This window comes from Streptomyces sp. NPDC048419 (assembly GCF_043200415.1).
Taxonomy (GTDB): domain Bacteria; phylum Actinomycetota; class Actinomycetes; order Streptomycetales; family Streptomycetaceae; genus Streptomyces.
This window is the reverse complement of the sequence record NZ_JBICXT010000006.1, coordinates 55,499-112,524: the sequence shown is the minus strand read 5'-3', so window position 1 is coordinate 112,524 and position 57,026 is coordinate 55,499. Positions and strand designations below refer to the sequence as shown.

Genomic DNA, 57,026 nt, shown 5'->3' with positions numbered 1-57,026 from the left:
CTTGGATCACTCTGGGCGCCGATGTGGGCATGCGGCGCCTCATACGCCACGCCGACACCCTTCAACGCGATTTCTCGTGCTGCCTCAAGGTAGGACAGCGCACCGCTCGAACCCGGATCGTAGGTCAGCACGGTCTGTCCGTAGCTCGGTGCCTCGGAAATGCGGACCGAGCGGGGAATGCTCGTCCGCAGCACCTCGTCGCCGAAGTGGCTGCGCACCTCGTCCGCGACCTGGGACGCGAGGCGCGTCCGGCCGTCGTACATGGTGAGCAGAATCGTCGAGACGTGCAGGTTGGGGTTGAGGTGCCCCCGTACCAGGTCGACGTTCCGCAGCAGCTGCCCCAAGCCCTCCAGCGCGTAGTACTCGCACTGGATCGGGATGAGAACCTCAGCACCCGCGACCAGCGCGTTGACAGTCAGCAGGCCGAGCGACGGGGGGCAGTCGATCAGGATGTAATCCAGAGGCTGCTCGTAGGCCTGGATGGCCCGCTCCAGCCGGCTCTCCCGCGCCACCAGGGACACCAGCTCGATCTCCGCACCGGCGAGATCGATCGTGGCGGGGGCACAGAACAGGCCCTCGACATCCGGGACAGGCTGGACAACCTCCGCGAGGGGCCTGCTCTCGACCAGGACGTCGTAGATGGAAGGAACTTCGGCGTGGTGGTCGATCCCCAGCGCAGTGGATGCGTTGCCCTGTGGGTCGAGGTCGATCACCAGGACACGGCCGCCGTGCAGGGCCAGGGAGGCGGCAAGATTGACGGTCGTCGTCGTCTTGCCCACGCCTCCCTTCTGGTTGGCGACGACCATGACGCGTGTCTGCTCAGGCCGTGGCAGGCCCTCGCCGGCACGCCCCAGAGCCTCCACTGCCAATTGGGCAGCACGACCGATCGGGGTGTCGTCCATCGGGGGCGGTGTTTCACGTGAAACATCCTCCCCGAGGGACTCGGTACGGGGACCAGGGACCGGATCGGTCATCGGTCCCGCGATGTTGGCGTCGGACCGCAAGGATTCACTCTCCTCGACTTCAGGCTCGCAATAAACAGAGCCTCCCATGTCTTCGGGGTCGCGAACCAGTGAGGCCTGTTCTTCTGTGGAGAAATCCACCTCTGTGGACAACTCCGTGCCCCTCGCGGGGGCCCGAGCGCCACCGGTGGGCGCCTCTTCAAGTGAACCAAGAGGCTTGCGGTCGCGGGGTTCGGCCGCGGCGCGGCCGCGACTGATGATGCCGTGCAACAGTGAGCGACGTTTCACGTGAAACACGATGCACAGCCACAGTGGCCGAACTGTCGCGACACTCCGGCGTGTGTAGGTTTGGCAGCTTGTGTGGAGTACGTCTCGTCGTCAGGCCGGATCAGCGGCGCCGACGTACACGCCCGACTCGAGCGGCCTTGGCCTTCTTCGCGGCGAAGCGCACACCGCCCGGGCTCTCCCCTACTTCGACCCGCACCACCGTGGACAGCGGATCCACCACTCCTTCGCCCACATGCAGGATCGACGTCTCCACGGCACCGAGCTTGCTGAGCGCCGTGGCCGAGCTCTTGAGTTCCTCCTCGGCCGTGTCGCCCTTGAGCGCAAGCATCTCGCCGTACGGCCGCAACAGTGGGATACCCCACGTCGCCAGCCGGTCCAGCGGCGCCACGGCCCGTGCCGTCACGACGTGGACCGTCGGAATCTTGCCCAGGACCTCCTCGGCACGGCCACGCACGACCGTCACATGGTCCAGGCCCAGCAGCTCCACGACCTCGGTGAGGAAGTTCGTGCGCCGCAGCAAGGGCTCCAGCAGCGTGATCTTCAGGTCCTCGCGGACGAGCGCCAGGGGGATGCCAGGCAGGCCGGCGCCCGAACCGACGTCGCACACGGTCACGCCTTCGGGCACGACCTCGGACAGCACCGCGCAGTTCAGCAGATGCCGCTCCCACAGTCGGGGCACCTCACGCGGGCCGATCAGACCGCGCTGCACACCCGCCTCAGCGAGCAGCTCCGCATAGCGGACCGCGTCCGCGAAGCGATCGCCGAACACCTCACGCGCCTGCTCGGGCGCGGGGGGAAGCTCCGCTGCCTCCGTCACGGGGACCGTCCTTCCGTACCGCATCGGCGCGTTCGGCGCCGACCACCAGAACTATCAGGCTGACAAAGTTCGGCCCCGTCTGCGCTACAGACGGGGCCGGAGTACGTACGAACCGATCAGGCGGGCAGCACGACGACGAAGCGCTGCGGCTCCTCGCCCTCGGACTCGCTGCGCAGCCCCGCGGCCTTGACGGCGTCGTGCACGACCTTGCGCTCGAACGGCGTCATCGGCTTCAGCTTCACGGGCTCGCCGGTGTTCTTGACGTCGCTGGCCGCCTTGGCGCCCAGCTCGGAGAGCTCGGCGCGCTTCTTGGCACGGTAGCCCGCGACGTCCAGCATCAGCCGGCTACGGTCGCCGGTTTCCCGGTGCACGGCCAGGCGCGTGAGCTCCTGGAGTGCCTCCAGCACCTCGCCGTCACGGCCGACCAGCTTCTGCAGGTCTCGGCCGCCCGCGTCGCTGATGATCGAGACAGCGGCGCGGTCGGCCTCGACGTCCATGTCGATGTCGCCGTCGAGATCGGCGATGTCCAGCAGACCCTCGAGGTAGTCCGCCGCGATCTCGCCCTCCTGCTCCAGGCGGGACAGGGTGTCTGCACCCTCGGCAGCAGCGGAGGTGGTGCCTTCCGTCACGGGATGGGCTCCTTCTTACTTCTTGGACGGGGACTTGGGGCGCTGCGGGCCCTTGCGCTGCCCGGACTGGGCCTTGCTGCGGGAGCCGCTGCCGGGCTGCGAAGTGGTCTTCTTGGCAGCGGATTCCGGCTTGGCGTCCTCGGGCTCGTCGGACTTGCTCAGCGACGTCGGGGATCCGGAGCCGGCCGGCTTCGCACCGCCGGACGAACGCTGGGACTTCGACTGACGCTTGGGCTGCTGGCGCTTGGGGGCGGCGGCGCCGGGCGTCGGCGTACCGTCCTCGTTCACGGTCTGGGCAGCGGCGGCGTTGTCGCTCTGCACCACGGTGCCGTCGGCCTGAGCCGCGAGGCCAGACTTGTTCAGGGCGTTGATGAACTTGCGCTCGAACTCGTTGCGGTCACGGCCCTTGGTGACGATCGCCTTGATGATCGTGCGCTCGCTGCGCCGGCGGGTCTTTCCGTGGTGCGTGACGTGCTTGGTCAGGCGCTCCAGGTACGCGGCCTGGGCCTTCGAACCCGGGGTCGGGTTGTTGTGGATGACGTACATCTGCTGGCCCATGGTCCACACGTTGGTGGTCAGCCAGTAGACGAGGACACCGACCGGGAAGTTGATGCCGAAGACGGCGAACATGACCGGGAAGACGTACATCAGCATCTTCTGCTGCTGCATGAACGGCGTCTTCACCGTGGTGTCGACGTTCTTCGTCATCAGCTGACGCTGCGTGTAGAACTGCGACGCCGACATCATGACGATCATGATGGCGGTGACGACCCGGACGTCCGTCAGCGTGGCGCCGAGCTGGGCGACCTTGTCCGCGCTGTCCGTGAACTTCGCGGCGAGGGGGGCGCCGAAGATGTGCGCCTGACGGGCACTGGCGAGCAGCTGATCGTCGATGACGCCGATCGTCTTGCCCGTCGCGATGCCGTTGAGCACGTGGTACAGGGCGAAGAAGAACGGCGACTGCGCCAGGATGGGAAGGCACGAGGAGAGCGGGTTGGTACCCGTCTCCTTGTACAGCTTCATCATCTCTTCGGACTGGCGCTGCTTGTCGCTCTTGTAGCGCTCCTGGATCTTCTTCATCTCGGGCTGCAGCGTCTGCATGGCCCGGGTCGCCTTGATCTGCTTCACGAAGAGCGGGATCAGGCAGATACGAATCAGAATCACCAGGGACACGATGGACAGGCCCCAGGCCCAGCCCGTGTCGGGACCGAAGATCTTCCCGTACACCGAGTGGAACTGGACGATGACCCATGAAACGGGTGTCGTGATGAAGCTGAAGAGGCTGGCAATCGTGTCCACTAATCATGCTCCTTGGACATGGGACGAGGTCTCTGCGGCCGGGCTCGAAGGACCGCTGCCTTCGGTGGCCGATTCGGCGGCGGAGGACCCGCCCTTGCGTGCACGCCAGGTGTTGCGCAGCATTTCGTGCCACCGCGGGCGCTTACGCGGCGGGACATGGTCCACGCCACCCAGCGACCACGGATTGCACCGCAGGATCCGCCAGGCTGTGAGTGCCGTGCCCTTGATCGCACCATGCCGGTCGATGGCCGTGTAGCCGTAGTGGGAACACGACGGGTAGTACTTGCAGACCGGCCCCAGCAGCGGACTGATCGTCCACTGGTACAGCTTGATCAGAGCCAGCAGCGGGTACTTCATCGCGCGCCCCCTCCCAGCAGCCGCTCGATGGCGGCATCCAGGTCTCGGGCCAGTTGTGCATGGTCGGCGTCGCCCGCACCGGGCAGCGCTCGTACGACTACCAGGCTACCGGGGGGCAACTGGGCTACTCGGTCCCGCATCAGATGACGCAGTCTGCGCTTGACCTTGTTGCGTACGACCGCTCCGCCCACGGCTTTGCTCACGACGAAACCCGCACGCGTCGGGGGAGCGCTCTCCCCAGGCGCGTGCGGGTCCGTGGCACCGCTACGAAGATGGACGACGAGGGACGGGCGGCCTGCCCGGCGCCCTCGTCGTACCGCGGTCGCGAAGTCCTCGCGCCGCCTCAGCCGGTTCTCGGTGGGCAGCACGACGGCATGACCTGACCGGGATCAGGCGGAAAGGCTGGCGCGACCCTTGGCACGACGGTTCGCGAGAATCGCGCGGCCGGCACGGGTACGCATCCGCAGGCGGAAGCCGTGGGTCTTGGCGCGGCGACGGTTGTTCGGCTGGAAGGTGCGCTTGCTCACTCGGGGGCTCCAGAAGTCAAATCGGTGGTGGCGGGTGCCGTGCTGGCTGTCACCGTGCGCCCACGAGTAGCTCGCAGTTACGCCCGAGTGCACCGCTCCCGATCACCTGACGCGATCTGTGCCCATCGGAGGCAGGCGGCAGCAGCCATCGACAACTCGACCTGGTTACGGTACGCGGGGCTACGCCATCCGGTCAAACCAGCGGTCACTGAGAGACACTATCCACAGGCTGGGGACAACAACTTGAACCGCACCGGTCGCCCTGACTACCGTGGCTGAACTCCGATTCGTTCCTGTGACCCCACTTTTTGGGCTCCACCCCATTTCAATCCCGACCCGTCCCACAACCACACGTTCGTGGGACCCGTGAGAGAGCGTGCCCTGTGGCTGACGTACCTGCCGATCTTGCCGCAGTGTGGCCACGAGTACTCGAGCAACTTCTCGGTGAGGGCCGGGGACAGGGTGTCGAGACCAAGGACGAGCACTGGATCCGGCGCTGCCAGCCGCTCGCGCTGGTCGCCGACACCGCGCTGCTCGCCGTACCGAACGAATTCGCCAAGGGCGTGCTCGAGGGCCGCCTCGCCCCGATCGTCAGCGAGACGCTGAGCCGCGAGTGCGGCCGGCCGATCCGTATCGCGATCACCGTCGACGACTCCGCGGGCGAGCCCTCCGCCCCGCCGGCGCCGCCCCGCCCCCAGCCGCGTTACGAGGAGCCCGAGCTCCCCTCCGGGCAGTACGAGGGCTACGGCCGCCACCGTGCCGACGAGCGCCGGTCCGGCCGCCCCGAGCAGCACACCGACGACCAGCTGCCCTCCCCCCGCGGGGACCAGCTCCCCACCGCGCGCCCGGCGTACCCCTCGGAGTACCAGCGTCCCGAGCCCGGCTCCTGGCCGCGCCCGCCGCAGGACGAGTACAGCTGGCAGCAGCAGCGTCTCGGCTTCCCCGAGCGGGACCCGTACGCGTCGCCGCGGCAGGACTCCTACGGGGCGTCCGCCCAGGACTCGTACGGCTCCTCGGCCCAGGACTCCTACGGACCCCCGTCCCAGGATTCGTACGCACCGCCTTCCCAGGACTACCGCCCGCAGTCGATGGAGCGCCCGCCGTACGACTCGCAGCGCCCCGACTACGAGAAGCAGCGCCCCGATTACGACCAGCCGCGCCCGGACTACGACCAGCGCGACGCGCGCCGAGAGCTGCCAGAGCAGCGGTCCGGCACCGGGCATGTGCACCGGGGCGGACCGGTCGGACCCAACCTGCCCGCCAGTGGCGCGCCCGGCCCGCTGGCCGCTCAGCCCGCGCCGGCGCCCGGCCCCGGTGAGCCCACCGCGCGGCTGAACCCGAAGTACCTCTTCGACACGTTCGTCATCGGCGCCTCCAACCGCTTCGCGCACGCCGCCGCGGTGGCCGTCGCCGAGGCCCCCGCGAAGGCGTACAACCCCCTGTTCATCTATGGGGAGTCGGGGCTCGGCAAGACCCACCTGCTGCACGCGATCGGGCACTACGCCCGCAGCCTCTACCCGGGCACGCGCGTGCGGTACGTGAGCTCGGAGGAGTTCACCAACGAGTTCATCAACTCCATCCGCGACGGCAAGGGCGACAGCTTCCGCAAGCGCTACCGCGAGATGGACATCCTGCTCGTCGACGACATCCAGTTCCTTGCGGACAAGGAGTCGACGCAGGAGGAGTTCTTCCACACCTTCAACACGCTCCACAACGCCAACAAGCAGATCGTGCTCTCCAGCGACCGGCCGCCCAAGCAGCTGGTGACGCTGGAGGACCGGCTGCGGAACCGTTTCGAGTGGGGTCTGATCACCGACGTCCAGCCGCCCGAGCTGGAGACGCGTATCGCGATCCTCCGCAAGAAGGCGGTGCAGGAGCAGCTCAACGCCCCGCCAGAGGTACTGGAGTTCATCGCCTCCCGCATCTCGCGCAACATCCGCGAGCTGGAGGGCGCGCTGATCCGGGTGACGGCGTTCGCCTCGCTCAACCGGCAGCCGGTGGACCTGGGGCTGACGGAGATCGTCCTCAAGGACCTGATCCCCGGTGGCGAGGACTCGGCCCCCGAGATCACCTCGACCGCCATCATGAGCGCCACCGCCGACTACTTCGGCCTCACCGTCGAGGACCTGTGCGGAACCTCCCGCGGCCGCGCGCTCGTGACGGCCCGACAGATCGCCATGTATCTGTGCCGGGAACTGACGGACCTCTCCCTGCCGAAGATCGGGGCGCTGTTCGGCGGCCGCGACCACACCACGGTGATGCACGCGGACCGCAAGATCCGCAATCTGATGGCCGAGCGACGCTCCATCTACAACCAGGTGACGGAGCTGACCAACCGCATCAAGAACGGCTGAGAGCCGCAGGGACACGTTCCACAGACGTCGCCAGGGCGCCTCCGGAGGACATCCGGAGGCGCCCTTCGTCGTACCGGCGTCGTCCGCGGCGCCATGTCTGCGTTGTCCGTTGTTCGATTACCTGCCGGGTTACGGCCTCTCTCCACAGATCGCGGTACTTTTTCCCGTCCACATCCTGGGGACCGCGAAGTTGTCCAGATCGCCATCCACAGGACGCCCGTCGCAGAACGATCAACCCAGGTCAGGTGGTTGTGGATTCGTGGACGAAGGATCTCCACAGACTGTGGACAGCCGCGTGATCCACAAGCTGTGCACGAAGTTGTCCACCGGCAACCCACAGGAAGAAGCCGGTTGTCCCCAGAGATCAGCACCTTCTCCACATCGCTGTCCACTGTTCGGCAACGCGACGCGCCTGATCACCGTGTCGAGTGAAAGCCGTCACATGAAGGTGCCGGGTTGGCCTGTGGGAAAGGTGGGCAAAGCTGGGGACGGCGCTGGGGAGAAGTCGCCTCAGGCTGTGCACGGGGTGTGCAGAACTTCCTGTTCTCCACAGAACCCCGGAGTTGTCCACCGCCTCCGCCCACAGGGCCCGTGGACAAAATCTCGCCTCTGAGCTGCGGAAACGAGGTTATCCACGGTTTCCACAGCCCCTACTACTACTTCCAACTAGAGAGAGCGAGAAGTTCGATTCGAAGAGGGGGCTGTGCACAACTCGCTGTCCGGTGCCCGACTGCCCCTCGTCACGACTTGACCCCGAGAGGCACCTACTGTCAGTGCGGTGCGTCAGACTGGTCCCCGGTGTTCTTCCCCTCACAGGGACCGACGACACCGAGACAGAGACGAAGCCAGGCAGGGCGAGCAGCGCCGGCAACAGCAGGAGGCGGCAACAGTGAAGATCCGGGTGGAACGCGACGTACTCGCGGAGGCAGTTGCCTGGGCGGCACGCAGCCTCCCGGCCCGTCCGCCGGCGCCTGTCCTCGCCGGCCTCCTGCTGAAGGCCGAGGACGGCGCTCTGAGCCTCTCCAGCTTCGACTACGAGGTCTCGGCGCGGGTGTCCGTGGAGGCGGAGGTCGAGGAGGAGGGCACCGTCCTCGTCTCCGGCAGGCTGCTCGCCGACATCTGCCGTGCGCTCCCCAACCGCCCGGTGGAGATTTCCACAGACGGTGTACGGGCGACCGTGGTCTGCGGCTCCTCGCGGTTCACACTCCACACCCTGCCTGTGGAGGAGTACCCGGCGCTGCCGCAGATGCCGACCGCGACCGGCACCGTTCCCGGCGAGGTGTTCGCCTCGGCCGCCGCGCAGGTCGCCATCGCCGCCGGCCGCGACGACACGCTGCCGGTGCTGACCGGTGTGCGCATCGAGATCGAGGGCGACACCGTCACCCTTGCCTCCACAGACCGCTACCGCTTCGCGGTCCGCGAGTTCCTGTGGAAGCCGGAGAACCCCGAGACGTCCGCAGTCGCCCTGGTGCCCGCCAAGACGCTCCTGGACACCGCCAAGGCGCTCACGAGCGGCGACAGCGTCATCCTGGCGCTCTCCGGCTCGGGCGCGGGCGAAGGCCTGATCGGATTCGAGGGCGCGGGTCGCCGTACGACCACACGGCTTCTCGAGGGCGACCTCCCGAAGTACCGCTCGCTGTTCCCGACGGAGTTCAACTCCGTCGCCGTGATCGAGACCGCCCCCTTCGTGGAGGCCGTCAAGCGTGTGGCCCTGGTCGCCGAGCGCAACACCCCGGTGCGGCTGAGCTTCGAGCAGGGCGTGCTGATCCTGGAGGCCGGTTCCAGCGACGACGCACAGGCTGTGGAGAGGGTCGACGCCCAGCTGGAGGGCGACGACGTCTCGATCGCCTTCAACCCGACGTTCCTGCTGGACGGCCTGAGCGCCATCGACTCCCCGGTGGCCCAGCTGTCCTTCACGACGTCCACCAAGCCCGCCCTGCTGAGCGGCAAGCCGGCCCTGGACGCCGAGGCGGACGAGGCCTACAAGTACCTGATCATGCCGGTGCGGCTGAGCGGCTGAGGCGCCGGGAAGTTGTCCACAGGCCGTGGAGGAAACTCCACGGTCCTGGGGAAACCCGCAGGTGGGACCGTACGTTTGAGCGCGTATGCCCACAGCTGTGCGCGAGGGTCCGGGTTTAGGCTCGGACACAGGTACGAACGTGCCCCACACGCCACACAGCAACCTAAGGAACAACTGATGGAGCTCGGTCTCGTCGGCCTCGGCAAGATGGGCGGCAACATGCGCGAGCGGATCCGCCGCGCGGGCCACACCGTCGTCGGATACGACCGCAACCCTGACCTTGCCGATGTCCACAGCCTCGCCGACCTTGTGGGCAAGCTCAGCGGCCCCCGCGTGGTCTGGGTGATGGTCCCGGCCGGTGCTCCCACCCAGTCCACGGTCGACGAGCTGGCCGAGCTCCTGGAGCCGGGCGACGTCGTCGTGGACGGCGGCAACTCCCGCTGGACGGACGACGAGAAGCACGCGGAGGAGCTGGCCGCCAAGGGCATCGGCTTCGTCGACTGCGGCGTCTCAGGCGGCGTCTGGGGCCTGGAGAACGGCTATGCGCTGATGTACGGCGGCGACGCGGAGGACGTCGCCAAGGTGCAGCCGGTGTTCGACGCCCTCAAGCCCGAGGGGACGTTCGGCGCGGTGCACGCCGGCAAGGTCGGCGCGGGCCACTTCGCGAAGATGGTCCACAACGGCATCGAGTACGCGATGATGCAGGCCTATGCCGAGGGCTGGGAGCTGCTGGAGAAGGTCGACTCGGTCACGGACGTGCGCGAGGTCTTCCGCTCCTGGCAGGAGGGCACCGTCATCCGCTCCTGGCTGCTGGACCTCGCGGTGAACGCCCTCGACGAGGACGAGCACCTCGACAGGCTGAAGGGTTTTGCACAGGACTCCGGTGAGGGACGCTGGACTGTGGAAGCCGCGATCGACCACGCCGTGCCGTTGCCCGCGATCACGGCCTCGCTCTTCGCGCGGTTCTCCTCGCGGCAGGAGGACTCGCCGCAGATGAAGATGGTCGCGGCGCTGCGCAACCAGTTCGGCGGCCACGCGGTCGAGACGAAGTAATCCACAGGACTAGAAGTAACCCACAGATCCGCCGGCCGCCCGGCCACGGATCCAGAGCGCAGGGGGAGGTCGGCGAACGACCATGCACGTCACGCATCTGTCGCTGGCCGACTTCCGCTCGTACGCCCGGGTCGAAGTACCGCTCGACCCGGGCGTCACCGCGTTCGTCGGCCCCAACGGCCAGGGCAAGACCAACCTCGTCGAGGCCGTCGGCTATCTCGCCACCCTCGGCAGCCACCGTGTGGCCTCCGACGCGCCCCTGGTGCGCATGGGCGCCGACCGGGCCGTCATCCGGGCCCAGGTCAGGCAGGGTGAGCGGCAGCAGCTCGTGGAGCTGGAGCTGAACCCCGGCAAGGCGAACCGGGCCCGTATCAACAGGTCCTCGCAGGTCAGACCCCGTGACGTGCTGGGCATCGTACGGACCGTCCTGTTCGCGCCCGAGGACCTGGCCCTGGTCAAGGGCGACCCCGGCGAGCGGCGCCGATTCCTCGACGAGCTGGTCACCGCCCGTTCCCCGCGGATGGCCGGTGTGCGCTCCGACTACGAGCGGGTCCTCAAGCAGCGCAACACGCTGCTGAAGTCGGCCGCGCTGGCCCGTCGGCACGGCGGCCGCTCCATGGACCTGTCCACACTCGACGTCTGGGACCAGCACCTCGCGCGCGTGGGCGCCGAGTTGCTCGCCCAGCGCCTCGACCTGATCGCCACGATCCAGCCGCTGGCCGACAAGGCGTACGAGCAACTGGCCCCGGGCGGCGGCCCGGTGGCCCTGGAGTACAAGCCGTCCGCCCCCGGCGAGGCGCACACCCGGGACGACCTTTACGAGCAGTTGACGGCGGCGCTCGTCGAAGCGCGCAAGCAGGAGATCGAGCGGGGCGTCACCCTCGTAGGGCCCCATCGGGACGATCTGGTGCTCAAACTGGGTCAGTTGCCCGCCAAGGGGTACGCCTCCCACGGGGAGTCCTGGTCGTACGCGCTGGCGCTGCGGCTGGCCTCCTACGACCTGCTGCGGGCCGAGGGCAACGAGCCGGTGCTCGTCCTCGACGACGTCTTCGCCGAGCTCGACACCCGCCGCCGCGAGCGGCTGGCGGAGCTGGTCGCCCCCGGTGAGCAGGTGCTGGTGACGGCCGCGGTCGACGACGACGTACCGCATGTACTGACCGGGACGCGGTACGCCGTGTCGGACGGGACGGTTGAGCGCGTATGACGAACGAGGAACCGGCCCCCAAGGCCGCCGAACCGTCCAAGGGCGCAGAGCCGTCCGGTGTCGACCTCGCGCGCGTGGCGCTCAGGGCGGCGAAGGAACAGGCACGCGCGCGTGGGGACGCGGCGCAGCAGAAGAAGCAGGCACGGCGCGGCGGCCTGCGCTCCGGCGCGCGCGCCGACGGGCGCGACCCCATGGCGCTCGGCGCTGCGATCAACCGGCTCCTCACCGAGCGCGGCTGGGAGACTCCGGCGGCGATGGGCGGAGTGATGGGCCGCTGGCCGCAGATCGTCGGCGAGGACGTGGCCAAGCACTGCGAGCCGGAGAAGTACGACGAGGACGAGCGGGTGCTCGTCGTGCGCTGCGACTCCACGGCCTGGGCGACGAATCTGCGCCTGCTGGCCCCGACGCTCGTCGCCCGCCTCAACGAGGATCTCGGGCACGGCGCGGTGCAGATGATCAAGGTGAACGGCCCCGGCGGCCCCGCCCGTCGCTACGGCCCCCTGCGCGCCCCCGGCAGCACGGGACCCGGCGACACGTATGGGTGACAGACCTCACATCCACAGGCCGTCGGCGTTCTCCACAGGGCGCCGGCGGCCGCTTCGTTGCACGCCCGCGTGCGGGTGCGAATCCCTACCTGACTCCCAAGTAGCCACGGGTTGACAGTCGGAAGCGCTGAGTGCCGCTGTGAGCCTCTTGGAGCCCTGCTCCGTATATGGGGACCCGGAAGACGCCGGTTGAGGGCGGCACATGAGGACTCAGGTACCGGCAAACCCCCATCACTGTCGGCGCTACCGGTAGACTGGAACCCAATCCCGCCCCACTCGTGGGGACCGTCCGGGAAAAGCTGAGCAACGCTGAACAAGGCTTACCAACGCAACATGCCGCAGCCGCTCCGGCAACCCGCCGACGAGCCTGGCTCGTGCTGTGCCAGAAAGGGCGCTTCGTGGCCGATTCCGGCAACCCCAACGAGAACATCCCGTCCACCGACGCCGGCGAGAACGGCGCGGTGACCTCGTCGAACGGCGAGGTCACCGCCTCGTACGACGCCAGCGCCATCACTGTCCTCGAAGGCCTGGACGCGGTCCGCAAGCGCCCCGGTATGTACATCGGTTCCACCGGTGAGCGCGGACTGCACCACCTCGTGTACGAGGTGGTCGACAACTCCGTCGACGAGGCGCTGGCCGGCCACGCGGACACCATCGACGTGACGATCCTCGCCGACGGCGGCGTCCGCGTCGTCGACAACGGCCGCGGTATCCCGGTGGGCATCGTCGCCTCCGAGGGCAAGCCGGCCCTCGAGGTCGTGCTGACCGTGCTGCACGCGGGCGGCAAGTTCGGCGGTGGCGGCTACGCGGTCTCCGGTGGTCTGCACGGCGTGGGTGTGTCCGTCGTGAACGCGCTGTCGGCGAAGGTCGCCGTCGAGGTCAAGACGGACGGTCACCGCTACACGCAGGACTACAAGATGGGCGTCCCCACGGCGCCGCTCGCCCAGCACGAGGCCACCGAGGTGACCGGCACGTCGGTCACCTTCTGGGCCGACCCGGACATCTTCGAGACCACCGAGTACTCCTTCGAGACGCTCTCGCGGCGCTTCCAGGAGATGGCGTTCCTCAACAAGGGTTTGACGATCAAACTCACTGACGAGCGCGAGTCGGCGAAGGCCACCAGCGGTGCGGACGAGGCGGGTGCGGACGAGAAGGACGAGGTCAAGACCGTCACGTACCACTACGAGGGCGGCATCGTCGACTTCGTGAAGTACCTCAACTCCCGCAAGGGGGACGTGGTCCACAACACGGTCATCGACCTCGAGGCCGAGGACAAGGACAAGAGCCTGTCCCTCGAGGTCGCGATGCAGTGGAACAGCGGCTACAGCGAGGGCGTGTACTCCTTCGCCAACATCATCCACACGCACGAGGGCGGTACGCACGAGGAGGGCTTCCGCGCGGCCCTGACCTCGCTGATCAACAAGTACGCGCGCGACAAGAAGCTGCTGCGCGAGAAGGACGACAACCTCACCGGTGACGACATCCGTGAGGGTCTGACCGCGATCATCTCGGTCAAGCTGAGCGAGCCGCAGTTCGAGGGCCAGACGAAGACCAAGCTGGGCAACACGGAGGCCAAGACCTTCGTGCAGCGGGCGGTCTACGAGCACCTCAACGACTGGCTGGACCGCAACCCGGTCGAGGCCGCGGACATCATCCGCAAGGGCATCCAGGCGGCCACCGCGCGCGTGGCGGCCCGCAAGGCCCGCGACCTGACCCGCCGCAAGGGCCTGCTGGAGTCGGCCTCCCTGCCGGGCAAGCTGTCGGACTGCCAGTCCAACGACCCGATCAAGTGCGAGATCTTCATCGTCGAGGGTGACTCCGCCGGCGGCTCGGCCAAGTCCGGCCGCAACCCGCAGTACCAGGCGATCCTCCCGATCCGCGGCAAGATCCTGAACGTGGAGAAGGCCAGGATCGACAAGATCCTGCAGAACCAGGAGATCCAGGCGCTCATCTCCGCGTTCGGCACGGGTGTGCACGAGGACTTCGACATCGAGAAGCTCCGCTATCACAAGATCATCCTGATGGCGGACGCCGACGTCGACGGCCAGCACATCAACACGCTGCTGCTGACCTTCCTGTTCCGCTTCATGCGGCCGCTGGTCGAGGCCGGGCACGTCTTCCTGTCCCGTCCGCCGCTCTACAAGATCAAGTGGGGCCGGGACGAGGTCGAGTACGCCTACTCCGACCGCGAGCGCGACGCCCTGCTGGAGATGGGCCGCCAGCGCGGCAAGCGCGTCCGCGAGGACTCGATCCAGCGCTTCAAGGGTCTCGGCGAGATGAACGCCGAGGAGCTGCGCGTGACCACCATGGACCAGGAGCACCGCGTCCTCGGCCAGGTCACCCTCGACGACGCCGCCCAGGCCGACGACCTGTTCTCGGTCCTGATGGGCGAGGACGTCGAGGCCCGGCGCCAGTTCATCCAGCGCAACGCCAAGGACGTCCGGTTCCTCGACATCTGAGTCGGTCTCAGCTGACCGCACCAGGAAGGATCTTCACCAGCAATGGCCGACGAGAACACTCCCGTCACCCCTGAAGAGGGCGGCGACATCGTGATGCGCATCGAGCCCGTCGGGCTCGAGACGGAGATGCAGCGCTCGTACCTCGACTACGCGATGTCCGTCATCGTCTCGCGTGCGCTGCCCGACGTCCGGGACGGTCTCAAGCCCGTCCACCGCCGCGTCCTGTACGCCATGTACGACGGCGGCTACCGCCCCGAGCGCGGCTTCTACAAGTGCGCCCGCGTCGTCGGCGACGTCATGGGCAACTACCACCCGCACGGCGACAGTTCGATCTACGACGCGCTGGTCCGCCTCGCGCAGCCGTGGTCGATGCGGATGCCGCTGGTGGACTCCAACGGCAACTTCGGCTCTCCGGGCAACGACCCGGCGGCGGCCATGCGCTACACCGAGTGCAAGATGGCGCCGCTGTCCATGGAGATGGTCCGTGACATCGACGAGGACACCGTCGACTTCACGGACAACTACGACGGCCGCTCCCAGGAGCCGACCGTCCTGCCCGCCCGCTTCCCGAACCTGCTGATCAACGGCTCGGCCGGTATCGCGGTCGGCATGGCGACCAACATCCCGCCGCACAACCTGCGCGAGGTCGCGGCCGGCGCCCAGTGGTACCTGGAGAACCCGGAGGCCTCGCACGAGGAGCTCCTGGACGCGCTCATCGAGCGCATCAAGGGCCCGGACTTCCCCACCGGCGCCCTCGTGGTCGGCCGCAAGGGCATCGAGGAGGCGTACCGCACGGGCCGCGGCTCGATCACCATGCGCGCGGTCGTCGAGGTCGAGGAGATCCAGAACCGCCAGTGCCTGGTGGTCACGGAACTGCCCTACCAGGTCAACCCCGACAACCTCGCGCAGAAGATCGCCGACCTGGTGAAGGACGGCAAGATCGGCGGCATCGCGGACGTCCGCGACGAGACCTCCTCGCGCACCGGCCAGCGCCTGGTCATCGTGCTCAAGCGGGACGCGGTCGCCAAGGTCGTCCTGAACAACCTCTACAAGCACACGGACCTGCAGACGAACTTCGGCGCCAACATGCTGGCGCTCGTCGACGGCGTCCCGCGCACCCTCTCGCTCGACGCGTTCATCCGCCACTGGGTGACGCACCAGATCGAGGTCATCGTCCGCCGTACGCGCTTCCGGCTGCGCAAGGCCGAGGAGCGGGCGCACATCCTGCGCGGCCTGCTGAAGGCCCTGGACGCCATCGACGAGGTCATCGCGCTGATCCGGGCCAGTGACACGGTCGAGATCGCGCGTACGGGCCTGATGGAGCTCCTGGAGATCGACGAGATCCAGGCGAACGCCATCCTCGAGATGCAGCTGCGCCGGCTCGCCGCCCTGGAGCGCCAGAAGATCATCCAGGAGCACGACGAGCTCCAGGCGAAGATCACCGAGTACAACGAGATCCTGGCCTCCCCGGTCCGCCAGCGCGGCATCGTCAGCGCCGAACTCGCCGCGATCGTCGAGAAGTACGGCGACGACCGCAAGACGATGCTGGTGCCCTTCGACGGCGACATGTCCATGGAGGATTTGATCGCCGAGGAGGACATCGTCGTCACGGTCTCACGCGGCGGCTACGTCAAGCGCACCAAGACCGTGGACTACCGGGCGCAGAAGCGCGGCGGCAAGGGCGTGCGGGGCACGAAGCTGAAGGAAGACGACATCGTCGACCACTTCTTCGTCTCCACCACCCACCACTGGCTGCTGTTCTTCACCAACAAGGGCCGGGTGTACCGCGCGAAGGCGTACGAGCTGCCCGACGCCGGCCGGGACGCCCGCGGCCAGCACGTCGCCAACCTGCTGGCCTTCCAGCCCGACGAGGCGATCGCCGAGATCCTCGCCATCCGCGACTACGAGGCGGTGCCGTACCTGGTCCTGGCCACCAAGGGCGGCCTGGTCAAGAAGACGCCTCTGAAGGATTACGATTCGCCGCGTGCCGGCGGCGTCATCGCGATCAACCTCCGCGAGATGGAGGACGGTTCCGACGACGAACTGATCGGAGCCGAGCTCGTTTCGGCCGACGACGATCTGCTTCTGATCAGCAAGAAGGCTCAATCGATCAGGTTCACCGCCACGGACGACAGCCTCCGGCCCATGGGCAGGGCCACCTCGGGTGTCAAGGGCATGAGTTTCCGTGAGGGCGACGAACTTCTGTCGATGAATGTTGTTCGACCCGGTACGTTCGTGTTCACTGCCACAGACGGCGGGTACGCGAAGCGGACCAACGTCGACGAGTACCGCGTTCAGGGTCGCGGCGGCCTCGGCATCAAGGCTGCCAAGATCGTGGAGGACCGCGGATCGCTCGTCGGCGCGCTGGTGGTCGAGGAGGCCGACGAGATCCTCGCCATCACGCTGTCGGGCGGTGTGATTCGTACGCGAGTCAGCGAGGTCAGGGAGACGGGCCGTGACACCATGGGCGTCCAACTGATCAACCTGGGCAAGCGCGATGCCGTGGTCGGCATCGCTCGAAACGCCGAGGCGGGACGTGAGGCGGAGGAGGTCGACGGCGATGCCGTGGACGAGACCGCCGAGGGTGCCGCGGACACCGGCACGGACGAGGGTGAGGCGCCCTCGGCCGAGTAGCACGAGGAGTGAGTCATCGTGAGCGGAGCCACGGGCGCCGGATCTGCCGGTACCTCCACTGGTACGGACGCGGACGGCGGCGGCCGTGGCTCCGCCGCGCGTGCGGCGGATCCGCACACCACCCAGCTGCGCAAGATCGACGCAGGCGCGGCCGACCCGTCCTCGCCCGACACTCATGGATCCCAGGGGGGAACTGTGACGGGCTCCCGAGGCCCGCAGACCCAGCAGCACGAGGCTGGAGCGGGCCCGGCCGCACCGGGCGCCCAGCCCCAGCCCGCGGCGCAGCAGCCGGCCTCGCCGCTCCCCGGGGAGCGACAGCCGCAGCAGCCCGCCGGGCCCTACCACCCGCCGCAGGCCTACCAGAACCAGCAGGCCCCGGCCCCGGCCGGCGCCGTGCGGCGGCCGCGCACCGGAGCGCGCACCACGCCCCGCATCCGCAAGGCGCGTCTGCGCGTGGCGAAGGCCGATCCGTGGTCGGTCATGAAGGTGAGCTTCCTGCTCTCCATCGCGCTGGGCATCTGCACGATCGTCGCGTCCGCCGTGCTGTGGATGGTGATGGACGCGATGGGCGTCTTCTCGACGGTCGGCGGCACGATCTCCGAGGCGACCGGCTCCAACGAGTCGAACGGCTTCGACCTGCAGTCCTTCCTGTCCCTTCCGCATGTCCTGACGTTCACGTCGATCATCGCGGTCATCGACGTCGTCCTCGCGACGGCTCTCGCGACCCTCGGCGCGTTCATCTACAACCTCTCCGCGGGCTTCGTCGGCGGTGTCGAGCTGACGCTCGCCGAGGACGAGTGACCTTCACCCCGACGGCCGTTCGAAACCTCTGCCGCCGGCCCTGGGACAACCGATTTTGGGACTGCGTACGTCGTGCGCTAATCTTCAGGGGTCAGCGCGCGGGACATACACCGCAGAGCGCGGCGGGGCTATAGCTCAGTTGGTTAGAGCGCATCCCTGATAAGGATGAGGCCACAGGTTCAAATCCTGTTAGCCCCACCAGCGAGAAGACCCCCGGTCCACAGGACCGGGGGTCTTCTGTCGCTCCAGGGGTGTCGTTCCAGGGGAGACCTGGGCACGGTCCACGCGTGATGGCGACCGTGGTTGCCGTAGTGGGAGGGTCGCAGGCCGGGGTGGTCGCAGTCATGAGCTCACAACAGCGAAAGACCCCCAACCGGCTGCCGGTTGGGGGTCTTCCTGAGGCGGATTGAGTACGCAAACTCGCCGCTGGGTCGGAGATGCGGGGCGGGGCTCAGAGTTGGAGGGGAGTGCCTTGCTTGGGGACGGTGACGAATGCGTCCGTCGGCAGGTCGATCTCCATGCTCACGGTTCCCGCGCACTCGTCCGTGTCCGCCTGCGGCCGGAGCCGGCAGCTGGGTGCCTTTCCGTGGGCCTCGGCGTGGATGCGCTGTTTCATCGTGGGGGGCAGGGCGCCGGCGCTGGACCAGGACCATTGGGGAACCGTCGGCATCGTCGCCGGAGGGGTGCTGTTGCTGGTCGGCTCGGTCTGCGTTACCGCCGCGGCGGCGGTCGTCGTGATGAGTCCGAGCGCCGTGCACAGCGCGAGGAAGGCGGTGACGATGGCGGTCCACAGCTTCATGACCTGGTTCTGGGCCATGGCCCCTCACTTTCGGGTCTGGGCGATTTGCGTACTTTCCTCATGATGTGTATGTGGGCCGCGAAGTGTTGGACCAACGCCCGCGCCGTGTCGAAGTTCCGATGAACACCACTCGGATGGGCGTAAACAGCAAGAAAAGATAAGAACCGGGTGCAAAGTCACCGCGCGTGAGGATGTGATCACCCTCAGATCGGAGCGCCGACGTCCCGTTCTACGGCGTTGTGCCGGACGGGAGTTGGGGGCCCACGCAGGTCACCGATCGGTATCGGTCGGTGTGTATAGTCGGGCGCCAGAGGTCCCCTACGTCAAGGAAAGACGAGGTCGCGCGGTGAAGAAGCTTCTCCTGGTCGCACTGGCCGCCATCGGCGGGCTCCTCGTGTACCGCCAGATCCAGGCGGATCGCGCCGAGCAGGATCTGTGGACGGAGGCGACTGACTCCGTGCCCACGGGTTCGTGAGTATCGACAGCGGAATCTGAGCAGACCCCGGCCGTCCTTGCGGTCGGGGTTTTGTGTTGCCCGGATGAGGCGCGTCCGGGCGGGGCAGGATGGGCCACGGTCCGGCTGACGCCCGGGCGCTGCGGTCCGGGTGGGGACCGGGGGACGAGGAGGGGTGGCGCGTGATGGGGCGGCGTACGGCGTGGTGGCGCGCGGCGGCTCGGCGAGGGCGTCCGTCCGCACGCGTGCGCGTGGCGGCCGCCGCGGCGGTGCTGTACACGGTGGCGATCCCAGCGTCCTGGCCCGCCGAGGCGGCCCCTGCCACGGGAGTCCCGAGCGCCTCCGGCCCCTCCGCCGCCTCCTACGCCTTCGCTGAGGGCGCCCAGAGTGTCGACGGGGCGACCGGGACGACGGACGCCCCCCGCCTCCAGATCGGCAAGACCTACCGCAGCTCCCTCTCGAAGGGCGCGAAGGTCTACTACAGCTTCGACCTCGACGACGACTCGAACACCTACGTCTCCGCCACGGCCGTCCCCGGCAAGGGCGCCAAGCTCTCCGTGACCGACGGCATCAGGGTGTCGGTGCAGAACACAGACAGCAATTCCTGCTCGTACCAGGGCGCGAGCTTCGGCGCCGCGAAGAGCCCGCACCCCGTCACGGCCTGGGGCGCCCGCACGGTCTCCCCGGCCAACCCGGTGTGCAAGGGCGCAGGCACGTACTACGTCGTCGTCGAGCGCGTCGGTATGGCGGACTCCTCACCCGGCCGCTGGGACCTGGAGCTCACCGCCGTGTCCGAGGCGCCGGTGAACAAGGCCGGTTCGACCAGCGCGCCCAAGGTGTGGGACTCCGCCTCGCCCACGCCCGCCCAGGGCGCGCCCAGGACCAGTCAGGGCGGCGCCGGGTACTCCCGCGCGACCGCCGTGGGGCAGGGCGTCTGGCGTGCCGACATCTCGCCCGGGCAGACGCTCTTCTACAAGGTCCCGGTCGACTGGGGCCGGCAGCTGTCCGCCACCGCCGAACTCGGCACCGCGAGCGGCGGCGGCCAGGGCTATGCCGTCGACGCGCTGGGTCTGGCGCTCTACAACCCGGTGCGCGCCCACGTCGAGGACACGAACGTCGGCTACGACGGAAAGCAGCAGTCGCTCTCCCTCGCGCCGGTGCCGCCCGTCGAGTACGCCAATCGCTACGCCGTCGGCGACCAACTGAGCGGGATGCGCTTCGCCGGCTCGTACTACCTCGTGCTGCACCTCGCCAAGGGGGTGGCCGACGAGTTCGGCGACGGGCCGTTCGGGCTGACGCTGCGCGTACGGCTCGAGGGCACCGCGCAGGACGGTCCCGGGTACGCGGGGCAGTCGGTGCCGCGGAACGTCTTCGAGGTCACGGACGAGGACCGGCAGAACGCGGCGGCGGGGGGAGCCGGGGGCGGGAACGCCGCGATGACGGCGGTCGCCGTCGGCGGGATCGGCGCGGGCACGGTGGTGCTGGTCGGCCTCGGGGTGTGGACGGTCACGGCACGGCGGCGGGCGGGAGCCTGAGCCAACGCGGGCCAGCGGTGGGCCAACCGCTCGGACGCGGGCCGGACGCGGGCCGGTGGCGGGTGAACCGCTCGGACGCGGGCCGGTGGCCGACGGTCGGGCTCAGATCCGGGCCAGCGCCCAGAACCCCACGGCGTAGCAGGCCAGCGCGAGCATCAGGAGCGGGATCGCCACCTTGACGGGCGGGCCTGGACGGCGTGCGGGGCGGGCGCGGTGGTTGCGGCGCGTGGGCTCCTGCGAAATCTCCTGGCCCGGAGGCGGAACCTGGGGGACCTGGGCGGTGTACGAAGCAGTAGAGGCATCGTCGCGATGGTGCGGCCCCGGATTCAGGGCCTGAGCGGAGTACAGCGGTGCGTGCGACTGGGGGGAGGGCAGCACATGCGTGGGGTCGTGGGGGGAGACGTAGGCGGGCTGCTGGTGGCGGCCTTGATGGGGCTGTGCCTGGGGCGTCTGCGCGTGGGGCGGTGTCGCCGTCTGTGGAGCGGGAGTCCGGGCGGAGGAGACGGTCGACTGCGGGGGCGGCAGATGGAAGCTCCCCGTGTCCGACATGGAGGGCGGCCCCGTGGGGGCGGACGACTCGGACTCGGGCCCGTTGTCCTGGCGCGGGTCGCGCGGCGGCGCGTCACCTGTGGGCGATACGGCGCCTGCGCCCGACGCGGACGGCAGAGAGGACCTGTCTGCCTCAACGGGCCACGAGGAAGCCTCACTTGTTCCGGTCCCGGAGGTGTCCGTCCCCCTCCTGGCCGCGACGCCCGGTGCCGGCTTGAGAGGCCCGGTCGGACCGAACCCGGGCGGCAGCGGCCCGAGTTGGTCGAAGATCTCGATCAACTCGTCGTCGGGGCCGGGGTTCGGCAGCAGTTCGGCGGCCGTGGCGAGCGCTTTGCGCGCCCCTGTGGCCGTACGGAACCGGGCCTGCGGGTCGGGCTGGAGCAGCGTGGCCACGACCTCCCACAGGGGCTCGGGGATGCCCTTGGGGGCGTTCGGCGTCCCGTGCGCGGCGAAGTACTGCACGAGCGCCTTGGCGTCCGGCTTGGCACCCTCCAGCAGATACAGCGCGACCAGTCCTACGGCGAACAGGTCGGCGGGGAAGTCCGGTTCCGCGCCCATCATTTGCTCCGGCGCGAGATAGCCCGGCGTGCCCACGACGAGGTTGGTCTCCGTCAGGCGCGGCTCACCCAGCCGCATGGCGATGCCGAAGTCGGACAGCCGCAGCCGCGGCCGGCCCGTGCCGGTGGCCTCCAGGAGCACGTTGGCGGGCTTGATGTCGCGGTGCACGACGCCTTCCCCGTGCACCGCGGACAGCCCCGACAGGAGCTGGTCGATCAGGATGCAGACATAGCCCGGGGGCAGTGGGCCGTAGTCCCCGATCACATGGGCCAGGGAGCCGCCGGCCACGAGGTCCATGGTGAACAGGACCTTGTCGTCGTCGGCGGCCCAGCTGGCAGGAGCGAGCACATGGGGGTGATCGATCCGCAGGGCCTGTTCGCGGACGAAGCGCAGCAGGGAGTGCGCGTCGCTCTGCTGAAGCACCTTGGCGGCCACATAGCGGCGGCGACGGTGGTCCCAGGCGCGCCAGACGGCGCCGACCCCTCCGCGTCCGATCGGGTCGACCAGTTCGTACCGGCCGGCGAAGACCTCACCCATGGCTGTGCGTCGCTCCTCCCCCTGCGGCTACCCCCCTTGCTTGCCCCTCGACGAGCGATACGACTCCCCCTTGCGCCCCCTCGCGTCGTTTCTCGAAGCGTGTGATGAGTGATACGGACCCCCGGCGCTTCTCCGCGGCCGTCGGCCCGGCTGCCGAACCCCCTTCGGCGACCGGGCCTTGGGCTCAGCTCTGGTGCGCCTGGTAGTGCGTGACGGCGTCCGAGGTGCGGCCGGCGCCGTACACCCGGAGGAACTCTGCCAGTTCCGGGTGGCTCGGGGCGAGAGTGTCCGCGGCGTCGATGATGTCGCCCGCGGCGGCCACGGAGCGCAGCAGCGACTGGATCTCACGGACCACCCGCTTGACCGTGGGCGCGCCCGAACTGCTGGTCGTGGTCGTGGTGTTGCTGAGCACCGATCCCCCCTGCGACTTCTTGATCTCTTCCATACGCTCCGTGGCCTCGGCCGCGCTCACGCTGCCGTCCGCGACCTGCCCCGCCAGGTCCTGCAGCAGCTGCACCCGCTGTACGACGGCCGGGTTGCCGATCTTCGCCCGCTGGCCGCTCATGAGCTGTGACAGCATCGGCGCGGACAGGCCAAGTACCCCCGCGAGACGGGCCTGGTTGAGGCCCAGATCTTCTATGAGCTTACGGAAGAGCGCCCCCAACGGCTCCCCGTACCAGTTCCGCTGCAGTTCCCGCGCTCTTGCGGTGGCTTCCTGCTGTGCGGCGTCCATTGCGTCTCCCCATCGCTTCCCCAAGTACTGTGGTTCGCTGTAGCGAACCACGCCGAGCATCTTACGAAGCGTGGTGGTTCACGGGGACCCCTCAATCTTTTTGCGAGATCCCGGGGGTGACCCGGTACTCTGGTCTGCGGCGCCCGCCGGTACGCGGTTTTTCCGGGGGATGCTCCCGTTCCGGGGCCTTAGCTCAGTTGGTAGAGCGCTGTCTTTGCATGGCAGATGTCAGGGGTTCGACTCCCCTAGGCTCCACGGCGAAAAGCCCCTCCACCTGCGGAAACACAGGGGGAGGGGCTTTTGCGTAGCCGGACTCGCCCACGTGGTCCCGGCAGGCGTCCCGGTGGATCGCCTCAGACGGTGCCGGCTCCGACCTCGGCCTCGGCTCCCGCTTCGGTCTCGGCTTCGGCTCCCGCCCCGGTCTCTGCCTCGCTCCGGGCGCCGGCCCGTGCGGTCGCGGTCACAGCCGCCGGATCCGTGGCGCCCTCCGGGCGCAGCCGGGCGATGGTGGCCGGGTGGGCGACGGACGGCAGGATGTGACGCCACATCACGGCGACGCGTGCGTGCAGATCGGCCCGGCGGTTGATGGCCTCGGACACCAGCTGGACGCCGGTGAAGGTGGCGACGATGAACTCCGCGCTCTCCCTGGCGACGACCTGGGGCAGCACCTCTCCCTGCTCCTGCCCCTCGGTCAGCAGCCGGGTGGTGAGGTCGAACCAATCGCCCCACGGATGGGTGCCGTTGAAGAAGACGCCCTCGATGGACAGCCGCGTGCCGGCCCGGGCGATGGCGTCGTGGCGCAGGCCATGGGCGAACTGGTGGGTGATGTCGATGATCGACTGCACGGAGGAGAGCCCGGGCTCCACGCTCACCAGGCCGGTCTGCTCGTCCATGATCGCCTGGGCGAGCGACTCCTTGGAGGGGAAGTGGAAGTACATCGCGCCCTTGGTGACGTTCGCCCGGCGCAGGATCTCCGAGGTGGCCGCACGTTCGTAGCCGAACTCGGCGAACACGCTCGCCGCGGCATCCACGATCGAGCGCCGTGTCTGCAGCGCGCGAGCCTGCTTGGCCATTGCTTTCCCTCCGGCCCGTCGTTTTGCGCCAACTCTACCCGACCAGCCGGTCTGTTTCTGGAAGGCGTTCTTCGAGGTCAGGGAGGGGTTATGTGCCGCCCCTGACGGTCCTTCTGGTCTGCCGGTGAGCTGAGACACAGAGCCTGCGGCACGGTTTGACAGCGAGAAGAGACCATACGGTCTGTTTTCGGCTGGACGAGCCTGCACAGTCAGCCGTGACCGAGGCCGTTCTCGTCGTCGGAGGCACGGGGGTTCATCGGCTCCGCCGCGCTGCGGGCCCTGGCCGACCCGCGGCAGCGATCCGTCATGGTGAAGGGAGCCGGTCAGACGGATGCCAGACGGGTCGGCGGCGACGAGGCGCGGTGCCGGGCCCGGCTGTCGCTGGTGGCGGTCGACGACCTGGGCCAATTGCTGGTCACTCGGTCGGCCTGCCGCTACCCGGCAAGTGGCTTGACCTCGACGCCTACCTGGCGCGTCCGCGTGAGGCCCCCGGGAAGGTCAGCGTGCACCAGGCCGGTCTGCTGGCCGAGGACCGCTGGCACCCCTCCGCCCTCCACGAGCGACGCCGTTGCCGGGCGGACGTGTTTCACGTGAAACACAGCCGTGAGGCGGGGGCGTGAGACTCAGCTGTGGGACACGGACGTGAACGCAACCGTGGGACGGGAGACCCTCAAGTCTCCCGTCCCACGGGGAAGTTCGGCACCCGAAAGATCATCGACCGTCGTCGTGCTTCGCGGCCTCCTCCTCGGCTTCCTTGGCCTGCACTTCCGGGTCCAAAACCGACTTGCCGCTGCCGTCCACCGACGTCAGCCGGCTCGACTCCGGAACCTCGGTTGCCGCGGGCGGTTCGACCAGCCAGTCGGGGTTGGCCTGCTTGTCCCACCACTTCCAGGCGGCGAAGGCGCCGCCCGCGACCGCGCCGACCACCAGCAGGAACTTCACGGCACGGCCGGCCCTCGCGCGCCGCTCGTGCTTGCGGACCAGCTTCTGGATCTCCTTGGACGACACCTGGCCGCGCAGCGCGACCAGCGCGGCGGCACCGCGTGCGGCGGCCTCGTCCCTCATGGGGCCGGCGGCGGCGACCGCCTGCTCAAGCCTGGGCCGGGAATAGTCGGCGGCCTGCCGGGCGGCCAGCCGGGTGCGGACGGCGGCCTCATGGGCCGCCTGATCGACCTTCGGCGGCACATGCGTCATGGCCTGCTCAAGGCGTGGCGCGACGTGGGCGTCGTACTGGACGCGGGCCTGATCGGCGGCCTGCGACACCTTCGGCGCGAGCCGTACGCGTGCCTCGTGTGCGTAGTGCGCGGCCCTGTCCTTGGCCGTGTCGGCGTAGGGCGCCACCACTTCCGCGGCGTGCAGCACGCTGTCCTTCGCCGAACCGGTCGCGGCGCGCACGCTGTCGATGCGGGTCACGGGTTTCCTCCTCCTCGGTGGCGTACGGTATTTCGACTTTCCACCCTTTTACGGATCATGCCTTCCAACAGACCCCGGGGCATGTGAGGGCGGGCATCCGGGTCATGCGAACCGACTCCGGACCGACACTGATCAAGAACCGACCAAGAGCCGATCAAGAGCCGAGCGAGTCCAATAGAGGATGAATACGGGGCAACAGGCGCTTGTCGTCGACAATGCCACGGATCGCCGCCGAGCGCCCCCGGCCCGGACGGACTCGACTGTTTTTACTGCAACCGACTTCCCCATATCCGCGTCTGTAGACGGCCGTCAGGGCACGAGTGACGTGGGCCGTGCGAGGATCGGGGCGGCACAGGAAGACAACGGAAGGCACATCGTGGCCGAGCAGCTCTACGCCACTCTGAAGACCAACAGTGGCGACATCGAAGTCCGGCTTCTGCCGAACCACGCGCCCAAGACGGTCCGCAACTTCGTCGAGCTCGCCACGGGTGAGCGGGAGTGGGTCAACCCGTCGACGGGGCAGAAGTCCATGGACAAGCTGTACGACGGCACGGCCTTCCACCGGGTTATCAGCGGATTCATGATCCAGGGCGGTGACCCGCTGGGCAACGGCACGGGCGGCCCCGGGTACCAGTTCGAGGACGAGTTCCACCCCGACCTCTCCTTCAACAAGCCCTACCTGCTGGCCATGGCCAACGCCGGCCCGGGCACCAACGGCTCGCAGTTCTTCATCACGGTCTCCCCCACGACATGGCTGAACCGCAAGCACACCATCTTCGGCGAGGTCACCGACCCCGCCAGCCAGAAGGTCGTCGACGCGATCGCCACCGCGCAGACCAACCCGCGGACCGACCGCCCGCTCAACGACGTCGTGATCGAGTCGGTCGTCGTGGAGACCCGCCAGGGCTGACTCGCCGCAGGGCAGGAACCAAACGCCCCGCTCATCCGTAAAGATGGGCGGGGCGGTGCTTTTGTGCACAGCGCACCAACGACGACGTAGGGGAACTCATGGACCAGGCGCCAGGCAGCCCGCAGGGCCCGGAGGATCAGGGGCCCCAGCACGCCCAGAGCCTGCCCTGCTGCTACCGCCACCCCGACCGCGAGACCGGCATCCGCTGCACCCGCTGCGAGCGACCGATCTGCCCCGAGTGCATGGTCAATGCCTCCGTGGGCTTCCAGTGCCCCGAGTGTGCCCGCGGCGACTCCGGCACCGGTCACTCTCCGGCGGCGTCCCGCCCTCGCACGCTCGCCGGCGGAAGCGTGGCCGCCGATCCGCGGCTGGTCACCAAGGTGCTGATCGGTCTCAACCTGGCCGCGTTCCTGGTCCAGATGTCCGTCGGGGACCGCTTCACCAACCGGTTCGAGCTGATCGGCCAGGCCTACGTGCCCCTCCTCGGCGGCGTCGAGGGCATCGCGCACGGTCAGTACTACCGGATGCTGACTGCGATGTTCCTGCACGGCAGCTACATCCACATCCTGTTCAACATGCTCAGCCTGTGGTGGATCGGGGGTCCCCTGGAAGCCGCGCTCGGCCGTGCCCGCTACATGACGCTCTACTTCGTCTCCGGAGTGGCCGGCAGCGCGCTCACCTACCTGGTCGCCGCCCCCAACCAACCCTCCCTGGGCGCCTCCGGCGCGATCTTCGGCCTCTTCGGCGCGACCGCGGTCCTGATGCGGCGCCTCAGGTACGACATGCGGCCGGTCATCGCGCTGCTGGTGATCAACCTGATCTTCACTTTCGGCTGGAGCAACATCGCCTGGCAGGCCCATATCGGCGGTCTGGTCGCCGGCGTGATCACCGGCTACGCGATGGTGCACGCCCCGCGTGAGCATCGCACCCTCGTGCAGTACGGCACCTGTGCGTTCGTGCTGGTCGTCGTCGTGGTCATGACCCTGGTCAGGACGTCCCAGCTCACCTGATGTGCCTGGTTGTCCACAGCGGGTGGCGAATCTTGTGCATAGTGTGCAGGAACAGCTGTGCCCCCTGTCACTGACCGTGTTTATGCAGGTCAGGCAGGGGGCGAACAAGCTTGCGAAGAGCCTTGTGATGGTCGTACCGGCGTCAATGCCCGATGAGTTATCCACAGATCGTCGTTCTTTATCCCCAGGGGCTCTGTGGATTTTTCTTCAGGCTGTGGATAACTCAGCGGATAGCCCTGGGCAGAGCTATGTTCACCGGGTCGTGGCCGTGTCTTCGACCGCTACTTCCACTGCGTGGAGACGCCGAATCCGGCGGCGATGAAGCCGAAGCCCACCACGATGTTCCAGTTGTCCAGAGCGTCGATGGGCAGGGAGCCGTCGCTGACATAGAAGACGACGATCCAGGCGAGCCCGATGATGAACATGGCGAGCATCACGGGCGCGACCCACGAGCGACTGGTCAGCTTGATGCTGGTCGCCTGCTTTGCCGGCGGCGGCGTGTAATCGGCCTTCTTGCGGATACGTGACTTCGGCACGAGGGTCTCTCCTGTCGATGCGCTGCGTGGCCGCGCAGGGAACTGTGGCTGGCTCCGGGGCAGCGTACAAGGGGACTCTTTGGCTCCCCCGGGCGTCCGTTAGCGTAGTGCTTCCGCGGCGCCGAAGGAGATAAGGGTACGTTGAGCAATTCTGCCGACTCCCCCCAGGCCGGATCCAGCCCTGAGCGCAAGCGGGGTTTCCGGCCCGTGCGTGTGCTCACGGTGGCCGTCTTCGCCCTCGCGGGGCTCATTTTCTTCACCAGCTTCAACACGGCCAAGGGCACCAATATCCGCACGGACACGTCCTTGCTGAAGCTTTCCGACCTGATCCAGGAGCGCAGCCGCAAGAACGGCGAACTGGACGACTCCAACGCCCGCGTGCGCCACGAGGTGGAGTCCTTCGCCGAGCGGGACGACGGCAGCAGCAAGGCGCAGGACGAGAAGCTGGCAGGTCTGGAGAAGGGCGCGGGCACGCAGAAGGTGAAGGGCCGGGCCATCACCGTCACGCTGAACGACGCCCCGCCGGACGCCACCGCCAAGCTCCCCGGCTACCCCGAGCCGCAGCCCGACTACCTGGTCATCCACCAGCAGGACCTGCAGGCCGTGGTGAACGCGCTGTGGCAGGGCGGGGCCAAAGGCATCAAGGTGATGGACCAGCGGCTGATCTCCACCAGCGCCGTGCGCTGCGTGGGCAACACCCTGATCCTCCAGGGGCGCGTCTACTCGCCGCCGTACAAGATCACGGCGATCGGCGACCCCGACAAGCTGAACAAGGCGCTCTCCGCGTCCACGGCGATCCAGAACTACATGGTCTACGTGAATGTCTACGGCCTCGGCTGGAAAGTCACCCAGGACGGGACGGTGACTCTGCCCGGCTACTCGGGCACAGTGGATCTGCATTACGCCAAGCCCGTGGAGTGAACCGGACCGTCTCGGGAGCTGCCGGTGCGTCTCGTCATCAGGACCGTCAGCGAGCTGTGCATCACCGTGGGCGCGCTGATCGTCCTGTTCGTCGTCTACATCCTGTTCTGGACAGGTGTGAGCGCAAACGGCGCGATGAACCACCAGATCGACGTCCTGCACGACCAGTGGTCCAGACAGACGGCGCACCCCACGGCGGCCGCCGGGTCCGGCAGCTCGGCGAGCCCCCCGAAGCCGGCGCCGTACGCCGCGGGAAAGCCCTTCGCGATCATGTACATCCCGCGGCTCGGTTTCACGTGGAACAAGCCCGTGCTGGAGAACACCGAGGTGAGCACCCTGAAGAAGGGGCTCGGGCACTACGCGAACACCGCCCAGCTCGGCCAGGAGGGCAATTTCGCGGTCGCCGGGCACCGGCGCACGTACGGCGATCCCTTCGTGGACTTCCCCAGGCTGCGGCCCGGTGACGCGGTCGTGCTGACCGACGGGACCACCTGGTTCACGTATCGGATCGACAAAGGCCCCTACAAAACCGTGCCCACGGACGTTGAGGTGATCGACCCTGTGCCACGTAAGTCGGGGTATACGCGCGAGGGCCGCTACCTCACGCTGACCACGTGTGATCCGGAGTGGGGACACAGCCATCGCCTGATCGTGTGGGGGCACCTGGATTCCACACAGCCTGTGGAGGCCGGGAAACCAGCGGCTCTGCGCCGTTAGTCTGGTGCGGGTACGGCGTGCATCTGGTGCCGTGACGGAACGGAAGGGACGGCATGTACGGCTGGATCTGGCGGCATCTGCCGGGGAACGCGTGGTTGAAGGCGCTGATCTCCCTCGCGCTGGCCCTGCTGGTTGTCTACGTCCTCTTCCAGTACGTCTTCCCGTGGGCCGAACCGCTGCTGCCCTTCAACGATGTGACGGTGGACAACCAGTGAGCGCCCGGATTCTCGTCGTCGACAACTACGACAGCTTCGTCTTCAACCTCGTCCAGTACCTCTACCAGCTGGGTGCCGTGTGCGAGGTGGTGCGCAACGACGAGGTGTCGACGGCGCACGCCCAGGACGGCTTCGACGGGGTCCTGCTGTCACCGGGCCCGGGCAAGCCGGAGGAGGCGGGCGTCTGCATCGAGATGGTGCGGCACTGCGCGGCGACCGGTGTGCCGGTCTTCGGCGTGTGCCTGGGCATGCAGTCGATGCAGGTGGCGTACGGCGGTGTGGTGGACCGCGCGCCCGAGCTGCTGCACGGCAAGACCTCGCTGGTCGAGCACGGGGGCAAGGGCGTCTTCGCCGGCCTGCCGACGCCGTTCACCGCGACCCGCTACCACTCCCTCGCCGCCGAGCCGCAGACGGTGCCGGCCGAGCTGGAGGTCACGGCCCGCACGCACGACGGGATCGTCATGGGCCTCAGGCACCGTGAACTCCCGGTGGAGGGCGTGCAGTTCCACCCCGAGTCGGTGCTGACCGAGCACGGCCACCGGATGCTGGCCAACTGGCTGGTGGAGTGCGGGTACCAGGACGCGGTGGCGAGGTCGGCGGGGCTCGCCCCGGTGGTGGGCAGGGCCACGGCGTGACCGCCCTGCGCCCCGAGCGCGAGTCCGGCGCCTCGTACGGGCAGGAGCCGTACGAGGCGTCCGGTGCGTTCGAGGACTGGTCCGTCGGGCAGCAGGCCTATCAGCCGCCGGCCGACGAGACCGCGTATCTGCCGCCCGCCGACGAGGAGACGGTGGCGCTGCGGATACCGGAACCGCCGCCCGGCGCGTCGATATCGGCCTCTGCCGCCTCAACAACCCCATCCGACACCGGAACCGCCACGGGCGGCCGTGCGGCCCGCAGAAAGGCCGCCAAGCGCCGTCATGGGCGTCATGGAGGGCACGCGGCAGGCGCCGCGGCGTCGGCGTCGGCCTCCGCTTCCTCTTCCGCGTCGGCTTCGGACGCCGGTGAGGCGATCTCGCGGGCGCCGCTCTCCCGCGTCGAGGCGCGACGGCAGGCCCGCGCCCGCAAGCCCGGCCCGGCGGTCGTCGTGAGCAGGGCCATGGGCGAGCTGTTCATCACCACCGGCGTGCTGATGCTGCTGTTCGTCAGCTACCAGCTGTGGTGGACGAACGTCCGGGCGCACGCGGCGGCGGACAAGGAGACCAGCAGCCTCCAGAACGACTGGGCGAGCGGAAAGCGCGCGCCGGGCACGTTCGAGCCGGGGCAGGGTTTCGCGATCCTCCACATCCCCGAGCTGGACGTGGTCGTACCGATCGCGGAGGGCGTCAGCAACAAGAAGGTGCTCGACAAGGGCATGGTCGGCCACTACAGCGAGGGCAAGCTGAAGACGGCGATGCCGTCCGCCAAGACCGGCAACTTCGCGCTCGCGGGCCACCGCAACACCCACGGCGAACCCTTCCGGTACATCAACCGTCTGAAGAAGGGCGACGAGGTCGTCGTGGAGACGCAGGACGAGTACTACGTCTACAAGATGACGTCGACGCTGCCGGTGACGGCGCCGAGCAACACGAGCGTGATCTCGCCCGTGCCGCCGCAGTCGGGCTTCACCGGGCCGGGGCGGTACATCACGCTGACGACCTGTACTCCGGAGTTCACCAGCAAGTACCGGTTGATCGTCTGGGGCAAGATGGTCGAGGAACGGCCGCGCAGCAAGGGCAAGCCGGATGCGCTCGTCGAGTAGGGACAGATGAACGTGGCAGCGACCACCGACGGCACTCAAGAGGACACCGACGCGCCCGGGGCGCCACCGGCACGGCGCCGACCGGGCCCCGTCGCGACGGCGGTGAGCGTCTTCGGCGAACTCCTCATCACGGCGGGCCTGATCCTCGGCCTGTTCGTCGTCTACTCCCTGTGGTGGACGAACGTCGTCGCCGACCGCAAGGCGGACAAGGAGGCCGACAAGGTCCGTGACACCTGGACCCACCAGGACACCGGCCCCGGCGCACTGAACACCAGGAACGGCATCGGCTTCCTGCACGTCCCGGCCATGAAGAACGGCGAGGTCCTGGTCGAGAAGGGCACCTCGACGAACGTCCTCAACAACGGCGTCGCCGGCTACTACACCGACCCCGTCAAGGCCGCCCTCCCGATGACCGGCAAGAAGGGCAACTTCACGCTCGCCGCCCACCGCGACGGCCACGGCGCGAAGTTCCACAACATCGACAAGCTCCGCAAGGGCGATGCGATCGTCTTCGAGACCCGGGACAAGTGGTACGTCTACAAGGTCTACGACATCCTCGACGAGACCTCGAAGTACAACGTCAAGGTCCTCTCGCAGGTCCCGAAGGAGTCGGGGAAGGCCAAGGCCGGCCACTACATCACGCTGACGACGTGCACCCCGGTCTACACGAGCCGCTACCGCTACGTCGTCTGGGGCGAGTTGGTCCGCGTCGACAAGGTCGACAGCAAGCGGACACCGCCGAAGGAACTGCGCTAGGCGCTCCTACGCCCAGAGCCCCGGTCCCCTGCGAACAGGGAGCCGGGGCTCTGGCGTAGCTGCCGGAGGAACTAGCCGGTACCGCCGAAGAAGTTGGTACCGCCGTTGTTGCCGCCGTTGTTCCCGCCGCCCCCGGCGGTCACCAGGTTCACCGCGGTGCCCTGGTTGACCGTGCTGCCCGGGGCCGGGTCCGAGGTGATGACGATGGCGTTGTCGTCTTGCGAGCCCTGGATGTTGCCCACCTGCAGGCCAGCCTGCTGGAGCGCGTTCTTGACGTCCTTGAGCTTTTGGCCCTGGAGATTCGCGGGGACCTGGACCTGCTGGTTCTGCTGGGCCTTGCCGATCTGGATGTTCACCGCGGAGTTCTTCTTGACCTGGGTGCCCGCCTGCGGGTCGGTGCTGACGACCTTGCCGACGAGGTTGGGGTCCTGGGTGTCGACCTCGGTGCAGTTGCCGGTCAGGTTGTTGGCCGTCATCTGCGCCTTGGCATCGTCACAGCTCTTGCCGGAGACGTCGGGGACGACGGACTTCTCGGCGGCCTTGGCGATGGTGAGGGTGATCGTGGACCCCTTCTCACGCTCCTTGCCGCCGATCGGGTCCTGGTCGAGCACCTGGTTCGCGGGCTCCGAGGACTCACGGGTGTTCGTCTCGACCTTGAACTGGTAGTCACCGCCCTCGAGCTTCTGCTTGGCCTCGTCGAGTTGCAGGCCGATCACGCTCGGGACCTGGACCTTCGGAGCGCCCGTCGACACCACGAGGTTGACGGTGGAGTTCTTCTTGACCTCGGTCCCCTTCGCGGGGTCCGAGGAGCAGATGTTGCCCTTGGTCTGGGACTCGCAGGGCTGCTTCTTGACGGTGCCCACTTTGAGGTCGCTGTTGGTGAGCTGGTTCTCGGCGTCGGACTGGCTCAGGCTGACGAGATTCGGCACCTTCACGGCGTCGTTCCCGACACCCCCGCCCCCGAACGCCCACTTGCCGATCAGGATCGCGCCCACCAGCACCAGGATGCCCGCCAGGATCAGCAGGATCGTGGAGGTGTTGGACTTCTTCTGGCGGCGGCGGTCCGGGCGGTCGTCGTAGCCGTAACCGCCGTCGTCCGGGTTCATCGGCGGCAGCATCGACGTGGCGCCGCCGTCCGCGGAGCGCAGCGCCGTGGTCGGCTGGTCGTCGCCGTAACCGCCGTAGCCGACCGAACCCATGGCCGCCGTGGCCGCGACGGGCTGGCCGTCGAGGCAGGCCTCGATGTCGGCGCGCATCTCGTCGGCGGACTGGTAGCGGTAGTTGGGGTCCTTGGTCAGGGCCTTGAGCACGATCGCGTCCATCTCGGGCGTGATCTCGGGGTCGAAGACCGACGGCGCCTGCGGCTCCTCACGGACGTGCTGGTAGGCGACCGCGACCGGGGAGTCCCCGACGAACGGGGGCCGCACGGTGAGCAGTTCATAGAGCAGACAGCCCGTGGAGTACAGGTCGGAGCGTGCGTCGACCTGCTCGCCCTTGGCCTGCTCGGGCGAGAGGTACTGTGCGGTGCCGATGACGGCCGCCGTCTGCGTCATCGTCATGCCGGAGTCGCCCATGGCGCGGGCGATGCCGAAGTCCATGACCTTGACCTGGCCGTTACGGGTCAGCATGACGTTGGCCGGCTTGATGTCGCGGTGGACGATGCCGGCGCGGTGCGAGTACTCCAGGGCCTGGAGGATGCCGATGGTCATCTCCAGGGTGCGCTCCGGCAGGAGCTTGCGGCCGGAGTGCAGGAGCTCGCGGAGCGTGGAGCCGTCCACGTACTCCATCACGATGTACGGGATCGAGACCCCGTCGATGTAGTCCTCGCCCGTGTCGTAGACCGCGACGATCGCGGGATGGTTGAGCGAGGCGGCCGACTGGGCCTCCCGGCGGAACCGGGCCTGGAATGACGGGTCGCGTGCGAGGTCAGCCCGCAGCGTCTTCACCGCCACCTGACGCCCGAGACGGGTGTCATGCGCGAGGTATACCTCCGCCATGCCACCACGACCGAGCACCTGGCCCAGTTCGTACCGGCCGCCGAGGCGACGCGGCTCTTCCATAGCTACCTACCAGCCCTCTCCGTCGGTCCCGGCCGTCACTCGTGTGCGGCCGGAGGCTGCCGTCCGGGCCTACCGTACCCGGATCGCATTGTGTGACCTGGCCAAGCCCGTCACCCGATACAGGACCGGTATCGCAACGTGCACCGATGTGAAGGGGACGTGAGCGGGGTCACTTCTTGGAGTTGATGACCGCCTCCATCACGCTCTTCGCGATGGGCGCCGCGAGACCGCCGCCGGAGATGTCGTCACGGTTGGCGTGGTCGTCCTCGATGACCGTGGCCACGGCCACCGGCGAGCTGCCGTCGGGGAGCTTGGCGTAGGAGATGAACCAGGCGTACGGGTTCTTGCTGTTGGCGACGCCGTGCTGGGCCGTACCGGTCTTGCCGCCCACGGTGACGCCGGGGATCTGCGCGTTGGTACCGGTGCCCTCCTTGACGACCGTTTCCATCATCGACTGCAGGATCTGCGCGTTCTTCGACGACAGGGGCTGGCTCATCTCCTGCGGGTCGGTCTGCGCGATGGTGTCGAGGTTCGACGACTGGAGCTTGTCGACCATGTACGGCTTCATCAGCTTGCCGTCGTTGGCGACCGCGGAGGCGACCATGGCCATCTGAAGCGGGGTCGCGGCGGTGTTGTACTGGCCGATCGAGGAGAGCGCGGTCTGCGAGGAGTTCATGTCGTCGGAGAACACCGAGGCCGCGGAGCGCGTCGGCGTGAACTGCTCCTGGTCGAAGCCGAACTTCTTCGCCTCCGAGAGCATCTTGTCGTTGCCGAGGTCGGCACCGATCTTGCCGAACACGGTGTTGCAGGACACCCGCAGGGCGGTCCGCAGCGTCGCGTTCTTGCAGGGGATGTTGCCCTCGTTCTTCAGCTCGGTCGTGGTGCCCTTCATGATGTAGGGCAGCGGCGAGTCGGTGGCCGAGTCGGCCGAGTTGTACAGGCCGTTCTCCAGCGCGGCCGCGGCCGTGACCACCTTGAAGGTGGAGCCGGGCGGGTAGGTCTCGCGCAGCGCCCGGTTGAGCATCGGGTCGTTGGGGTTGACCTTCTTCTGCAGCTTCTGCCAGGCCTTGGAGTCCGTGTCCGTCGAGTTGCCGGCGAAGGACGAGGGGTCGTACGACGGGTAGGAGGCCAGCGCCAGGATCTTGCCCGTGGACGGGTCGATCGCCGCGACCGCGCCCTTGCCGCCCTGGGACTTCAGACCGTCGTAGGCGGCCTTCTGCGCGGCCGCGTTGAGCGTGGTGACGACGTTGCCGCCCTGCTTCTGCTTGCCCGTGATCATGTCGAGGGTGTTGCGGAAGAAGAGCCGGTCGTCGGTGCCGGTGAGGATGCCGTCCTCGATGGACTCCAGCTGGTTGGCGCCGAAGGCCTGCGAGGCGTACCCGGTGACGGGCGCCCACATCGCGCCGTCCTTGTAGGTGCGCTTGTACTCGAGGTCGTTCAGGCCGCTCTTGCTGGTCTTGGTGGAGCCGGTGATCGGGTCGCCGTCGACGACGATGTCGCCGCGCGGCGTGGAGTAACGCGCGATGGTGACGCGGCGGTTCTTGGGGTCGTCCTTGAGGCTGTCGGCCTTGAGGTACTGGAGCCAGTTGTCGCGCAGCAGCAGTGTGAGGACCAGCAGGCCGCAGAAGATCGCGATCCGGCGCAGGGGCTTGTTCATGACGGGCGGACCACCTGGGTCATCTCGGCGTCGGGGTTGGCGGCGGGCGCGGGCGCCGGGCGGCGGGCGGTGTCGCTGATCCGGATCAGGATGCCGATCAGCGCCCAGTTGGCGAGCACCGAAGAACCGCCGTAGGCCATGAACGGCAAGGTCATACCGGTCAGCGGGATGAGCCCCATCACACCGCCGGCCACGACGAAGACCTGCAGCGCGAAGGCGCCGGACAGGCCGACGGCGAGCAGCTTGCCGAACGGGTCGCGGGCGGCGAGGGCGGTGCGCACGCCGCGCTCCACGATCAGGCCGTAGATCAGCAGGATGGCCATGATGCCGGCCAGACCCAGCTCCTCGCCGAAGGTGGCGAGGATGAAGTCGGAGTTGGCGGCGAACCGGATCAGGTCCGAGTGGCCCTGGCCGAGGCCGGTGCCGAGGGTGCCGCCGGAGCCGAAGGCCCACAGCGCCTGCATGGACTGCTCGGAGTGGCCGACGACGCCCTGCTGGCTGAGCGTGTACTCCTTCATCGGGTCCAGCCAGGCCTGGACACGCTGCTGCACGTGCGGTTCGAAGCTGGCCACGCCGACGGCGCCGGCCGCGGACATCAGCAGACCGAAGACGATCCAGCTGGTCCGCTCGGTGGCGACGTACAGCATGATGACGAACATTCCGAAGAACAGCAGCGAGGTGCCGAGGTCGGTCTCGAAGACCAGGATGAGGATCGACATCAGCCAGACGACCAGGATGGGTCCGAGGTCGCGGCCGCGCGGCAGGTACAGGCCCATGAAGCGGCGGCTGGCGAGGGCGAGCGCGTCGCGCTTCACCATCAGGTAGCCGGCGAAGAAGATCGCGAGGGCGATCTTCGCGAACTCACCGGGCTGCAGGGAGCCGAGGCCCGGGACGCGGATCCAGATCTTGGCGCCGTAGATGTTGGCGCCGAGGCCGGGCACCAGCGGCAGGATGAGCAGCACCAGCGAGCCGAACATCGAGATGTACGTGTAGCGCTGGAGGACGCGGTGGTCCTTCAGGAAGATCAGCACGACCACGAACAGACCGATGCCCAGAGCGGTGTAGAGCAGCTGGCGGGGCGCGGCCTGGAAGTAGTTGGGCAGCGACTGCAGCAGCTTCGACTGGTCGAGACGCCAGATCACCACCAGGCCAAGGCCGTTGAGCAGCGTGGCCAGCGGCAGCAGCATCGGGTCGGCGTACGGCGCGAACTTCCGTACGGCGAGGTGGCCGACGGCCGCGAGCAGACCGAGACCGAGCCCGTAGCTCAGCAGGCCGGCCGGCACCTTGTCGTCGATGGCCAGGCCCACGTTGGCGTAGGCGAACACAGGGATGGCCACCGCGAACACCAGGAGCGCGAGCTCGGTGTTGCGCCGGCTCGGTGCGCCGATCGCGCCGATCGTGGACGTGTGGTGCGTCGATGGGTTGGTAGTACTGCTCATCGTGTGACAGGGCCTCTCACGGCTTGCCTACTGCTTACCGCACAGCGAGACGACCTTCTGCTCATCCTCCGAGAGGCTGGGGCCGGGGCTGGGGGTGGGAGCGGTCGCTGACTTGGACGGGGTCGGTGAGGTCGAGGGGCTCGGTGATGCCTTGGACGTGAGGGAGGTCTTTGTGGTTCCCGTGGTGCCGCCCGCCTGGCCGGTGCCGGTCTTCGAGTTGTTCTCGCTCTCGGCCGCCTGCCGCTCGGACTCCTTCTTGCACGCGGAGGCCTGCACGGCCAGGTCGTCGATCTTCGACTGGGCGTCGGTCAGACCGCCCTCGGCGATCGTGTTCTTGACCTGCTTCTGCTGGTACGGCGGCAGGTACTTGAGTTCGATCTCGGGGTGATCCTTCTCCACCTCCGACAGCGAGACCCAGGCCAGGTCCTGGCTGATGCCCCGGTAGAGCGCTACGTGCTCGGCCTTGGTGCCGACGTAGTACTGCGTCTGCGTCCAGCGCCAGCCGCCGTACAGGCCGCCGCCGATGACGGCGAGCGTGAGCACGATGTAGAAGGATCTCTTCGCCCACTTGCGGCCCTTGCTGGGCTTGACGAAGTCGTCGTCGGTGTAGTCGCCGAAGCTGCCCGCCGGGACGTAGCCGGTGGTGTCGCCGGAGCCCGGCGGGCCGAACTCGCCGCCCCCGCCCTGTCCGGGCACCTGGCGGCCGAGTCCGGAGGCGCGGCCCGCGGGGGTCTGCATGATGCCGTTGTCGTGCTGCTGGTGCTGGTTCTCGGCGACCGCGCCCACCACGACCGGGGTGTCGGAGAGCTGCCCGGCGAGGGTGTCCGAGGTGTCCAGGTCCAGTACGTCGGCGATGATGACCGTGATGTTGTCGGGGCCGCCGCCGCGCAGCGCGAGCTGGATCAGCTCCTGCACGGTCTCCTGCGGGCCCTGGTAGCTGGCGAGGGTGTCCTCGAGCGTCTGGTGCGAGACGACGCCGGACAGGCCGTCGGAGCAGATCAGGTAGCGGTCGCCGGCCCGGACCTCACGGATCGACAGATCGGGCTCGACGTGCTCGCCGCTGCCCAACGCCCGCATCAGCAGGGAGCGTTGGGGGTGGGTGGTGGCCTCTTCCTCGGTGATGCGGCCCTCGTCGACCAGCCGCTGCACCCAGGTGTGGTCCTGCGTGATCTGGGTGAGGACGCCGTCGCGCAGCAGGTACGCGCGCGAGTCGCCGACGTGTACGAGGCCGAGCCGCTGGCCGGTCCACAGCAGGGCGGTGAGCGTCGTGCCCATGCCCTCCAGCTGCGGGTCCTCCTCGACCATCGCGCGCAACTGGTCGTTGGCGCGCTGCACGGCGGTGCCGAGGGAGGTGAGGATGTCGGAGCCCGGCACGTCGTCGTCGAGCGCGACGATGGTGGAGATGGCTTCGGAGGAGGCGACCTCGCCGGCCGCGGCGCCGCCCATGCCGTCGGCGATCGCGAGCAGGCGCGGACCGGCGTATCCGGAGTCCTCGTTGCCCTCCCGGATCATGCCTTTGTGCGATCCGGCGGCGAAGCGCAGTGACAGACTCATGCGCACCTCGCCCGTTGGCTCCGGGTACATCCGCACGGTGCCCACCCTCCGGTCGGGAGCGCGCCGAGGCCCCTGGTGGGGGCCGCCGCTGCGTGCTCGCTCCGCTCGCACTCTTCCATGATGTAGTACTACTTCCGCAGCTCGATGACTGTCTTGCCGATGCGGATCGGCGCGCCCAGCGGAATCGGCGTGGGGGTCGTCAGCCGGCTCCGGTCGAGGTATGTGCCATTGGTGGAACCCAGGTCCTCGACGATCCAGTTGCCGTCGCGGTCCGGGTAGATCCTGGCATGGCGGCTGGAGGCGTAGTCGTCGTCCAGCACGATCGTGCTGTCGTGCGCCCGGCCCAGGGTGATGGTCTGGCCCTGCAGCGCGACGGTCGTGCCGGTGAGGGTGCCCTCGGACACGACCAGCTTGCTGGGGGCGTTGCGGCGCTGGCGACCGCCGCCGCCCTGCTGGCGCTGCGGCGGTGGTGCGGCCTGCTGCCGGGCGGCGGCCTGCTGCGGCCGTCCGCTCTCGCGTCGGGACCCGCGCTGAGTGACGCGCGTTCCGAACAGGTCGCTGCGGATGACCTGCACGGCCACGATCACGAACAGCCACAGTACGGCCAGGAAACCCAGCCGCATGACCGTGAGGGTCAGCTCTGACATTGCCCCCGCTTCACCCTTCGGCTTGCCGGTAAATGATGGTGGTGCTGCCCACGACGATCCGCGAGCCGTCGCGGAGCGTAGCGCGGGTGGTGTGCTGCCCGTCCACCACGATGCCGTTGGTGGACCCGAGATCCTGGATCGTCGAGGGCGTTCCGGTCCGGATCTCACAGTGCCGGCGCGAGACGCCGGGGTCGTCGATCCGCACGTCGGCCTCGGTGCTGCGGCCCAGCACCAGAGTCGCGCGGGAGATCTGGTGGCGGGTGCCGTTGATCTCGACCCAGTGGCGGGTGCGGCCGCCCGCCGCAGGGGCGGCAGGAGGTCGCTGTCCGCCGGCGGGCTGCGGGTAGCCGTAGCCGCCGCCGGGGCGCGCGCCGGGCGGCGGCGCGGCCGGCATGGGCGGAGCGCCCGCGGGCGCGGCGGCCGGCGGATAGCCGTATCCGCCGCCGGGACGGCCCGCGGCCGGTGCCGGCGGCGCGGCGGGGCCGCCCGCCTGCTGGTTCGTGGTGGAGGCGAGCGTACGGCTGCGCACCCGGTACAGGCCGGTGTCGAGGTCGTCCGCCTTCTCGAGGTGGACCTTGATGGGGCCCATGAAGGTGTAGCGCTGCTGCTTGGCGTAGTCGCGCACCATGCCGGCGAGCTCGTCGCCGAGCTGGCCGGAGTAGGGGCTGAGCCGCTCGAAGTCCGGCGTGCTCAGCTCCACGATGAAGTCGTTGGGGACGACGGTCCGGTCGCGGTTCCAGATCGTCGCGTTGTTGTCGCACTCGCGCTGGAGCGCGCCGGCGATCTCCACGGGCTGGACCTCTGACTTGAACACCTTCGCGAAGGTGCCGTTGACCAGACCTTCGAGACGCTGCTCGAACTTCTTCAGGACTCCCACGGGGCACCTCCTCCGATGTCGCTGCCGTCCTGCGTCCCGCCTGTCGGGACCTGCCTTACCTGGTACTGCTTACTGATCGTATCCACGCGCGGGTGAATCGGCTGGTTCCCCCTGTCGGCCTGGTCGACGGGTGTCGACGCTGGACGAAGTCCGCTTCGGAAGTTCCCTCCGAAGCCGTTCTTCGAACTCCTCCCACGCACTCCTTCTGCCCAGGATCGTAGAGGCGGCCGCAGACCAGTGTCCCGCACCTGACTGTGGACTCTGCCCGGCTCCTGGGGAGACGGACAGGACCGGTACGAGGTTGATACGTGAACCGGCATCCGTCGATACGGAGCGCGCACCCCGCACGATCGATCACTTCCGGGACCGGTTCGGGAGACGTCCCTGGTGGGCGGCTGCCCCGGCGAAAGGGATGTGAACCCACCCCGGCCAGCGTGCTAATGTTCTGGATGTCGAAAGGCGCTACACCCCAAGGGGCAGAGGCCGGAAGACACACCCAATGCGCGGGTGGCGGAATAGGCAGACGCGCTGGATTCAGGTTCCAGTGCCCGCAAGGGCGTGGGGGTTCAACTCCCCCCTCGCGCACCAGTCGGAAGCCCCCAGGTCCCAGACCTGGGGGCTTCCGCGTTTCTCCGGAGCGGTGTGAGGCTCATTACCCCGTGAGGACAATCACAACCCCGCTCCACACGATCGTGGAGCGGGGTTTTCCACAGGCGCGTAGTTCTCCACAGGGTCTGACGCGTTCCGGCCACCGGCTGTACGGTCTCCACGAGTTGATGTTCGTGCGGGTGCGGGGGAGGCGGTCGGCGTGACCGGAATCGGTGAGGCACAAACCGGAATCGGTGAGGCACAAACGGCGGAGTCGGCGGTACGCCGGCTTCCGCAGGTGCGCGGGTTCGTCACCTGGCCGCCTGAGGGCTCGGCCAAGTCCGAGGGCAAGGCGCTGCGCAAGAGCGTGCCGCGTCGTGCGCACTCCGCGCTCGACCTCGACGGCGCCCGGCCGCACGCGGTCGCCGCGCTGGAGGAGTCCCACCGCGGCCGGATCCCCGAGCTCACCCCGATACGGGCGGGCCGGATGGCCGCCACGCCCTTCGCCTTCCTGCGCGGCTCGGCGGGCCTCATGGCGCACGACCTCGCGCGCACCCCCATGACCCGCATCCGCGCACAGATCTGCGGCGACGCCCACGCGGGGAACTTCGGTCTCTACGGCGATCCGCGCGGCGACCTGGTCATCGACCTGAACGACTTCGACGAGACGGTCCACGGCCCCTGGGAGTGGGACCTCAAGCGGCTCGCCGCCTCCCTCGTGCTCGCCGGCCGGGAGGCGGGCGCGGACGAGGACCAGTGCCGCAAGGCGGCCTACGACGCGACCGGCGCCTACCGCCGCACCATGCGACTGCTCGCCAAGCTCCCGGTGCTGGACGCGTGGAACGCCATCGCGGACGAGGAGCTGGTCTCGCACACCGACGCCCACGATCTGCTCGGCACGCTGGAGCGGGTCTCCGAGAAGGCGCGGGCGAACACCAGCGGGCGCTTCGCGGCGAAGTCGACGGAACAGGCCGAGGAGGGCGGGCGCCGCTTCGTGGAGTCCCTGCCGGTGTTGCGGGGAGTGCCGGACGAGGAGGCCGTGGCGGTGGCGGCGGCCCTCGAGGAGTACGTGACGACGCTCTCCGAGGACCGGCTCCCGCTGCTGGCCCGCCACGCGGTGCACGACGTCGCCTTCCGGGTCGTCGGCACGGGCAGCGTGGGCACGCGGTCCTACGTCGTGCTGCTCCTGGACCACCGGGGGGAGCCGCTCGTCCTCCAGGTGAAGGAGTCCCGTCCCTCGGTGCTGGTGCCGCACCTGCTGACCGCGGGCTTCGACGTGCCGGAGGTGGCGCACGAGGGCCGCCGGGTGGTGCTCGGGCAGAAGCGCATGCAGGTCGTCAGCGACATCCTGCTGGGCTGGACGTCGGTGGACGGACGGCCTTTCCAGGTACGGCAGTTCCGCAACCGCAAGGGCAGCGTCGACCCCGCGGCCCTGGCCGCCGACCAGATAGACGACTACGGCCGCATGACCGGCGCCCTGCTGGCCCGGGCCCACTCGCACAGCGCGGATCCCCGGCTGATCGCCGGGTACTGCGGCAAGAACGAGGAACTGGACGAGGCGATCGCGGACTTCGCCGTCGCGTACGCCGACCGCACGGAGGCCGACCACGCCGATCTGACCGCCGCGGTGCGGTCGGGGAAGGTCGCGGCGGAGCTCGGGGTGTGAGAGGCGGGGCCGGGAGGGGCGCCGGATGAAGTACGTCGACCTCGACGGACGGGACGGTGAGGTGACGGGGATCATCGACCCGCGCCCCTACCTGGCGCGGCTTCCGATGCTGGCACAGCAACTGCCGCCGGGGGCGCGGGCGTTCGCCACGAATTCGGGGCACTACGACTTCTCCGGGAGGCGGTGCGTCAAGGACCTCGTGCCGCAGGGGGTCCGCCGGACCGGCGACGACGAGATCGAGATCCGCTTCGGCCACAACTGCTTCAAGCACGACGAGGACCTCCTCGTCCGCTACACCGGGGTCTCCCGCTTCCAGGTGGACGTCCTGGACCTCTGCGACGTGACCGCCCTGGGCGAGGTGATCCTCGACGAGGTCCTGCCGCACGTCGACGGCTGCACGCACGAGATCGCGTGCCGCCCGGGGACCATGGTGGTGGCGTGCCGGGATCTGGCGGCGGAGTGGGTGGACGCGGACTGTCCCGAGGCGCGGGGGCGGGGGCGATGAGCGGCAGCCTGACCGGGGCAGGCGTGGCCTTCCGGACCGGTGTGGGCGTCGTCGCTGGTCGGGGGCGTTGCCGTCGGTGCGGCGGAGGGCCCGGCGGGCCGTGGCCTAGGCTGGTCGCGTGACGAGCCCGGATGCTGAGCAGGGTGGTGTCGCCGGTGAGACGCAGGCGACGCCCGAGGACGGTGTGCCGCGCCCCGAGGAGCGCCTGGAGCGGGCCGTTCGGGCCGCCGAGCAGGCGCTGATCGAGTACGAGATCGCGGTGGAGACCTTCCGCGTGGAGGTCGAGAACTTCTCCCGGCTGCACCACCAGAAGCTCGGCCCGATGTACGCGCGCCTCGACGAGCTGGACGCGGAGATCGCGGAGGCGCGGGCCGCGCGCACCGGCGATCCCGAGGACCGGCGCAAGGCCGAGGAGGCGCGCGCCCGGGTGCTGCCGATGCCCGGCGTGGAGGAGCTGTTCCACGGCTGGATGGACGGCGAAGGGCTGTTCCCCGAGGCCGCGGCGATGCTCACGGACCAGCCCGTGCGGCCTCCCCAGCGGGTGCGCCCCAGCGACGAGGCCCGCAAGCTCTACCGCGAGCTGGCCCGCAAGGCCCACCCGGACCTGGCGCAGGAGGACGCCGAACGGGCGCGCCGGGAGGAGTTCATCACCCGGGTCAACGCCGCCTACGCGCGCGGCGACGAGCCCCTGCTGCGGGAGCTGGCCGAGGAGTGGGAGAAGGGGCCGGCGCCGGCCGAGCGCCGTCCCAGCGAGAGCGAGGAGCTCTACGCCCGCCTCGAATGGCTCGCGGAGCGCAAGGAGATGCTGACGCTGGTCGCCAAGGACCTGGAGGAGAGCGCGATCGGCTCGATGCTCCGGATGGCGCCGGACGATCCCGACCAGCTCCTGGACGAGATCGCCGAGAAGCTGCTGGCGGACGTCTCCCGGCGCGAGGAGGAGCTGGCCGAGCTGCTGGCCTAGGCGGGCGGTCGGGTAGCGTCTTGGGCATGCATTTCGGAGCTGGTGTGCCCACGGTCGAGGTCTCGGACCTCAAGGACGGCGACTTCCTGCTGGACGTCCGCGAGGACGACGAGTGGCAGGCGGGCCACGCCGAGGGGGCACTGCACATCCCCATCAGCGAGTTCGTGGCCCGGTACGGCGAGCTGACCGAGGCCGCCCCGCAGGACGGCCGCGTCAACGTCATCTGCCGCTCCGGCGGCCGCTCGGCGCAGGTCGCGATGTACCTCGTGCAGCAGGGCGTCGACGCCGTGAACGTCGACGGCGGCATGCAGGTGTGGGCCGCGGCGGGCCGGGCTGTCGTGACGGACGAGGGTCAGCCCGGGTTCGTCCTGTAGATCTGCGGGTTCTGGCCGGTCAGCCGAGTGGGTGGGCCGCCAGCAGGTCGCCCAGGGCCTCCTCGTGCGCCGCCGCCGGGCCGAGCTGGAGTTCCAGGTGCTTGGCCCAGGCGTGGTACCGGTGCAGGGGGTATTCGACGTCCGCGCCGAATCCGCCGTGCAGATGCTGGGCCGTCTGCACGACCCGTCGTACGCCCTCCGAGGCCCAGATCTTGGCGACCGCGAGGTCGCCGGAGGCGGGCAGTACGCCGGACGCCCCCGAGGCAATGCGCCACGCGGCCTGCCACAGGGTGACCTCCATCGCGCGCAGGTCGATGAAGCGGTCGGCGGCCTGTACGGCGACGGCCTGGAAGGTGGCGACGGGGAACCCGAACTGCTCCCGTCTGCCGGTGTATTCACTCGTCATGGCGAGAACCCGTTCGCCCAGGCCGAGGGCCAGCGCGCAGGTGCCGCAGGTCAGCAGGGAGCGCAGCCAGTCCCAGGCGCCGTCGGCGTCGATGACGTCGTGGGCCGCGATCCGCGCGGACTCCAGGCGCAGTTCACCGAGCCGCTCGCCTGCGGTGGAGATCTGCTCGCCGAGGCCGGCACCCGGGTGAGTGCGGGGGATCACGGCGAGGAGGGTGCGGTCGGCGGCCGTACGGGCCGGTACGACGAGGAAGTCGGCGGTGTGGGCCCACGGCACCGCCGTCTGCACGCCGTCCAGGATCCAGGCGTCGCCGTCCTGCCTCGCGGTCACCGCGAGTTCGGCCGGGTCGTGGCCGCTGCGGCCGTTCGCGGCGACGGTCAGCACCACCTCGCCCCGCCCGGCCCGGGCGAGCAGCGCCGACTTCAACTCCTTGCCGCCGTAGGCCTGTACGGCCGCCGCGGCGGCGACGGACTCCAGCAGCGGTACGCGCGCCAGCACCTTGGCCGACTCCCGCAGCACCAGGCACAGGGCGATGGCGTCCAGGCCCGCGCCGCCGTGCTCCGGGTCGAGCAGCAGGCTGAGCAGGTCCGCCTCGGCGAGCTTCGCCCACAGCGCGCGGTCGAAGTCGTCGGCGACGGTGCCCGCGACGAGCGAGGGGCTGGGCACCGCGTCCGGCGCGACCGGGGCGAACACCCCGCGCGCCGCCTCGGCCGCCGCCTGCTGCTCCTCGGTGAAGGTGAAGTCCACGGTCCTGTCCTTCCGGCGGTCCGTTGATCTGACGGGTCGTCAAGATAGAACAGGTTCTAGAAGAAGGGAACGGGGCGTCGGGGTTCGGACTCGCTCCAGACCGACCGTTCGGTTCCATGGTCCGGCACTGGGCCGAACGCCGTAAGGTGTCAACCGCCGTGGATGACCCGCGCGCGTGGCCTGTGGACAACTGGGGGCGGCCTCGTGTGTGCCGCGGCGAGGTCGACCGACCGGGCTGCGCCGAGCGGGCGGGCCTGAGTACGGTGCCCTGCTAGTGCGGTGGTGCGGGGCGGGCGGTACGGCGCTCCGCGGCCGGCGGCCGGAAGACAGACCGGGATCGAGAAGACGGGCGGCAATGGACGCGTACGGCACAGACTCCGACGCCCGGCACGGGCCGGACGATCCTGGCGGCACGCCCGAGCCGGAGGGCCCGCCCGAACCGGCCGACCGTCCGGCCCAGCCCTCTGACCAGGATGATCGGCCCGAAACGGCCGCTCACCCCGAGTCGGTCGCACATCCCGAGCCGGCCGGTCACCCTGAGCCGGCCGCGCGTCCCGAGCCCGTCGCTCATCCCGGACCGGTCGCCCAGCCCGAGCAGACTGCCCGTCCCGAGCCGGATGGCCAGTCTGAGCCGGAAGGCCGACCCGAGCCGGGTCGTCACGCCGAGCCGGATCGCGACCTCGAGCCCGATCGTCACGCCGAGCCGGATCGCGACTTCGAACCGGGTCGTCACGCCGAACTCGTCGTCCCGCCCCAGCCGGGCGCCCCGTACGCCGAGACCCGCACCGGTGTCGCCGCGCTCTCCCCCCGCTACCAGATAGGTGCCGCGCTGGCGCTCGCGGTCGTCGCCGTCGCCGTCTGCGTGCATCTCGGCATGGTCTTCCTGCACGTCGCGCCGTCGAACACCCTGACCAAGGCGCACGGCAAGGCGATCGACGAGTGGGTCTACCCGGAGTTCGAGCAGAACTGGAAGCTCTTCGCGCCCAATCCGCTCCAGCAGAACATCGCCGTCCAGGTCCGCGCCGAGGTGCAGGCGAAGGACGGTGAGGTGCGCACCACCGGCTGGTACGACCTGTCCGCCGAGGACGGCCGGGCCATCGACGGCAATCTGCTGCCCAGCCACACCCAGCAGAACGAGCTGCGCCGGGCCTGGGACTTCTTCGTCGCCACGCACGACAGCGACAACCGCCCCTCGGGCGTGCGCGGCGCCCTGTCGGAGAACTACCTGCGGCGCATCGTGGCGCTGCGCCTGGACCGCGACGACGCGGCCGGGCAGGGCGGCGTCGTCGAGCGCGTCCAGGTCCGTTCCAGTACCACCAACGTCGCCCCGCCCAGGTGGAGCGCGGAGAAGATCTCGGACAAGCCCATGTACCGTGTGCTGCCCTGGTGGCCGGTCACCGCCGCCGACACCGACGGAGGCGTCGAGTGAACCGCTTCGCCCTGTCGGTCTCCTCCGCCATCGCCCGCGTCACCGAGTCGGCGCTCGGCCCGTACCAGACGGCCGTCATCCGCATCGGCTTCAGCGCGACCTGGCTGCTGTTCCTGCTGCGCGAGTTCCCCCACCGCGAGGAGCTCTACGGCCCCGGTGGCCCGTGGAGCTGGGACGACGCCCAGCAGCTGATAGCCGTCAACCATGCCTTCACGGCCCTGATGTGGTCGGACGGCCGCGCCTGGTTCGAGATCGTCTACGTGCTCGCCGTGCTGGCCGGCGCGCTGCTGCTGCTCGGCTGGCGCACCCGCACCATGTCCGTGCTGTTCATGATCGGCGTGCTCTCGCTGCAGAACCGCAGCGTCTTCGTGGGGGACGGCGGCGACAACGTCCTGCACCTGATGTCCGTCTACCTCGTGTTCACGCGTTGCGGCCAGGTCTGGTCGCTGGACGCGCGGCGGGCCCGGCGCGCGGCCGGGGCACGCGCGCGTGGGGAGCGTGTTCCGGACCGGCTGAACCCGGCGCTGTGGGCCGTGCTCGGGTTCGTGCTGGTCGCGGTGACCGCCGGTGGCAGGTTCGGCGGCGTCGACGCGACCGTGCCGGTGATCGTGTGGACGGTGTGGGTCGCGCTCGCCGTGCGATGGGTCGTCGGGCGCCGCGCGAAGAGCGCGGAGCCCCGGATACTGCTGGACGTCGTCGGCAACATCGTGCACAACGGCGCAGTCCTCGTGATCATGGCCGAGGCCTGTCTGATCTACGCGACGGCCGGCTGGTACAAGATCCAGGGCACCCGCTGGCAGGACGGCACGGCGGTCTACTACCCCCTTCACCTCGACTACTTCTCGCCCTGGCCCGCGCTCGCCGACCTGCTGTCGTCCAGCGGCACGATGGTGATGCTCGTGACGTACGGGACCGTCATCGTGCAGGTCGCCTTCCCGTTCACGCTGTTCAACCGGCGGGTGAAGAACGTCCTGCTGGCGGTCATGATGACCGAGCACGCCGTGATCGCCGTGGTCCTCGGCCTGCCGTTCTTCTCGCTCGCGATGATCACGGCGGACTCGGTCTTCCTGCCGACCTCGTTCCTGCACCGGCTCGGCGGCTGGGCGGCACGCGCACGTGAGCGCGTCCTCGCCCGCGGCGGGCGGGTGACCCTGCCCGGGCCACGCGTGCCGGAGAACCCCGAGCCCACGCACGCGAACTCCACGGCCTGAGCCCGCGGCGCGCACGCAGGTGAGCCCTGGAGGCACGCGCGCGTGAGCCCCGGCCGCGCGCACGTAGGCTGCCCACCATGACCGACCCCACCGCCGACACCGTGAGCGCCTGGCACCGGCTGGCCGGCACCTGCGTGCTGCTCGACGGTTTCCACGCCCTCAAGCACGCCCTGCGCTTCGAGGCCGAGGTCCCGGTGGCGGTCACCGCCGACCGGCGGGCGGCCCTCACGCTCGCCGGTGAACTCGCCCCCGACGTACGGGAGAAGCTGGCCGCGCTCCTCACCGAGGTGCCGGAGCCGACGTACCGGAGCCTGGTGCCGCGCCCGCATCCCACCGCGGTGGCGGCGCTGGCCGTACGGCCCTCCCGCGCGGCCAACCTGGAGAAGCTGGCGCACGCCCCCCGCACCGCGCCCCTCGTGGTCCTCGACAACCCGCGCAACCTGGGCAACGCGGGCGCCGTGATCCGGCTGGCCGCGGGGTTCGGCGCGACCGGCGTGGTCACCACGGGCACGCTCGACCCCTGGCACCCCACCGTCGTACGCGGCGGGGCGGGGCTGCACTTCGCGACCGCGGTGGAGCGACTGGCCGCCGACGAGCTGCCGGCGGGTCCGCTGTTCGCCCTCGACCCGGAGGGCGACGACATCCGGGGCGTGAAGCTCCCGGACGACGCCGTCCTCGCCTTCGGCTCGGAGCGCAGCGGCCTGTCCGCCGAACTACGCGCGCGTACCGACCACTTGCTGTCCCTGCCGATGCGTCCCCAGGTCTCCAGCTACAACCTGGCGACCAGCGTGGCCATGACGCTGTACCACTGGAGCGCCACCGGGTACGGCTCCTAGGCCTGGCCCTCGGCCTCGCGGCGCACCTCGACCACCCGGAACCGGCTCGCGACGAACGCGCCGTCGCACAGCGCCGCGTTGGCCGCCGGGTTGCCGCCCGAACCGTGGAAGTCGGAGAACGCGGCCGTCTGGTTGACGTACACCCCGCCCGTAAGGTTCAGCGACAGCTGCGCCGCCTCTTCCAGGCAGACCTCCTGGATCGCGCCCTCGACCTCGCCGTCGCTCGTGTACGCGCCGACCGTCATCGCCCCCTTCTCACGGATCGTGCGCCGCAGCAGCTCCACGCCGTCCGCCGCCGAGTCGACCGCGACCGCGAAGGAGACGGGGCCGAAGCACTCGCTCATGTACGCGGCCTCGTCGTCCGGCTTGGCGCCGTCCAGCTTCACGATCACCGGCGTGCGCACCACCGCGCCCGGGAACTCGGGGTTGCTGATCTCCCGTGAGGCCAGGGCGACTTCGCCGAGCCCGGCCGCGGCTTCCAGGCGGGCCTTCACGTCCGGGTTGACGATCGCGCCGAGCAGCGCGTTCGCGCGCGCGTCGTCGCCGAGCAGGCCGTCGACCGCGCGGGCGAGGTCCGCGACCACCTCGTCGAAGGTCTTCGGGCCCTCGTCGGTGCGGATGCCGTCGCGGGGGATCAGCAGGTTCTGCGGGGTCGTGCACATCTGGCCGCTGTAGAGGGACAGCGAGAAGGCCAGGTTGGAGAGCATGCCCTTGTAGTTCGCCGCCGAGTCCACCAGCACGGTGTTGACGCCGGCCTTCTCCGTGTAGACCTGCGCCTGCCGGGCGTTGGCCTCCAGCCAGTCGCCGAACGCCGTCGAGCCCGTGTAGTCGATGATCCGGATCTCGGGGCGGGTGGCGAGCGTCTTCGCGATGCCCTCGCCGGGGCGCTCGGCCGCCAGCGCCACCAGGTTCGGGTCGAAGCCCGCCTCGGTGAGCACCTGGCGCGCCACCTGCACGGTGAGCGCGAGCGGCAGCACCGCGCGCGGGTGGGGCTTGACCAGGACCGCGTTACCGGTGGCCAGGGAGGCGAACAGGCCCGGGTAGCCGTTCCACGTCGGGAAGGTGTTGCAGCCGATCATCAGCGAGACACCGCGGGGGACCGGGGTGAACTGCTTGGCGAGCGCGAGCGGGTCGCGCTTGCCCTGCGGCTTGGTCCACTCCGCGGTGTCGGGCGTGCGGACCTGCTCCACGTACGCGTACGCCACCGCCTCCAGGCCGCGGTCCTGCGCGTGCGGGCCACCCGCCTGGAACGCCATCATGAACGCCTGGCCGGAGGTGTGCATGACCGCGTGCGCGAACTCGTGCGTCCGGTCGCTGATCCGCTTGAGGATCTCCAGGCACACCACCGCGCGCATCTCCGCGCCCGCGTCGCGCCACGCGCGCTGTCCGGCCTTCATGGCGGGCAGCAGCTCGTCGAGGTCCGCGTGCGGGTACGACACGCCCAGCTCGATGCCGTACGGCGACGTCTCGCCGCCCACCCAGTCGTCCGTGCCGGGCTGGCCGAGGTCGAGGCGGGTGCCGAGGAGGGCGTCGAAGGCGGCCTTGCCCGCCGCCATGTCCAGGCTGCCGTTCTCGCCGTAGGCCTTGGGGTGTTCGGGGTGCGGGGACCAGTACGCGCGTGTGCGGATCGCTTCCAGCGCCTGGTCGAGGGTGGGCCGGTGCTTGGCGATCAGCTCGTGCGTGGTCAGTTCGGCGGCCATGCGGGACCAACTCCTCGTCTTGTGAACTCTTCGTCGAGCCCATGACCTGGGCAGAAATATGGGCAGGAACAGCCGGTCAGAGTTAGAGTAACCGAACGATCGGTCGGGACAAGGGGGTCCGCCGCATCTGTGGAAAACCCCGTGCGGGAGGATCGCGCACATGACAGCACTGGACCTCAGCAGCCCCGTGGCCGTCGTCGGCACCGGCACCATGGGCCAGGGCATCGCCCAGGTCGCCCTGGTCGCGGGCCATCGGGTACGGCTGTACGACGCCGTCCCGGGGCGCGCCCGGGAAGCGGCCGCGGCGATCCAAGCCCGCCTCGACCGGCTCGTGGCGAAGGACCGGCTCACCGCGGCCGACCGGGATGCCGCGCACGACCGGCTGCTGCCCGCCGCGGAACTCGCCGAGCTCGCGGACTGCTCCCTGGTCGTAGAAGCAGTCCTGGAGCGGCTCGACGCCAAGCAGGAGCTGTTCCGGGCGCTGGAGGACGTCGTCGGCGAGGACTGTCTGCTCGCCACCAACACCTCGTCCCTGTCCGTCACGGCCATCGGCGGCGCGCTGCGCAGTCCCGGCCGCCTGGTCGGCCTGCACTTCTTCAACCCGGCGCCGCTGCTGCCCCTGGTCGAGGTCGTCTCCGGGTTCGCCACCGACGTCTCGTCGGCCACGCGCGCGTACGAGATGGCGCGCGCCTGGGGCAAGACCCCGGTCGCCTGCGCGGACACCCCCGGGTTCATCGTCAACCGCATCGCCCGGCCCTTCTACGCCGAGGCCTTCGCGGTCTACGAGGCCCAGGGCGCCGACCCGGCCACCATCGACGCGGTGCTGCGCGAGTCGGGCGGCTTCCGGATGGGCGCCTTCGAACTGACCGACCTCATCGGGCAGGACGTCAACGAGTCGGTCACGCACTCCGTGTGGCAGAGCTTCTTCCAGGACGTGCGCTTCACGCCCTCGCTCGCCCAGCGCCGGCTGGTCGAGTCGGGCCGGCTGGGCCGCAAGAGCGGACAGGGCTGGTACGACTACGGCGACGACGCCGAGCCCGCCGAGCCGCACACCGCGGAGCAGTCGCGGCCGCCCGCCTACGTCGTCGCCGAGGGCGACCTGGGCCCCGCCGCCGAGCTGCTCGCGCTGGTCCGCGAGGCGGGCATCGCGGTGCGCGAGGAGGACGAGGACCACGGCACCCGCCTGGTGCTGCCGAGCGGCGGCCAGCTGGCGCTCGCCGACGGCCAGACCTCGGTGGAGTTCCGCGACGTCGTCTACTTCGACCTCGCCCTCGACTACCGCAAGGCCACCCGCATCGCCCTGTCCGCCTCCCAGGACACCGCGCCGCAGACGCTCGCCGAGGCCATCGGCCTCTTCCAGGCGCTCGGCAAGGACGTCAGCCTGATCGGCGACGTCCCCGGCATGATCGTCGCCCGTACGGTCGCCCGCGTCGTCGACCTCGCGCACGACGCCGTCGCCAAGGGCGTGGCCACCGAGGAGGACATCGACACCGCGATGCGCCTGGGCGTCAACTACCCGCTCGGTCCCTTCGAGTGGAGCCGCAGGCTCGGCCGCAACTGGGCGTACGCCCTCCTCGACGACCTGCACCTGCGCGACCCCTCGGGACGCTATGCGCCTTCCCTCGCGCTGTACCGCCACGCGTACGCCTCCGACAAGCGGGAGGGCAGCACCTCATGACCACCGCCAAGCGCGACACGTACACCCCGGAGACACTGCTCTCCGTAGCCGTCCAGGTCTTCAACGACCGCGGCTACGACGGCACTTCGATGGAGCACCTCTCCAGGGCGGCCGGCATCTCCAAGTCGTCGATATACCACCACGTGTCGGGCAAGGAGGAACTGCTGCGCCGGGCCGTCAGCCGGGCGATCGACGGCCTCTTCGGGATCCTCGACGAGGAGCACGCGCGCGTGGCGAGCGCCGCCGCGCGCCTGGAGTACGTGGTGCGGCGCATGGTCGAGGTGCTGATCGGTGAGCTGCCGTACGTGACGCTGCTGCTGCGGGTGCGCGGCAACACCGACACCGAGCGCTGGGCCCTGGAGCGGCGCCGCGACTTCGACCACCGGGTGGCCGAGCTGCTGAAGGCGGCGGCGGCCGAGGGGGACGTCCGCGGGGACGTCGAGGTGCGGCTCGCCACGCGCCTGGTCTTCGGGATGATCAACTCGATCGTCGAGTGGTACCGGCCGGACGGGCGCGGCATGGACGAGCGCGAAGTGGCCGACGCGGTCGTGCAGCTGGTCTTCGGAGGGCTGCGCAAGGAGGGCTGAACGGCCGGGGGCTCAGCCCTGCGGCTCCAGGTCCTCCTCCTCGAACACCAGCAGCGTGCGCGTGCTGAGTACTTCCGGCATCGCCTGGAGCCGGGTGAGCACCAGCTCGCGCAGCGCCCGGTTGTCCGAGGTGTGCACCAGCAGCAGCACGTCGAAGTCGCCGCCCACCAGGGCGATGTGGGAGGCCCCGGGCAGCTGTCTGAGCTGCTCGCGCACCGTCCGCCAGGAGTTCTGGATGATCTTCAGGGTGATGTACGCAGACGTCCCCTGACCTGCGCGTTCGTGGTTGACGCGGGCGCCGAATCCGCGAATGACGCCGTCGTCGATGAGGCGGTTGATGCGCGCGTAGGCGTTGGCGCGCGAGACATGCACCCGTTCCGCGACCGACCGTATCGAGGCGCGGCCGTCCGCCTGGAGCATCTGGAGGATGTCCAGATCGATGGCGTCGAGGGGACGGGCGGGCGACACGGCACCGGTTCCCTCCGGCCCCTCGGCCATTTGTTCAGGTGCCATGTCCCCCCGCCTCCCTGCCATGGACGTACTGCTTTCATTCCAGGCTGTGGAGAACCGTTTGTCCACAGCGTGAAGCCGCCTGTAGCCAAAATGTGTCGGCGACCGAACAATCGGTAGGTGAGGCGCGCCACAATGCCGTGGCGTGCCGCAAGCCGCTCCCACGAGGAGGTGCCGTCATGACGGTCATGGAGCAGCGGGGCGCTTATCGGCCATCCCCGCCGCCCGCCTGGCAGCCCCGCACGGACCCCGCGCCGCTGCTGCCCGACGCGGAGCCCGTCCGCGTCCTCGGCACCGAGGCGGCCGCGAAGGCCGACCCGGCCCTGCTGCGCCGCCTGCACGCGGAACTGGTCCGCGGCCGCCGGTACAACACGCAGGCCACCGCGCTCACCAAGCAGGGCCGCCTCGCCGTCTACCCCTCCAGCACCGGCCAGGAGGCCTGCGAGGTCGCCGCCGCGCTGGCCCTTGAGGACCGCGACTGGCTCTTCCCCAGCTACCGCGACACGCTCGCCGCCGTCGCCCGCGGCCTGGACCCCGTCCAGGCGCTCACGCTGCTGCGCGGCGACTGGCACACCGGCTACGACCCGCACGAGCACCGCGTGGCCCCCCTGTCCACGCCGCTCGCCACCCAGCTCCCGCACGCCGTCGGCCTCGCACACGCCGCCCGCCTCAAGGGCGACGACGTGGTCGCGCTCGCCATGGTCGGCGACGGCGGCACCAGCGAGGGCGACTTCCACGAGGCGCTGAACTTCGCCGCCGTCTGGCAGGCCCCGGTCGTCTTCCTGGTCCAGAACAACGGCTTCGCCATCTCCGTCCCGCTCGCCAAGCAGACCGCGGCACCGTCGCTGGCCCACAAGGCCGTCGGCTACGGCATGCCAGGCCGACTGGTCGACGGCAACGACGCGGCCGCGGTGCACGAGGTGCTCGCCGCCGCCGTGCGCCGCGCGCGTGAGGGTGGCGGCCCCACCCTGGTCGAGGCGATCACGTACCGCATCGAGGCCCACACCAACGCCGACGACGCGACCCGCTACCGCGGCGACACCGAGGTGGACGCCTGGCGCGCGCACGACCCGATCGCGCTCCTGGAGCACGAGCTGACCGAGCGCGGCCTGATCGACGAGGACGGCATACAGGCCGCCCGCGACGCCGCCGAGACCATGGCCGCCGACCTGCGCGAGCGCATGAACCAGGACCCGGTGCTCGACCCCATGGACCTCTTCGCCCATGTCTACGCCGAGCCCACTTCGCAACTGCGCGAGCAGCAGGCCCAGTTGCAGGCGGAGCTGCACGCGGAACAGGAAGGCGGCCACTGATGACCACCGTCGCCGTCAAGCCGGCCACCATGGCGCAGGCCCTCACGCGCGCGCTGCGCGACGCCATGGCCGCGGACCCCGCCGTGCACGTCATGGGCGAGGACGTCGGCACCCTCGGCGGTGTCTTCCGGGTCACCGACGGACTTGCCAAGGAGTTCGGCGAGGACCGCTGCACGGACACCCCGCTGGCCGAGGCCGGCATCCTCGGCACGGCCGTGGGCATGGCGATGTACGGCCTCCGGCCGGTCGTGGAGATGCAGTTCGACGCGTTCGCCTACCCGGCCTTCGAGCAGCTGATCAGCCACGTGGCCCGCATGCGCAACCGCACCCGCGGCGCCATGCCCCTGCCGATCACCATCCGCGTGCCCTACGGCGGCGGCATCGGCGGCGTCGAGCACCACAGCGACTCCTCCGAGGCGTACTACATGGCGACTCCGGGCCTCCATGTCGTCACGCCCGCCACGGTCGCCGACGCCTACGGCCTGCTGCGCGCCGCGATCGCCTCCGACGACCCGGTCGTCTTCCTCGAGCCCAAGCGCCTGTACTGGTCCAAGGACTCCTGGAACCCCGAGCATCCGACGGACGTTGAACCGATAGGCCGCGCGGTGGTGCGGCGCTCGGGCCGGAGCGCCACACTCATCACGTACGGGCCGTCGGTGCCCGTCTGCCTCGAAGCCGCCGAGGCCGCGGCCGCCGAGGGCTGGGACCTCGAAGTCGTCGACCTGCGCTCCCTGGTGCCGTTCGACGACGAGACGGTCTGCGCCTCGGTGCGGCGGACCGGGCGCGCGGTCGTCGTGCACGAGTCCGGCTCCTACGGCGGCCCGGGCGGGGAGATCGCGGCCCGCGTCATGGAGCGCTGCTTCCACCACCTGGAGGCGCCGGTGCTGCGCGTGGCCGGGTTCGACATCCCCTACCCGCCGCCGATGCTGGAGCGTCACCATCTGCCCGGCGTCGACCGGATCCTGGACGCCGTGGCGCGTCTGCAGTGGGAGGCCGAGAGCTGATGGCACAGGTGTTGGAGTTCAAGCTTCCCGATCTCGGGGAGGGGCTCACCGAGGCGGAGATCGTCCGCTGGCTGGTGGAGGTCGGCGACGTAGTCAAGATCGACCAGCCGGTCGTCGAGGTCGAGACGGCCAAGGCGATGGTCGAGGTGCCCTGCCCCTACGGCGGCGTGGTCACCGCCCGCTTCGGCGAGGAGGGCACGGAACTCCCCGTCGGCGCACCGCTGATCACGGTCGCGGTGGGCGCGCCGGCCTCCGGCGCCGAGACCGAGGGTTCGGGCAACGTACTGGTGGGATACGGCACTTCGCAGGCCCCCGCCCGACGCCGCAGGGTGAAGCCGGGCCAGACGGCGGCCGTCGCGCCGCCCCGCGAGGCGAACGGGCATGGCGGCACCCCGGGGCCGGCGGACGGCCCCGTCCCCGTGATCTCGCCCCTGGTGCGCAGGCTCGCCCGGCAGAACGGCCTGGACCTGCGGGACATGACCGGCTCCGGCCCCGACGGGCTGATCCTGCGGGCGGACGTGGAGTACGCGCTGCGTGCCGCCGGGACGCAGGCGGGCATGTCCGAGCCGCCGGCCGAGGCCCCCGCGCGCGTGACGTCCGCCCCGGCGCCCGTCCCGACCGCCGGAACCGAGCTGCGCGTTCCCCTCAAGGGCGTGCGGGGCGCCGTCGCCGACAAGCTCTCCCGCAGCCGCCGCGAGATACCGGACGCGACCTGCTGGGTGGACGCCGACGCGACCGAACTCATGCGCGCGCGTGCCGCGATGAACGCGGCCGGCGGGCCGAAGATCTCCCTCATCGCCGTGCTGGCCCGCATCTGCACCGCGGCCCTCGCCCGCTTCCCCGAGCTCAACTCCACGGTCGACATGGAGGCGAG

Annotated in this window: 52 protein-coding genes and 3 tRNA genes (2 of these 55 running past the window's edge); 33 read left to right on the top strand and 22 right to left on the bottom strand. The window is 69.5% G+C overall.

Annotated elements, in window-relative coordinates:
- From ACGFYN_RS15640 to rpmH, 7 genes are all read right to left on the bottom strand, one after another.
- On the bottom strand, positions 1 to 1,052 hold the 5' portion of the coding sequence (locus ACGFYN_RS15640) for an AAA family ATPase (protein ID WP_393866578.1). 22 nt of this gene lie to the left of the window's left edge; only the first 1,052 of its 1,074 coding nucleotides appear in the window; the start codon lies at positions 1,050 to 1,052; its stop codon lies beyond the left edge, outside the window.
- A 298-nt stretch (positions 1,053 to 1,350) separates the two neighbouring features.
- On the bottom strand, positions 1,351 to 2,067 hold the full coding sequence (gene rsmG, locus ACGFYN_RS15635) for a 16S rRNA (guanine(527)-N(7))-methyltransferase RsmG (RefSeq protein ID WP_393866360.1): 717 nt from the start codon (positions 2,065 to 2,067) through the stop codon (positions 1,351 to 1,353).
- 116 nt (positions 2,068 to 2,183) lie between these two features.
- Positions 2,184 to 2,696: a protein jag gene (locus ACGFYN_RS15630; RefSeq protein WP_393866359.1), complete on the bottom strand. Its 513-nt coding sequence runs from the start codon at positions 2,694 to 2,696 to the stop codon at positions 2,184 to 2,186.
- A gap of 15 nt (positions 2,697 to 2,711) precedes the next feature.
- Positions 2,712 to 3,995, bottom strand: a complete 1,284-nt coding sequence (yidC, locus tag ACGFYN_RS15625) for a membrane protein insertase YidC (protein WP_393866358.1) — start codon at positions 3,993 to 3,995, stop codon at positions 2,712 to 2,714.
- 3 nt (positions 3,996 to 3,998) lie between these two features.
- The gene (yidD, locus tag ACGFYN_RS15620) at positions 3,999 to 4,352 is read right to left on the bottom strand and encodes a membrane protein insertion efficiency factor YidD (protein ID WP_384259296.1); all 354 of its coding nucleotides are present in this window, start codon (positions 4,350 to 4,352) and stop codon (positions 3,999 to 4,001) included.
- The gene (rnpA, locus tag ACGFYN_RS15615) at positions 4,349 to 4,720 is read right to left on the bottom strand and encodes a ribonuclease P protein component (protein ID WP_393866357.1); all 372 of its coding nucleotides are present in this window, start codon (positions 4,718 to 4,720) and stop codon (positions 4,349 to 4,351) included. Before rnpA ends, yidD begins: the two co-directional genes overlap by 4 nt.
- Before the next feature lie 21 nt (positions 4,721 to 4,741).
- Positions 4,742 to 4,879 (bottom strand): 50S ribosomal protein L34, encoded by a 138-nt coding sequence (gene rpmH, locus ACGFYN_RS15610; RefSeq protein WP_015659252.1) that lies wholly within the window; start codon positions 4,877 to 4,879, stop codon positions 4,742 to 4,744.
- 383 nt (positions 4,880 to 5,262) lie between these two features.
- On the opposite strand from rpmH, the gene dnaA reads away from it, so the two are divergent.
- From dnaA to ACGFYN_RS15565, 9 genes are all read left to right on the top strand, one after another.
- A complete protein-coding gene (dnaA, locus tag ACGFYN_RS15605) occupies positions 5,263 to 7,233 on the top strand; it encodes a chromosomal replication initiator protein DnaA (RefSeq protein WP_393866356.1) in 1,971 nt (656 codons plus the stop codon).
- 889 nt (positions 7,234 to 8,122) lie between these two features.
- Positions 8,123 to 9,253 carry a DNA polymerase III subunit beta gene (dnaN, locus tag ACGFYN_RS15600; RefSeq protein WP_384259303.1) on the top strand — a complete coding sequence of 377 codons (1,131 nt, stop codon included), beginning with the start codon at positions 8,123 to 8,125 and terminating at the stop codon, positions 9,251 to 9,253.
- 177 nt (positions 9,254 to 9,430) lie between these two features.
- Complete coding sequence (gnd, locus tag ACGFYN_RS15595; protein ID WP_393866355.1) at positions 9,431 to 10,306, top strand: phosphogluconate dehydrogenase (NAD(+)-dependent, decarboxylating); 876 nt, start codon at positions 9,431 to 9,433, stop codon at positions 10,304 to 10,306.
- 82 nt (positions 10,307 to 10,388) lie between these two features.
- Positions 10,389 to 11,510 carry a DNA replication/repair protein RecF gene (gene recF, locus ACGFYN_RS15590; protein ID WP_393866354.1) on the top strand — a complete coding sequence of 374 codons (1,122 nt, stop codon included), beginning with the start codon at positions 10,389 to 10,391 and terminating at the stop codon, positions 11,508 to 11,510.
- Complete coding sequence (locus tag ACGFYN_RS15585) at positions 11,507 to 12,055, top strand: DUF721 domain-containing protein (protein ID WP_393866353.1); 549 nt, start codon at positions 11,507 to 11,509, stop codon at positions 12,053 to 12,055. The genes recF and ACGFYN_RS15585 overlap by 4 nt, the downstream gene beginning before the upstream one ends.
- A 374-nt stretch (positions 12,056 to 12,429) precedes the next feature.
- Positions 12,430 to 14,514 (top strand): DNA topoisomerase (ATP-hydrolyzing) subunit B, encoded by a 2,085-nt coding sequence (gyrB, locus tag ACGFYN_RS15580; RefSeq protein ID WP_393866352.1) that lies wholly within the window; start codon positions 12,430 to 12,432, stop codon positions 14,512 to 14,514.
- A 42-nt stretch (positions 14,515 to 14,556) separates the two neighbouring features.
- The gene (gyrA, locus tag ACGFYN_RS15575; RefSeq protein WP_393866351.1) at positions 14,557 to 17,148 is read left to right on the top strand and encodes a DNA gyrase subunit A; all 2,592 of its coding nucleotides are present in this window, start codon (positions 14,557 to 14,559) and stop codon (positions 17,146 to 17,148) included.
- 18 nt (positions 17,149 to 17,166) lie between these two features.
- Positions 17,167 to 17,949: a DUF3566 domain-containing protein gene (locus tag ACGFYN_RS15570; RefSeq protein WP_393866350.1), complete on the top strand. Its 783-nt coding sequence runs from the start codon at positions 17,167 to 17,169 to the stop codon at positions 17,947 to 17,949.
- Between the two features lie 124 nt (positions 17,950 to 18,073).
- Positions 18,074 to 18,150: transfer RNA gene (locus tag ACGFYN_RS15565), tRNA-Ile, on the top strand.
- 250 nt (positions 18,151 to 18,400) lie between these two features.
- On the opposite strand, the gene ACGFYN_RS15560 is transcribed toward ACGFYN_RS15565, so the two are convergent.
- Positions 18,401 to 18,766, bottom strand: coding sequence for a DUF6344 domain-containing protein (locus ACGFYN_RS15560; protein WP_393866349.1), 366 nt, complete (start codon positions 18,764 to 18,766; stop codon positions 18,401 to 18,403).
- Between the two features lie 328 nt (positions 18,767 to 19,094).
- Between ACGFYN_RS15560 and ACGFYN_RS15555 the strand changes: the two genes are divergently transcribed.
- Together ACGFYN_RS15555 and ACGFYN_RS15550 are read left to right on the top strand one after the other, a co-directional pair.
- Positions 19,095 to 19,223 carry a DLW-39 family protein gene (locus tag ACGFYN_RS15555; RefSeq protein ID WP_003999697.1) on the top strand — a complete coding sequence of 43 codons (129 nt, stop codon included), beginning with the start codon at positions 19,095 to 19,097 and terminating at the stop codon, positions 19,221 to 19,223.
- 164 nt (positions 19,224 to 19,387) lie between these two features.
- On the top strand, positions 19,388 to 20,737 hold the full coding sequence (locus ACGFYN_RS15550; protein ID WP_393866348.1) for a hypothetical protein: 1,350 nt from the start codon (positions 19,388 to 19,390) through the stop codon (positions 20,735 to 20,737).
- 102 nt (positions 20,738 to 20,839) lie between these two features.
- Here the strand turns inward: ACGFYN_RS15550 and ACGFYN_RS15545 are convergent, their stop codons facing one another.
- Together ACGFYN_RS15545 and ACGFYN_RS15540 are read right to left on the bottom strand one after the other, a co-directional pair.
- On the bottom strand, positions 20,840 to 22,381 hold the full coding sequence (locus ACGFYN_RS15545; protein ID WP_393866347.1) for a protein kinase: 1,542 nt from the start codon (positions 22,379 to 22,381) through the stop codon (positions 20,840 to 20,842).
- Between the two features lie 184 nt (positions 22,382 to 22,565).
- Entirely contained in the window at positions 22,566 to 23,114 is a 549-nt protein-coding gene (locus ACGFYN_RS15540; RefSeq protein WP_384269150.1) for a helix-turn-helix domain-containing protein, read from the bottom strand.
- 182 nt (positions 23,115 to 23,296) lie between these two features.
- On the opposite strand from ACGFYN_RS15540, the gene ACGFYN_RS15535 reads away from it, so the two are divergent.
- Positions 23,297 to 23,369 (top strand) — tRNA-Ala (locus tag ACGFYN_RS15535).
- Positions 23,370 to 23,467: 98 nt separating this feature from the next.
- On the opposite strand, the gene ACGFYN_RS15530 is transcribed toward ACGFYN_RS15535, so the two are convergent.
- Positions 23,468 to 24,187 (bottom strand): ScbR family autoregulator-binding transcription factor, encoded by a 720-nt coding sequence (locus tag ACGFYN_RS15530; RefSeq protein ID WP_393866346.1) that lies wholly within the window; start codon positions 24,185 to 24,187, stop codon positions 23,468 to 23,470.
- Positions 24,188 to 24,898: 711 nt separating this feature from the next.
- Positions 24,899 to 25,600, bottom strand: coding sequence for a DUF5324 family protein (locus ACGFYN_RS15525; RefSeq protein WP_393866345.1), 702 nt, complete (start codon positions 25,598 to 25,600; stop codon positions 24,899 to 24,901).
- A gap of 376 nt (positions 25,601 to 25,976) precedes the next feature.
- Between ACGFYN_RS15525 and ACGFYN_RS15520 the strand changes: the two genes are divergently transcribed.
- Together ACGFYN_RS15520 and ACGFYN_RS15515 are read left to right on the top strand one after the other, a co-directional pair.
- Complete coding sequence (locus ACGFYN_RS15520; protein WP_393866344.1) at positions 25,977 to 26,510, top strand: peptidylprolyl isomerase; 534 nt, start codon at positions 25,977 to 25,979, stop codon at positions 26,508 to 26,510.
- 98 nt (positions 26,511 to 26,608) lie between these two features.
- On the top strand, positions 26,609 to 27,520 hold the full coding sequence (locus ACGFYN_RS15515) for a rhomboid family intramembrane serine protease (RefSeq protein WP_393866343.1): 912 nt from the start codon (positions 26,609 to 26,611) through the stop codon (positions 27,518 to 27,520).
- Between the two features lie 281 nt (positions 27,521 to 27,801).
- On the opposite strand, the gene crgA is transcribed toward ACGFYN_RS15515, so the two are convergent.
- Positions 27,802 to 28,056 carry a cell division protein CrgA gene (gene crgA, locus ACGFYN_RS15510; RefSeq protein ID WP_393866342.1) on the bottom strand — a complete coding sequence of 85 codons (255 nt, stop codon included), beginning with the start codon at positions 28,054 to 28,056 and terminating at the stop codon, positions 27,802 to 27,804.
- Positions 28,057 to 28,197: 141 nt separating this feature from the next.
- Here crgA and ACGFYN_RS15505 point away from each other — a divergent pair, with 141 nt between their 5' ends.
- The 6 genes from ACGFYN_RS15505 to ACGFYN_RS15480 are packed head-to-tail and all read left to right on the top strand — an operon-like array spanning position 28,198 to position 32,403.
- On the top strand, positions 28,198 to 28,977 hold the full coding sequence (locus tag ACGFYN_RS15505; protein ID WP_393866341.1) for a DUF881 domain-containing protein: 780 nt from the start codon (positions 28,198 to 28,200) through the stop codon (positions 28,975 to 28,977).
- Between the two features lie 24 nt (positions 28,978 to 29,001).
- Positions 29,002 to 29,694: a class E sortase gene (locus ACGFYN_RS15500; protein WP_393866340.1), complete on the top strand. Its 693-nt coding sequence runs from the start codon at positions 29,002 to 29,004 to the stop codon at positions 29,692 to 29,694.
- Positions 29,695 to 29,747: 53 nt separating this feature from the next.
- Entirely contained in the window at positions 29,748 to 29,909 is a 162-nt protein-coding gene (locus ACGFYN_RS15495) for a hypothetical protein (RefSeq protein ID WP_393866339.1), read from the top strand.
- Positions 29,906 to 30,544, top strand: coding sequence for an aminodeoxychorismate/anthranilate synthase component II (locus ACGFYN_RS15490; RefSeq protein WP_393866338.1), 639 nt, complete (start codon positions 29,906 to 29,908; stop codon positions 30,542 to 30,544). Before ACGFYN_RS15495 ends, ACGFYN_RS15490 begins: the two co-directional genes overlap by 4 nt.
- Positions 30,541 to 31,647, top strand: a complete 1,107-nt coding sequence (locus tag ACGFYN_RS15485; protein WP_393866337.1) for a class E sortase — start codon at positions 30,541 to 30,543, stop codon at positions 31,645 to 31,647. The genes ACGFYN_RS15490 and ACGFYN_RS15485 overlap by 4 nt, the downstream gene beginning before the upstream one ends.
- A 12-nt stretch (positions 31,648 to 31,659) precedes the next feature.
- A complete protein-coding gene (locus tag ACGFYN_RS15480) occupies positions 31,660 to 32,403 on the top strand; it encodes a class E sortase (RefSeq protein ID WP_393866336.1) in 744 nt (247 codons plus the stop codon).
- Between the two features lie 71 nt (positions 32,404 to 32,474).
- Here the strand turns inward: ACGFYN_RS15480 and pknB are convergent, their stop codons facing one another.
- The 6 genes from pknB to ACGFYN_RS15450 form a co-directional block, all read right to left on the bottom strand.
- Positions 32,475 to 34,463, bottom strand: a complete 1,989-nt coding sequence (gene pknB, locus ACGFYN_RS15475; protein WP_393866335.1) for a Stk1 family PASTA domain-containing Ser/Thr kinase — start codon at positions 34,461 to 34,463, stop codon at positions 32,475 to 32,477.
- A 169-nt stretch (positions 34,464 to 34,632) separates the two neighbouring features.
- Positions 34,633 to 36,120 carry a peptidoglycan D,D-transpeptidase FtsI family protein gene (locus tag ACGFYN_RS15470; protein ID WP_393866334.1) on the bottom strand — a complete coding sequence of 496 codons (1,488 nt, stop codon included), beginning with the start codon at positions 36,118 to 36,120 and terminating at the stop codon, positions 34,633 to 34,635.
- A complete protein-coding gene (locus ACGFYN_RS15465; RefSeq protein ID WP_393866333.1) occupies positions 36,117 to 37,559 on the bottom strand; it encodes an FtsW/RodA/SpoVE family cell cycle protein in 1,443 nt (480 codons plus the stop codon). The genes ACGFYN_RS15470 and ACGFYN_RS15465 overlap by 4 nt, the downstream gene beginning before the upstream one ends.
- Before the next feature lie 27 nt (positions 37,560 to 37,586).
- Positions 37,587 to 39,143 (bottom strand): Stp1/IreP family PP2C-type Ser/Thr phosphatase, encoded by a 1,557-nt coding sequence (locus ACGFYN_RS15460; protein ID WP_393866332.1) that lies wholly within the window; start codon positions 39,141 to 39,143, stop codon positions 37,587 to 37,589.
- Between the two features lie 98 nt (positions 39,144 to 39,241).
- A complete protein-coding gene (locus ACGFYN_RS15455) occupies positions 39,242 to 39,760 on the bottom strand; it encodes an FHA domain-containing protein (protein ID WP_393866331.1) in 519 nt (172 codons plus the stop codon).
- 10 nt (positions 39,761 to 39,770) lie between these two features.
- Entirely contained in the window at positions 39,771 to 40,637 is an 867-nt protein-coding gene (locus ACGFYN_RS15450) for an FhaA domain-containing protein (RefSeq protein ID WP_393866330.1), read from the bottom strand.
- 501 nt (positions 40,638 to 41,138) lie between these two features.
- Here ACGFYN_RS15450 and ACGFYN_RS15445 point away from each other — a divergent pair.
- The 5 genes from ACGFYN_RS15445 to ACGFYN_RS15425 all read left to right on the top strand — a co-directional run bounded on the left by ACGFYN_RS15445 (position 41,139) and on the right by ACGFYN_RS15425 (position 44,731).
- A tRNA-Leu gene (locus ACGFYN_RS15445) sits at positions 41,139 to 41,225 on the top strand.
- Between the two features lie 220 nt (positions 41,226 to 41,445).
- Positions 41,446 to 42,891, top strand: coding sequence for a DUF2252 domain-containing protein (locus ACGFYN_RS15440; protein ID WP_393866329.1), 1,446 nt, complete (start codon positions 41,446 to 41,448; stop codon positions 42,889 to 42,891).
- A gap of 25 nt (positions 42,892 to 42,916) precedes the next feature.
- The gene (locus ACGFYN_RS15435) at positions 42,917 to 43,396 is read left to right on the top strand and encodes a hypothetical protein (RefSeq protein WP_393866328.1); all 480 of its coding nucleotides are present in this window, start codon (positions 42,917 to 42,919) and stop codon (positions 43,394 to 43,396) included.
- Positions 43,397 to 43,514: 118 nt separating this feature from the next.
- Complete coding sequence (locus ACGFYN_RS15430; RefSeq protein ID WP_393866327.1) at positions 43,515 to 44,357, top strand: J domain-containing protein; 843 nt, start codon at positions 43,515 to 43,517, stop codon at positions 44,355 to 44,357.
- 44 nt (positions 44,358 to 44,401) lie between these two features.
- Positions 44,402 to 44,731, top strand: a complete 330-nt coding sequence (locus ACGFYN_RS15425; protein ID WP_393866577.1) for a rhodanese-like domain-containing protein — start codon at positions 44,402 to 44,404, stop codon at positions 44,729 to 44,731.
- 19 nt (positions 44,732 to 44,750) lie between these two features.
- Here the strand turns inward: ACGFYN_RS15425 and ACGFYN_RS15420 are convergent, their stop codons facing one another.
- Entirely contained in the window at positions 44,751 to 45,884 is a 1,134-nt protein-coding gene (locus ACGFYN_RS15420; RefSeq protein WP_393866326.1) for an acyl-CoA dehydrogenase family protein, read from the bottom strand.
- 355 nt (positions 45,885 to 46,239) lie between these two features.
- Here ACGFYN_RS15420 and ACGFYN_RS15415 point away from each other — a divergent pair, with 355 nt between their 5' ends.
- From ACGFYN_RS15415 to ACGFYN_RS15405, 3 genes are all read left to right on the top strand, one after another.
- On the top strand, positions 46,240 to 47,313 hold the full coding sequence (locus ACGFYN_RS15415) for a DUF5819 family protein (RefSeq protein ID WP_393866325.1): 1,074 nt from the start codon (positions 46,240 to 46,242) through the stop codon (positions 47,311 to 47,313).
- The gene (locus ACGFYN_RS15410) at positions 47,310 to 48,524 is read left to right on the top strand and encodes an HTTM domain-containing protein (protein WP_393866324.1); all 1,215 of its coding nucleotides are present in this window, start codon (positions 47,310 to 47,312) and stop codon (positions 48,522 to 48,524) included. Before ACGFYN_RS15415 ends, ACGFYN_RS15410 begins: the two co-directional genes overlap by 4 nt.
- A 77-nt stretch (positions 48,525 to 48,601) precedes the next feature.
- On the top strand, positions 48,602 to 49,360 hold the full coding sequence (locus tag ACGFYN_RS15405; RefSeq protein WP_393866323.1) for a TrmH family RNA methyltransferase: 759 nt from the start codon (positions 48,602 to 48,604) through the stop codon (positions 49,358 to 49,360).
- Here ACGFYN_RS15405 and paaN read toward each other — a convergent pair.
- Positions 49,357 to 51,060, bottom strand: a complete 1,704-nt coding sequence (gene paaN, locus ACGFYN_RS15400; protein WP_393866322.1) for a phenylacetic acid degradation protein PaaN — start codon at positions 51,058 to 51,060, stop codon at positions 49,357 to 49,359. The two genes, ACGFYN_RS15405 and paaN, sit on opposite strands and share 4 nt — an antisense overlap.
- Positions 51,061 to 51,220: 160 nt before the next feature.
- On the opposite strand from paaN, the gene ACGFYN_RS15395 reads away from it, so the two are divergent.
- Positions 51,221 to 52,738, top strand: a complete 1,518-nt coding sequence (locus ACGFYN_RS15395) for a 3-hydroxyacyl-CoA dehydrogenase (protein ID WP_393866321.1) — start codon at positions 51,221 to 51,223, stop codon at positions 52,736 to 52,738.
- Positions 52,735 to 53,325, top strand: a complete 591-nt coding sequence (locus tag ACGFYN_RS15390) for a TetR/AcrR family transcriptional regulator (protein WP_393866320.1) — start codon at positions 52,735 to 52,737, stop codon at positions 53,323 to 53,325. The genes ACGFYN_RS15395 and ACGFYN_RS15390 overlap by 4 nt, the downstream gene beginning before the upstream one ends.
- Before the next feature lie 12 nt (positions 53,326 to 53,337).
- Here the strand turns inward: ACGFYN_RS15390 and ACGFYN_RS15385 are convergent, their stop codons facing one another.
- Entirely contained in the window at positions 53,338 to 53,838 is a 501-nt protein-coding gene (locus ACGFYN_RS15385; RefSeq protein WP_393866319.1) for an Lrp/AsnC family transcriptional regulator, read from the bottom strand.
- A 176-nt stretch (positions 53,839 to 54,014) separates the two neighbouring features.
- Between ACGFYN_RS15385 and pdhA the strand changes: the two genes are divergently transcribed.
- The 3 genes in view from pdhA to ACGFYN_RS15370 are tightly spaced (each overlapping or abutting the next) and all read left to right on the top strand, a layout consistent with a single transcriptional unit that may run on beyond the window.
- Entirely contained in the window at positions 54,015 to 55,148 is a 1,134-nt protein-coding gene (gene pdhA / locus ACGFYN_RS15380) for a pyruvate dehydrogenase (acetyl-transferring) E1 component subunit alpha (protein ID WP_393866318.1), read from the top strand.
- Positions 55,148 to 56,152 carry an alpha-ketoacid dehydrogenase subunit beta gene (locus ACGFYN_RS15375; protein WP_393866317.1) on the top strand — a complete coding sequence of 335 codons (1,005 nt, stop codon included), beginning with the start codon at positions 55,148 to 55,150 and terminating at the stop codon, positions 56,150 to 56,152. Before pdhA ends, ACGFYN_RS15375 begins: the two co-directional genes overlap by 1 nt.
- Positions 56,152 to 57,026 carry the 5' portion of a dihydrolipoamide acetyltransferase family protein gene (locus tag ACGFYN_RS15370; protein WP_393866316.1) on the top strand. It continues 442 nt past the right edge of the window, so 875 of the gene's 1,317 nt are visible here — the first part of the coding sequence; it begins with the start codon at positions 56,152 to 56,154; the stop codon falls past the right edge of the window. Before ACGFYN_RS15375 ends, ACGFYN_RS15370 begins: the two co-directional genes overlap by 1 nt.

Bases quoted from the DNA above. Each gene is read 5' to 3' on its own strand.
- yidD (WP_384259296.1), bottom strand. From the start codon at position 4,352: ATGAAGTACCCGCTGCTGGCTCTGATCAAGCTGTACCAGTGGACGATC.
- gnd (WP_393866355.1), top strand. From the start codon at position 9,431: ATGGAGCTCGGTCTCGTCGGCCTCGGCAAGATGGGCGGCAACATGCGC.
- recF (WP_393866354.1), top strand. From the start codon at position 10,389: ATGCACGTCACGCATCTGTCGCTGGCCGACTTCCGCTCGTACGCCCGG.
- ACGFYN_RS15585 (WP_393866353.1), top strand. From the start codon at position 11,507: ATGACGAACGAGGAACCGGCCCCCAAGGCCGCCGAACCGTCCAAGGGC.
- gyrA (WP_393866351.1), top strand. From the start codon at position 14,557: ATGGCCGACGAGAACACTCCCGTCACCCCTGAAGAGGGCGGCGACATC.
- ACGFYN_RS15560 (WP_393866349.1), bottom strand. From the start codon at position 18,766: ATGGCCCAGAACCAGGTCATGAAGCTGTGGACCGCCATCGTCACCGCC.
- ACGFYN_RS15550 (WP_393866348.1), top strand. From the start codon at position 19,388: ATGGGGCGGCGTACGGCGTGGTGGCGCGCGGCGGCTCGGCGAGGGCGT.
- ACGFYN_RS15545 (WP_393866347.1), bottom strand. From the start codon at position 22,381: ATGGGTGAGGTCTTCGCCGGCCGGTACGAACTGGTCGACCCGATCGGA.
- ACGFYN_RS15540 (WP_384269150.1), bottom strand. From the start codon at position 23,114: ATGGACGCCGCACAGCAGGAAGCCACCGCAAGAGCGCGGGAACTGCAG.
- ACGFYN_RS15530 (WP_393866346.1), bottom strand. From the start codon at position 24,187: ATGGCCAAGCAGGCTCGCGCGCTGCAGACACGGCGCTCGATCGTGGAT.
- ACGFYN_RS15515 (WP_393866343.1), top strand. From the start codon at position 26,609: ATGGACCAGGCGCCAGGCAGCCCGCAGGGCCCGGAGGATCAGGGGCCC.
- ACGFYN_RS15495 (WP_393866339.1), top strand. From the start codon at position 29,748: ATGTACGGCTGGATCTGGCGGCATCTGCCGGGGAACGCGTGGTTGAAG.
- pknB (WP_393866335.1), bottom strand. From the start codon at position 34,463: ATGGAAGAGCCGCGTCGCCTCGGCGGCCGGTACGAACTGGGCCAGGTG.
- ACGFYN_RS15470 (WP_393866334.1), bottom strand. From the start codon at position 36,120: ATGAACAAGCCCCTGCGCCGGATCGCGATCTTCTGCGGCCTGCTGGTC.
- ACGFYN_RS15465 (WP_393866333.1), bottom strand. From the start codon at position 37,559: ATGAGCAGTACTACCAACCCATCGACGCACCACACGTCCACGATCGGC.
- ACGFYN_RS15460 (WP_393866332.1), bottom strand. From the start codon at position 39,143: ATGTACCCGGAGCCAACGGGCGAGGTGCGCATGAGTCTGTCACTGCGC.
- ACGFYN_RS15455 (WP_393866331.1), bottom strand. From the start codon at position 39,760: ATGTCAGAGCTGACCCTCACGGTCATGCGGCTGGGTTTCCTGGCCGTA.
- ACGFYN_RS15435 (WP_393866328.1), top strand. From the start codon at position 42,917: ATGAAGTACGTCGACCTCGACGGACGGGACGGTGAGGTGACGGGGATC.
- ACGFYN_RS15415 (WP_393866325.1), top strand. From the start codon at position 46,240: ATGGACGCGTACGGCACAGACTCCGACGCCCGGCACGGGCCGGACGAT.
- ACGFYN_RS15405 (WP_393866323.1), top strand. From the start codon at position 48,602: ATGACCGACCCCACCGCCGACACCGTGAGCGCCTGGCACCGGCTGGCC.
- paaN (WP_393866322.1), bottom strand. From the start codon at position 51,060: ATGGCCGCCGAACTGACCACGCACGAGCTGATCGCCAAGCACCGGCCC.
- ACGFYN_RS15395 (WP_393866321.1), top strand. From the start codon at position 51,221: ATGACAGCACTGGACCTCAGCAGCCCCGTGGCCGTCGTCGGCACCGGC.
- ACGFYN_RS15390 (WP_393866320.1), top strand. From the start codon at position 52,735: ATGACCACCGCCAAGCGCGACACGTACACCCCGGAGACACTGCTCTCC.
- ACGFYN_RS15385 (WP_393866319.1), bottom strand. From the start codon at position 53,838: ATGGCACCTGAACAAATGGCCGAGGGGCCGGAGGGAACCGGTGCCGTG.
- pdhA (WP_393866318.1), top strand. From the start codon at position 54,015: ATGACGGTCATGGAGCAGCGGGGCGCTTATCGGCCATCCCCGCCGCCC.
- ACGFYN_RS15375 (WP_393866317.1), top strand. From the start codon at position 55,148: ATGACCACCGTCGCCGTCAAGCCGGCCACCATGGCGCAGGCCCTCACG.